Origin of the sequence: Arthrobacter castelli DSM 16402 (assembly GCF_000430705.1) — a bacterium.
GTDB classification, from domain to species: Bacteria; Actinomycetota; Actinomycetes; order Actinomycetales; family Micrococcaceae; genus Arthrobacter_C; species Arthrobacter_C castelli.
This window is the reverse complement of record NZ_AUMN01000011.1, coordinates 1-57,409: the sequence shown is the minus strand read 5'-3', so window position 1 is coordinate 57,409 and position 57,409 is coordinate 1. Positions and strand designations below refer to the sequence as shown.

The following is a 57,409-nucleotide window of genomic DNA, read 5'->3' as shown; positions in this document are numbered from 1 at the left end:
CTGGGTCGTCGGGGTCGTGTACTGATTTCCTGTTCGTCGCGTTGCCGGCGGTGTCGTCCGTCTTGGCTTTAGGTATTTGCCATGGGTCCTTCCGGGCCGGTTTGGCTCCGGTGCCGTGCTTTTCGTTGCCGGTGCCGCGTCGGCTTGATCCGTTGGCCTGCTTTGTCGGCTTGGCCGGCTTTGCCGGTGCGTTGTCCGCCCTGCCGCAGTTGTCTGCCTGCTTTTTGGCTGTCTTGAGCAGGGTGGCGATGTCGGGGGCGGGTCGCATCTCCGGTAGTGGGCCTTCGGGGGTGTTGGAGTATTTCCTGCCTGCCGGTGAGGTCCAGTCCACTCTGCCGTCGCGGTGCTGGGTATCCCGCCAGAGTTTCGCGGTCTTGAGCGCGTGGCCGGGTTTGCAGAGTGGTTTCAGATTCGTCAGTTCGGTCTGCCCTGTCGGGTAGGGGACGGTGTGGTCGAGGTCGCAGTGACGGGCGGCTTTGTTGCACCCGTACCCGCGACAGGTGCGGTCGCGCAGCCGGACCATTCTTTGCAGGTCTTTGGGCACCGCATAACTGTCCCGCCCATAGGATAGCGGCGCACCGGTCTCCGGATGAGTCAGTAACCGCTTGAACGACGGAGCATTCGCGGACAGTTGTCGGGCGGTGTCCTCATCGATGGGACCGTACCCTTCCAGATCGGCCGGCTCATCCGATAACCCCATCAACGTCAACACCGGCACCACCACGGTCACCTCAGCCTTAATCCCGGCATAATTCGGAATCCGACCCGAACCCGGCGGATCACCACAGGCAGGCGGATCGACACCACCGCCACTTCCGGCCGATCCGGTGCTTCCGGCTGCCCCGACTGTCCCACCAGCCGACCCGGGCACTGATCCGGCGGTGCCGGGTGCTGCGGGCCCGGTCGGGACCCCCGGTGGCGGATTTGTGCCGTAGAACCCATCGTTGGGGCTGCCGGTTAGGGCCGCTGGTGGTAGTCCGGTGCCGGTGCCGGTATGGAGCAGGTCCGCAGCCACATCAGCGCGCAACTGGGCGAGATCACGTGGTTCTCCGGGGCCCTGTAGCGACCGGGCCAGGCCGGTCAGCCGGTTAAACGCCGCCACCGCCGCCTCGGCCGGCAAATACATGCTCAACCAGCACATCCCGTCCTCGACCGGCTCCACCACCACCGTCCGGTCGGAGGCTGCCTTTGCCTTACGGCGTGTGATCGTCTCCGGGTGGGAGCGTTCCCGCACCCGGCGTGCCTTCGCCGCGACCAGGTGCCTCGCCCGCCCCGGAGCGAAGCCCACCATCTCGGCCTCAAAGTCGGGGTACGCCTCACGCGGCAGGGACCCGCACTGATCGGCAATCACTTCGGCCTGATCCGGATGCAACACCCCCTGCGCCAGAGCATCCAACGTGGCCGGCAGGCCGGTCGTGAGCAGGCGACTGTGCCCGATGACTTTGTCCGTCGCCCGCTTCGACAAATCCAGCACCGTGCCAATCTCCGACTCCGCGACCATCGACGCCAACTGGTCAGCATCGGGACCGGACGGCGGCAACACATCCTGCTCATCAACCCGGTCCCCGGCCGTGGCACACACCCGGGAAACCGCCCTCACCTTCAACGCCTCAGCCGCGGAGGCCAGCCTGGACGCCTCGTCCAGCAACGCCACCGCCTGCCGATAATCCAACGCTTCAGGATCCAGGCGGGTCAGCCCGTTGATAATGCCCCGGGCCAGCACCGGCTTGTCCTTAAACCCCGCGCCACGGATCACGTCACGTTCCAGAAACAGCGTCACCAACAACGGTTCAAACACCGACTCACCACCAGCGCCAGCACCAGCACCCGCGTCACCAGAGGCACCCGCAGCGGCGTCGTCAAAGGCACTGCGGCCCTTGGCACCGGCGCCGGCACCGGGCCGGCCACCGCCGTCGTCGTCAAAGCTGCTATGGACTCCCATACCCATAGCCAACCACCCGGGTACGACAAAATAGGCACAGGGAAGCCATCGTACATAACGGTAAGATAACGAAAAATCGCGTCCACTTGAGCCGTAGTGGCCGGGGGCGACGTGCACACGTTCCCGGGGCCTATAAGCGGCCTGACCGTGCGCTCGCACCGCTGCCAGAGTGCAGTTTCACAGTCCACCGCGCCTCTGGCTGGTCGACGTGCAGGCTAGCGGGTCTGTTGTTCGGCAGGTGGCGCCGCCCGGCCGGTTGACGATTTTTGCTCAGCCGGTGATTGATGGCCTGCTTCGCCAGCGGTGGCGTGTGAGACGTGATGTGCACCGGCCCGGGCCCCGCCCGCTCCCAGCGCCCTGGCTAGCTGACTAGTCCGCCGATTCCAGGGTTTGCAGCAGGCCGGCGGCCACGGCGACGGCGATGGCGGCCGGTTCCTTGGATGCGATGCCGGAGATCCCGATGGGCGTCTGGATGCGGTCGATCGCGTCGTCGGAATGCCCCACTTCCCGCAGCTGCTTTTGGAATCGCCGCCACTTCGACTGTGAACCGATCAGTCCGATCGTGGCCACCGACGGCGTCCGCAGCGCGGCGTCGCACAGGGCCGCGTCTTCGGCATGGTCGTGGGTCATGATCAGGATGTGCGTCGCGTGCGGGAGATCGCGCAATGCGGTCTCGGGAATCGGCTCATGATGGGCGCGGATGTCGGCGTTGGCGTCGTCCAGCACTGCGAGCCGGTCCGGCTTCAACATATCCGCCCGCGAATCGACCAAGTGAAGCTCGACGTCGTGCCTCGCCAGGATGCGTGCGAGCTCCAACCCCACGTGGCCGACCCCGAAAATGGCGACGGCGGCCGGCAGGCGCACCGGCTCGACGAGCATGGTGACCTCGCCGCCGCAGCATTGGACACCGTGTTCTGCCGGGGCCTTGTCGCTGAGCTGCAGCGTGATCATTTCCGGCTCCGAAATGCGGTCTTCCAGTAGCTCGCGGGCACGCTTGACGGCGGTCGCCTCCAGATTGCCGCCGCCGACGCTGCCCCACGCCGCGTCGGATGAAATCGCCATCTTGGCGCCGGCGCGCCTGGGCGCGTGTCCGCGCGAGGACACAACGGTGACGATCACGCCGGGCTGCCGTGAGCTGCGGAAGTGTTCGACGCCGGTCAGCCAGTCCATCTCAGCCGCCCGTGAGTGTGGGGTTGGGTGTCGTCGTGTCCGTGGCCGGCTGCCGGGCCGCGTCCCGTGCCGCCTCGAGGGCCCAGAACACGGCCTCCGGCGTGGCCGGATGGGCAAGTTCCGCCTTCCGTCCGGCCGGGCCGAACGCCGCAACCGCCTGGCGCAGCGCTTCCCGCACGCTGAAGGCGAGCATCAGCGGCGGTTCGCCGACGGCCTTCGAGCCGTAGATCGCGCCGTCTTCGCGCGCCTCGTCGAACAGGGTGACGTTGAGTTCGGAGGGCATCTCCGAAAAGCTGGGCAGCTTATACGTGCTCGCCGATTGGGTCAGCAGCCGGCCACGGGTTGGTCCGTCGGAGGTATCCCACCGCATGTCTTCGAGGGTCAGCCACCCCGCGCCCTGGACGAATGCGCCCTCGATCTGCCCAACGTCGATCATGGGGGAGAGCGAGTCCCCGGCGTCCTGGACAATATCGACCCGGCGGGTGCGGTAGGCGCCGGTGAACCCGTCGACCTCGACTTCGGCCGCCGCGGCACCGTAGGCGAAGTACTTGAATGGCGTTCCGGTCCAGGTCTCCGGATCCCACTGCAGGCCCTCGGTCCGGTAATACCCGGCGGCGTGGAGCTGGACTCGCTTGGCGTTGGCCTCATGCGCGACGTCGGCAAACGTCAGTTCGCGGTTGGAAGCGCTGGACGCGCTGGACGCGCCGGACCTGGAGGCACCTGACCCGGAGGCACCTGACGCACTGACCATGCCGCCGGAAAAGTCGACGTCCGCCGGCTCCACGCCGAGCATCCCGGCCGCCACGTCCGCCATCCGGTCCCGGATCTGGTCGCAGGCGTTTTTCACGGCGCCGCCGTTCAGGTCCGCTCCGGTGCTTGCCGACGTCGCCGACGTATTCGGGACCTTGTCGGTGCGGGTCGGGGCAAGCCGGACTGCGGTTCGCGGAAGGCCCAGCGCCGTGGCGGCGACCTGCAGCATCTTGGTGTGCAGGCCCTGGCCCATCTCGGTGCCGCCGTGGTTGATCAGCACGGACCCGTCCTTGTACACCAGCACGAGGGCGCCGGCCTGGTTCATGCTCGTCTGGTTGAACGAGATCCCGAATTTCAGCGGCGTGATCGCCAAAGCACGCTTGGTATGCGGATGCGCGGCGTTGAAGGACTCGACTTCCGCGCTCCTGGCGGCGAAGTCGGACTCCTGGCGCAGCTGCGACCAGATCGCCGGCATCCGCTCGCAGTCGCGGACCGGTTGTCCGTACGGGGTCGTGTGTCCGGGCTGGTAGAAGTTGCGGCGGCGCAGTTCGGCCGGGTCGATGCCCAAGGCCGGGGCGCTGCTGCCGAAAACGTCCTCAATCAGGAAGATGCCCTGCGGCCCGCCGAACCCGCGGAACGCGGTGTGCGAGGTCTTGTGCGTCTTCACCGTCCGTCCATCGACCTCAATGTTGGGAATCCAGTAGGCGTTGTCGATGTGGCACAGGGCCCGGGACAGCACCGGTTCCATCAGGTCCAGGCTCCACCCGCCGTCGGGCGTCATGGTCGCCTTGAGACCGACCAGCTTGCCGGCGTCGTCGAACCCGGCCTTCCACGACATCCGGAAGCCGGGCCGCTTGCCCGTGATGGTGATGTCCTGGTTGCGGTTCAGCCGCAGGCGAACCGGACGTCCGGTCAGGGTGGTGCCCAGGGCCGCGACGGCGGCGAGGCCGTGCGGCTGGGTCTCCTTGCCGCCGAATCCGCCGCCCATCCGAAGCGACTGCACCGTGACCTCGTGGCTGCTCAACCCGAGGACCTGGGCGACGATGACCTGGGCTTCGCTGGGATTCTGCGTGCTGGACTGCACGTACAGCTGGTCGCTCTCGTCGACGTAGGCCAAGGCCGCGTGCGTCTCCAGGTAGAAGTGTTCCTGGGCGTGGGTCTCGATCTCGCCGGAGAACACGTGCGCCGCCTCGTCGAGGGCGGACTCCGGGTCGCCGCGTCGCGAGACACGGTGGTTGCCCTGGTAGGAACCCGCGGCCACCGCGTCGGCGACCGTGATCAGCGAGTCCAGCTCCTCGTAGTCGACTTCGACGGCGTTGGACCCGATCCGCGCAGCCTCCGGTGTTTCACCGAGCACCCAGCACACCGGGTGGCCGTAGTACATCACCTCGGCCGGGAACAGCGGCTCGTCGCCGCCCTCTCCGGCGTCGTTGACCCCCGGCACGTCGGCTGCGGTCAGCACGCGCACGACGCCGGGAACCGCAGTGGCAGCCTCGGTGCGGATGGCCGTCACGCGGGCATGCGCGTGCGGTGCCTGAACCGGCCACGCGGTGAGCGCGTCGGTCCTGGCCGTGGAAATATCGTCGGTGTAGAGGGCGTGGCCCGTGACATGACCGGCCGCGCTCTCATGCGGGTCGGGCTTGCCGACGCTTGGGTTCGCGGGCCGTTCGGCTAGGCGGCTCATGCCGAAACCTCCAGAGTCTCGTCGTTCTCGGCGTGGAACTTCTTCAGTGCCTGTGCCAGCATGGACTGTCGATAGGCGGCACTGGCACGGTGATCATCCATGGGCGTGCCTTCGGCGCCGAGGACGGCGGCCGCTTCGTTGATGGTTGCCTCGTTCCACGGGTTGCCCAGCAGCGCCCGTTCGGTGTCGTGGGCGCGCAGCGGGGTGGCGGCGGCTCCTCCGATCCCGATACGGGCGCGGGTGATCACGCCGTCGGCGACTTCACCCGCGATGGCGATCGCCACGCTGGAAATATCGTCGAAACGCCGTTTGGCGATCTTGTGGAACGCCGTCAGCGGCGCCACCGGAAGGGGGATCCTGACGGACTTGATGAGCTCGTCGTCGCGGCGGACGGTTTGCCGATAGCCGGTGAAGTATCCGTCGAGGTCGACCTCGCGCTCGCCCGCGGGGGAGACCAGCACGATCCGGGCGCCGAGCGCCAGCAGGGCGGGCGGCGCGTCGCCGATCGGCGATCCGGTGCCGAGGTTTCCGCCGATCGTGGCCCGGTTGCGGATCAGCCGCGAGGCGAATTGGGGGAACATCCCTTCCAGCAGCGGCAGGCGCCCGTCGAGCTTCCGCTCGACCTCGGACAGCGACAGCGCCGCGCCGATTTCGACGTGGCTGTCGGTGGCCTCGAATGTCCTGAGTTCATCGATCCTGTCGACGGCGATGAGCAGCGGGTCCCGGCGTCCGCGCTGGTTGACTTCGACGCCGAAGTCGGTGGCACCGGCGACCACGGTGGCATCCGGGTTGCCGGCCATCAGGTCGAGGGTTTCGCCGAGGGTTGCGGGGCGGACGAATCGGCCGTCGTCGCCCGTGATGTCGGTGGCGACCGGGCCCGGAGCGGGTTTCCGGCGCCGGGCCGCCAGCGGGTCATCGTCTTGCGGGGCGCCCAGGGCGAAGGCGGCGTCGCGAATCGGGCGGTAGCCGGTGCAGCGGCACAGGTTGCCGCTGAGGGCGTGCAGATCGAAGCCGTTGGGCCCGTGTTCGTCGTCTGGAACTGTGCCATCGGCGGGGACCGCGCCGTCGGCAGGTTTCCCGCCGTCGTCCGTAACCGCGCCATCGGTGGAGCGCTCGCCGTCGACGTCGGCAGCCTCGCCGGCACGGCCGCACCGGTAGAATTCCGCGGCCATGCTGCACGCGAAGCCGGGGGTGCAGTAGCCGCACTGGGAGCTGCCGTTCGCCGCCATCTGCGATTGCACAGGATGCAGGTCGGCCGGGCTCCCCAGTCCTTCAGAGGTGACGACTTCCTGGCCGTTGAGCGCCGCGGCGGGGATCAGGCACGAGTTCACCGACGCCCATTGCGTCTGGTCTGCGCCGTCTGCGCCGTCGGACTGCCCAGACGCGACGGACTGCCCGGACTCGGCGGAGCGACCGGACTCGGCGGGTTGGGCGACAAGCACTGCGCACGCGCCGCACTCGCCTTCGGCACACCCCTCCTTGGCTCCGGTCAGACCGCAGCTGCGCAGCCAGTCGAGCGCCGTCGTGTGTGCGCCGATGCCAGTGAGCGCGCGTTGCTGGCCATTGACGGTTGCTTCATTCATGGTCGTGCTCCCGCTTGGTTTGTTGGGGTGCATGTGGACCCCCTGATACGAAAAAAGGGCCGACGTCGATGACGTCAGCCCATTTTTATCCTGTCTGCTACTCCCAGGTTGCCGTGACCCAAATCACGACGTTAGGTGCCAGTGTAACGCACTTTTCACCGCGGCGCAGGTATAGATTTGGCAAGCATCCTGACGCTGATGATGGAAAGCTTGTCGTGACAGGACCTTCCGGACCGATTCATAATTCAAGTCAACAGGTCTTAGTTTTCAGCACCACGACGAAGGACGGAGCTCATGCTCGATATCCTGAATTCCTGTTCGCCCTGGCTCCGCGACGGCACCCGGTTCGCCGTCGCCACCATCGTCTCGGCGACGGGGTCAGTGCCGCGGGCAGTCGGGACCGGCATGGCCGTGAACGACGACGGCGAGGTCGCCGGGTCACTGTCCGGCGGGTGTGTGGAGGGTGCCGTTTTCGAGGCCTGCCGGGATGCGATGGAGACCGGCACCAGCCGCCGCGAACAGTTTGGCTACAGCGATGCGGACGCCTTCGCCGTCGGCCTGACCTGCGGGGGAGTGCTCGATGTGCTGATCCAGCCGTTCTATCCGGAAGGTCGCGACGGAGAAGCACGCACCGGGAGAGCCAGCGACCAGCTGGTCGACCTGAAACGAATGTCAAAGCTGGCGGAGCGACCATCAGACACCCCCGCTGCCCTCATCCGCAGGCTCGACGACGGCCCGCTGACCGCCGTCGTCGTACTGGAACCGGCTGATTTCCCCACCGACGACGACGTCGGCAGGCTGGAGGTGCTGACCGGAGACCGGAACGCCGCGCACGCCGCGGCGTCGCAGGTCCAGACCATGGTCGCCAACGGCCAGACCGGGACCATCCGCGTCTCGCCCCACCGGGAGGTGTGCGGGGACGACTACATCAGCCTGCTCGTGGAGACCCGGCTGGAACCGCCACGGCTGCTGATTTTCGGCGCCAACGACTTCAGTGCAGCGCTGGCGAAGATGGGCAGGGCGCTTGGCTACCGGGTGACGCTGTGCGATGCCAGGCGTTCCTTCACCTCCGCCGCGCGCTTCCCGGATGCCGATGACGTCGTCGTCGCCCAGCCTCACCAGTACCTGCGCTCCGAGGTGGACGCGCAGCGGGTGGATAGACGCACCGCGATCTGCGTGCTGACCCACGACCCGAAGTTCGATATCCCGCTGCTGCAATTGGCGCTGACCCTGCCGGTGCAATACATCGGGGCCATGGGGTCGCGCCGCAGCCATGCCCAGCGCACGGCCGCCCTGGCGGAAGCGGGGATGCGGCCGGAGCAACTGGAGCTGCTGCACTCACCCATCGGGCTGGATCTGGGTGCGGTGACTCCCGAAGAAGTTGCCGTGTCCATCACCGCCGAAATCGTGGCCGGCCGCAACCGCCATCATCGCTGGCAGCCGGTGGAACCCTTGAGCAGGCTGAGCGGGCCGATCCACGGACATGCAGCGGAGCCGTGGCATCATGTATCCGCCACACGTCACGACTAGAGCTACTCGGGCCTCCAACGGCAGCGATCCCGGGCGACCCATCGTGGTGCCGCCCGGGCCGGCATGTTGGGAGGTAATCGCTACGCCATAGCGGCTTTCTTTCCGGTTTCTGCGTAGACGTCTCGATCGATCTCGTCACTCGCATTGGCCACCAGCATCGCGACCAAGGTGTCGCCGTTGACGTTGAGGAACGTGCGGAAGATGCCGGAGAACCAATCGACGGCGATCAGCAGACCCACTGCCTCGATCGGCAGATTCAGCGCGGAAGCAAGGAACAGCGCAACCACGGGGAAACCTCCCGGGACGGTGATGGTCCCCATGTTGAGGAGGATCGCAAGCCCCATTCCCATGATGATCTGGCCGGCGCTGAGGTCAACGTTTCCGGCCTGGGCGAGGAACATGATGGCGATCGTGTAATTGAGCACGGCTCCATATGAACCCATGGTCAAACCGATCGAGAGGGCGAAGTCCGCGCAGCGCTTGCTCACACCGACCTTCTCCACCGTATTCTTCAGCACCGTGGGGAAGGTGACGGCCGAACTGGTGGTGGTAATGGCCACCGTCGTCTGTTCGGCGAGTTTCCTGGGCAGTTTCCATGGATTGAGGCCCGTCCGTACCGAAACCACTATCACGAACAACAGCGTGAGGATGATGACGCCGATCAACGTGGCTCCGAGGTACTTCAGTGCGGTGGTGACGACGGCGAATCCCACGTCACCTGCCAGCGAGGCGAGCAGGGCAAAGACCCCGATCGGCGCAATGTACATCACGAGGCGAATGGTGATCAGTACTACTTGCTGCGCCTGGTCGAAGAAGTCGACGAGCAGTCGGTTCTCCGTCTTCTGCACGTGCCTGTTCAGCGCCATCCCGAAGAGCAGCGCAAAGACGATGACGGGGACCATCGAGCCCGATGACATGGCCTCGAAGATGTTGGTGGAGACGAAGCCGACGATCGTCTCTTGCCATCCCTTCGATTGCTGCGCCGCCTCCTTCTGCAGAGAACTGTCGATTTCGCCCGTAAAGACCTGGCCGCCGCCGGGATTGATGAGAATACTCAGCGCTACCGCCAGTACGGCCGCGATGATGGCGAAGGAGAGCATCCACTTGAAGGTGCGGAAGGCCATCTTGCCTACACCCGTGCCGGTCATCGACCCCGTGGCGAAAATGACCGATGCCATCACGAGGGGGACGATCGACATTTGGATCAGTCGGATGAACAAGTCTCCGATGAACTGCAGGTTGCTCGCCCATTCACCGACGATCAGACCGAACACGATACCGGCAATCGCGGCGATGCCGATCTGGGTGGCCATATTGCCGCAGGTCTTCTTGAGGGTCTTCATCGTCCATACCGGGTGGACCGGGGGCTCCTGCCGAGGTTCCGCCGTCTGTGGTAGAGCATATGAGATGAACTCCACTCAACTGCTTGCTGAGGCCTATCGGCCGATTCTGGGACGTGCCGAACGTGTCGACGAAGAAGAGGGTTGGTTCGCGACCCAATTGCCGGGATGGACTGTGCGGGACCTGCTGTTTCATCTCGCCTCCGACTGCCAACGGGCGCTCGTCGCTTTTTCAACGCCCTCAGCGGAAGAGCCGGATACCGATGAGATCACTTACTGGTCACGCTGGAAGCCAGGAGGAGAAGCTGCCCAGTCGGGACTTCGGGGCACCCGCATCATCGCGAGCGTCTGGAGCTCGGTGCGAGGTCCCGCCGAGCTGTACATGGAGACAGCACAGGCTGTGCTCCACGCAGCGGCGAACTCAGATCCGGATGCCGTCGTCGTGACACAGAACCGTAGGATGAGAGTCGATTCTTTGCTGCGGACGTTGGCGGTGGAAGCAGCGGTTCATCACCTTGACCTTGAGCAGGTGCTCCCTCATCCTCCCGCGGCGCCGGTGCTTAAGGAAGTTCGCCGGGTGCTTGACGGGCTGTTGGGCGAATCAGCGCCAGAGGCATGGCAAGACATACGCTATATCCGGATCGGCACCGGCCGACTGCCGTTGAACCAGGACGAGCACGAGATACTCGGTCCCTTGGCAGATCGCTTGCCGCTCTTCGGCTGAGCGGAGTTGCGGCTTGTGGCGGATTTATCCTGTGGAGGAGGTATCAGTCCTCCAGCAGGTGCAGATCCGCGGCGGTGTCGACGTCGGCGTCGTCGCCAAATGGCGTGCAGTCGACGAGGTCGATGAGCTGGGGGTTCTGTCGCAGATAATTCCGGGCGCCAGTGTCTTCCGAAGCCAGTTCCATGGCGTTCCGGGCGTGGCCGATATCGAACACCATCGGGTGTGAAGCTCGTTGCCCGTTGCCATAATGCGCGGCGGTGATGCGTCCGCTGCGGTGCTTGCCCAGCAGCAGCTGCACCAGTCGGGGTTGGATCCGAGGTTGGTCCACCAGCGCGATCATCACCGCTTCCACATCCACATCTGCATCTCCGTGCCCGGCGGCCGCCACACCTGCCTGGAAGGAGGAGGCCAGGCCCAAGGACCACTCCGGATTCTCGAGCACAGTAAAGCGTCCCAGGTCCGCAGAGTCACGGACCCGGGACGCTTCGGCTCCCAATACGACAACGACGTCGTCACAGCCGCCGTCGAGCAGGACTCCGGCGACGTGCTCCACCAAGGGCCGGCCGCGGTAAGGAAGCAACGCCTTCGGCCCACGGCCCAGCCGGCGTCCCGCCCCGGCGGCTAAGACAATGCCCGTCACTCGCATGGGCTCAACCTAGCACCCGCCGGATCGGAGCACACTGCAGATTTGCGATCGGTTCCCGCTCATGAGTGCGTGGGATGACTCAATATTTATATGACTGGCCTCCGTCGATCGGCAGCACGGCGGCGTTGATGAAGCCTGCGTCACCGGAGAGCAGGAAGGCCACCAGATGGCCGACTTCCTCAGGCTTGCCGAAGCGCTTCATCGGGTTGGGCTGAACAAATTCCTTGCCGGCCTCTTCCCAGTTTTCGGGATCGATCTGCTTCAAGAAGTCTTCAACCATCGGGGTCAGGATGGCTCCCGGGGCGATGGCATTGACCTGCACGCCATACTGGCCGTATTCAATGCCGGAGTTGCGGGTCAGGCACACGACGCCGTGCTTGGAGGCGGCGTAGCCGGACTGGTTGCCGACGCCTCGAATCCCGCCGACGGATGCGGTGTTCACGATGGAGCCCGAGCCTTGTTCCTTCATCACCTTCAGGACGTGCTTCATTCCGTAGAAGACGCCGTTGAGGTTGATGGAGACGACCTTGGCAAACTCCTCGGAGCCGTCTTCGGTCAGGTTCTGCTTCGCTGGCTTCGCCGAGATAGGCAGGTAGCTGCACCAATGTAGCGGCTGGTCGGTCCCAATGCAGGAAACTGTCTAGCTCGGCGACAGATGCACCGGATGAGCACTACACATCGTCCGCCCCGGAGCAAGGGCGGGGGTCTAGAACGGGTACCGCGCGATGTCTCCCTGCATGGTGACCCATTGCGTCTCGGTGAAGGCTTCGAGGTTCGCTTCGGTGCCGCCGAAGCGTGCTCCGGTTCCGGAGAAGCCGACACCGCCGAAGGGGGCGACGGATTCGTCGTCGACTGTTTGGTCGTTGATGTGGACGATGCCGCTGGGGACTCGGTCGGCCACGGACAGGCCCTTCATCGCGTCCTTGGTGAGGATGCCCAGCGAGAGCCCGTAGTCGCTGGCGGTGGCGATGCTGATGGCTTCTTCGACGGAGCCGAACTTGATCACCGGGGCGACGGGGCCGAAGATCTCCTCGGCGAAGCCGGGGTGGTCGAGGGCGCTGTCGGCCAGCACGGTGGGCCGGTAGAAGAGGTCCTCGTAGGTGCCGCCGGCGGCCAGTCGGGCACCGGCGTCGACGGATCCGGTCACCAGTGAATGGATTTTGTCCCGCTGGGAAGCGTTGATGACCGGGCCGAGCGGTGCGTCGCCGGTGGCGGGGTTGCCGACGGGCAGGTTCTGCGCCTTTGCGGCCAGCCGTTCCACGTATTCGGGGTAGATGGACTCGTGGACGATGTGCCGTCCGGTGGTCATGCAGATCTGGCCCTGGTGCAGGAAGGATCCCCAGGCTCCGGCCGAGACTGCGGCGTCGAGGTCGACGTCGTCGAGCACGATCAGTGCGTTGTTGCCGCCCAGTTCCAGGTGGGCTCGTTTCAGGTGCCGGGCGGCTGCTTCGCCGACGGCGCGTCCGGCGCCGGTGGAGCCGGTGAAGGAGATGATCCGTACCGATGGTTGTTCGATCAGGGCTTCGCCGACGTCGGCCCCGCCGGGCAGCACGTGGAACAGCCCCTGCGGCAGCCCGGCTTCTTCCAGCACTGCGGCGAGGAACAGTCCGCCCGAGACAGCGGTGCGGGGATCGGGCTTGAGGATCACGGCATTGCCGGCGGCCAGTGCCGGGGCGACGGAGCGGCTGGAGAGGATCTGCGGGAAGTTGAACGGGGAGATCACCCCGACCGTGCCGGCCGGCAGCCGGCGGGCGAAGGACAGCCGCGGTTTACCCGAACGCAGCAACTGGCCGTACGGGGCCTCCACCATCGCCGCGGCGGAATAGAACTCGGTGGCCACCAGATGAGCTTCAAACCCGGCCTTGCCCTGACCTGATCCGGCCTCGCGGGCCAGCCAGTCGACGGCCACGCCGGTGTGTTCCTCGATCAGGGCTCCGGCCCTGCGGAAGATGGCGGCCTTGTCCTCGAAGGACGTCGCCTGCCACGCCAGCTGCGCCGCGGCGGCCTGTTCAGCGGCCTTCGCGACGTCGTCGGCCGAGGCCACGCCGAACGAACCAATGGCGTTACCGGTGGCCGGCTCGACCACATCCTGGGTGCCGCCACCACCGCGGACCCAGCCGCCGCTATACATCTGTCCATCCCACTGGGCTGAATCAAAGAACGTCATTGCTCTCTCCTCCTATGTTGCGATAGATGGGCTTGCGGCTGAGGCCGATGGTCAGGGGCGAATCAGGGGGCGAAGCTGGTGTCCGGTGCGACGGCGACTTCCAACAGCAGCGGTTCGGTGCTAGAAGCCGCGTTGCCGATAGCGTCCGCCAACACCTCCGACAGCTCGGCGTGGTTGTCCACCCTGCGGGCAGCGACGCCGAAGCCGCTGGCAATGGTGGAGACGGAGATCTGGGGGAAACCGGGCCACGCAGGCTTGCTGTCGCGCTGTTCGGCCAGCCGGTCCATCACCGCGTAGCCGCCATTGGCCAGCACGATGAACACGACGCCGACGTTCAGCTGGGCGGCACTCCACAACGACTGGATGGAGTACATCGACGAGCCGTCCCCGACCACCGCGACCACGGGCCGCTGCGGTGCCCCCATCTTCAGGCCGATGGCGGCAGGCATGGCGAACCCCAGCCCGCCCATGGCGGCCGAGAGGAAGCCGAGCGGCCGCCGCGCGGGCACCAGCGCCTGCAAGGCGGGACGGGACGACGGCGATTCCTCCACCAGGATTGTCTCTTCCGGGAGCAGCCCGGCGAGCAATTGGAAAACATGGGCCGCGCGCAGCGGCTCGCCGTCGGCCGGTTCCGGCAGCCGGTGCGCCGCTGCTGCGTCCCTGGCCGGCGAAGTTGCCGGGTCCACCGGACCGCGCTTCACAGCTGTTCGCGGCAGCTGCTCCCGCAGTGCGGTGCACAGCGTCGCGGGATCGCCGACGACGGCCAGTTCGGCAGGGGAGCGGTTGGCCTGTACCGGGTCGCCGGTCAACACAAACACCCGGGTGTGCCCGGGGACCAGCGGCCCGGTGGTGTACGGATACTGCCGGATGGCGGCAGTTCCCACCACCAGCAGCAGGTCACACTCGGACAGCGCCTCCCGCAGCCGGGGACGGTCCGCCGGAAGCTGCCCGCGGTACAGCGGATGGGCCTGGTCAAAGCCCGCCCGTGAGCCGAAGGGTTCAATCCAGACCGGGATCTGCAGCTCCTCGGCGAGAGTCGTCAGCGCCGCCCAGCCCGCTTCGGTGTCATTGCCCGAGCCGGCCATGATGGCGGGCGCCTTGGCATTGGCCAGCGCTTCGGCAACCTGGGCAAGTTCGGCCGGCGGCGACGACGGCGAAACGCTGACCCTGGCCGCCGCGGCGTCCGCGTCCGCTTCGGCCGGCTCCGTCCAGTCACTCATCGGCACGATCACCAGCGCCGGACCGGAGTCTTGTTCTGCGGTCAGTGCGGCACGCCCAAGGGCGGAGGGCACGTCGGCGGCGCGGGCCGGCGAGAACACCTGCAGCGGATAATCGCCGGCCAGCGATTCCAGCTTTCCGGCAAGGAACGGCTCCAGGGCCAGATGTCTGCGGTCCTGCTGTCCCACCACGATCACCATCGGGGCACGGTTGACCCGGGCGGTGGCAATGGCGCCGACGGCGTTGCCCAGGCCGGCGGTGGTGTGCACCAGCGCCAGTGCCGGCTTGCCCTGGGCCAGAGCGTACCCGGTGGCCATGCCGATCACCGACCCTTCGTGCAGTGCCAGCACGAAGTGGAAGTCATCGGGCAGCCCGGACAGGAAGGGCACTTCCGTGGATCCGGGATTGGCGAACATCGTGGTCAGGCCCCGGTCGCGCAGGACCTGAAGCGAAGCTTCGCGGACCGTCGTCGTCATTCAGCTTCCTCTCTGGCGACCGTCGATGGCGATCCTCCGGCGGCGTTGGACGGTGCCGACGCGCCCGTATTGTGTTTGGCGATCTGGATCTGCTCGTAGACATGCCCGCGCAGTTCGGTGAAGCGCGCGCTCGAGCGGGTGGTGAGCTGGTCCCTCTCGTCCGGCAGGTCGATCTGGATGTCCTCCTGGATCACCGTCGGTGAACTGGACAAAATGATCACCCGCTCGCCAAGGTACACCGATTCGTCGATGTCGTGGGTGACGAAGAGGATGGTGATGCCCAGCCGCTCCCAGACATCGCGGATCAGGTCCTCCAGGTCGGCGCGGGTCTGGGCGTCGACGGCGGCAAACGGCTCGTCCATCAGCAGCACCTTGGGCTGGTAAGCGACGGCGCGGGCAATCGCCACGCGCTGCTGCATCCCGCCGGACAGCTGCCACGGGTAACTGCGCGGCACATGGTCGAGACCCACCGCCTCGAGCGCTTCATCGACCAGCCGGTTGCGTTCGGCCTTGGCCACCTTGGCGTTCTTCAGCGGCAGTTCCACGTTGTCCCGCACACTCATCCACGGGAAGAGGCTGCGTCCGTATTCCTGGAACACCACCGCCATCTCCTTGGGCGGACCATTGACCGGCTTGCCGGACAGCACCACTTCGCCGGCAGTAGCGCCCATCAGTCCGGCGATACATTTGAGCAAGGTCGTCTTGCCCGATCCGGACGGGCCCACCAGGCAGGCCAATTCACCCGGGCGCAGATCGAAGGTCAGATCCCGGACCGCTTCGATCTCGCCGGCGTCGACCTGGTAAATCTTCTGCACACCTTTAACGGACAGCAACGGTTCCTGCGTGGAGCCCGTATCGACGCCCGACTGCGCTGTTGTCTTAGCCGGCATTTTCAACCTCTCTGAGTCCGTGGTACCACCGGAGCACCCGGCGTTCGGTCCACTGGAAGATAAATGACAAGATAATGCCGATCAGCCCAAGCACCACAATGCCGCTCCACATCTCCGGGATGGCGAAGGAGCGTTGGAACTGCACAATGGTGAATCCCAGGCCCGCCGAGGAAGCGAACATCTCGGAGATCACCATCAGGATCAATGCTATCGACAGGCACTGACGGATACCGGCCGCGATTTGCGGTCCGGCGCTGGGTAGCACCAGATGCCGCACCCGGGCCCACCCGTTGATGCCATAGGTCCGGGCACTGTCGGACAGCACGGAGTCGACCGCCCGCACGCCTTCAATGGTGTTCAGCAGCACCGGCCAGATGGCTCCGGAAATGATCACCGCGATCTTCATGCTGTCGTTAATGCCGATCAGCAGCATCAGCACCGGCACCAGCACCGGAGGCGGCAGGGCGCGGAAGAATTCCAGCGTGGGCTCGGTCAGCGCGCGCAACCACCGCACGGAGCCAATCAGTACGCCGAAGCCGATCCCCAGCACAATAGCCAGTACGATGCCGGCAGCCAGGTTGGTCACGCTGGGCACCACGTCTTCGAAGAACCGGTCGCCAATCCAGACCCGGACGAATGTCTGTGCCAGTTCGCCGGGTTTGGGGACGAAGAAGCTGGTTGAGCCGATAGTTGTCACCCACCAGGTCAACACCAGCAGGACCGGCAGTCCCAGCAGGAAAGCCGCGCGCTTCGCGATGCTCATACCACTGCCTCCCCGCGAATGGAACTGTGCCATGCCAAGGTTCGGCGCTCAATCAAGCGCATCACAAAATTGATTACGACCCCGAGCATGCCCGTGGCCAGGATGAGCGCGTACATCGCCGAAATCGCGGCACCGGATTGGGCCAGCGCGATCTGGTGTCCGAGTCCCGGATTGCCAATGATCAGTTCTGAGGTGATGGCCAGGATCAGGGCGACGGCCGCGGCCAGCCGGAGCCCGGTCATGAAGTACGGCAACGTCGTCGGCCACAGCACGTAGCGGATGCGGGCGACAGCCCCCAGTCCGTAACTCTTCGCAGTGTCATGGGCGACGGTGTCGACGTCGGCCACTCCGTAAAGCACCTGGATCAAGACCTGCCAGAAGGACGCGTAGATCACCAGCATCAGCGCCGATCCACGGTCCACACCAAAGAGCAGTACCGCTAAGGGAATCAACGCCACCGACGGGATCGGCCGGAGGAACTCAATCGTGGAATGTGTCGCCTTGCGCAGGAAGCTGTTGGACCCGATGATCAGCCCAAGGACCAGGGCGGCGATCGTGGCGACCGCCAGCCCGAGCCCCCAGCTGATCAACGTCTGTCCGACCGCCACCCAGAAGGCGGTCAGCCCGAGATTCTGGACGAAGACGACAAGCACTTCGCTGGCCGGCGGCAGATAGTCCGGGTTCACCACCGAGAGCCGGGGCAGCGCCTCCCAGATCAGCAGGAATCCGATGATTCCTGCCAGTCCGAGCAGCGGACGGGGAGGACCCGTCCGGGTGCGACGCTTCTGCCCCTTGCCCGTGACCGGCTGGCCGGAAGCTGAGGGCGCGACGGCAGTCACGGCAGGATCTTGTCCAGGTTCGGCGGTTCGGACAAGGTGCCGTACTTCGCTGCTGCATTGCCGAGCAGTTCAGTGGCCTCACGATTGAACTTGGCACGGTATTCAGGCAGCACCATTTCCTGGCGCAGCTTTTTGCTGATCTCGGTGTACGTGCCCACGATTTTGCGGACTTCCTCCGGGTGCTCCTGGGCATACTGCAGTGAGTGTGTCATGGCCGCACGGAACTTCTCCACCATTTCGGGATTGTTCTTCATTTTCTCCGTGCCGGTGAAGTACCCGGCAATGTCCAGGTTCTCGTGGGTCTCGTAGAAGTTATAGGAAACAACCCGGGCGCCGTCTTCCAGCGCCGAGGAAAGGAACGGTTCCAGAATCCACGCCGCGTCCACCTGGCCATTGGCCAGGGCAGCCGGTGCGTCCGGGAATCCAACCTCGACGAACTCCACCTTGGACGGATCGCCGCCGTCTTCCTCGACCACATGACTGATCGTGGTATCGCCGATGTTCGACAGGTTGTTTACGGATACTTTTTTGCCTTCCAGATCCGCCGGACTCTTAATCGGAGAATCTTCATTGACCACCACGGCGCTGAAGCCATCTCCCTCTAGGCCGGCGCTGGACGCACCGTTGGTGACGAATTCCAGTCCGAGGCCCTTGTCCGCTGCGACCATAATGGAAACCACGTTTCCGAATGCAAAGTCGAAGTCGCCGCTGACGACGCCGGGAACGGCGGCCGCCCCTCCAGAGGTGGTCTGCAGTTCCAGTTTCAGGCCTTCTTCGGCGAAGAAACCCTTCTCCTTGCCCAACCAGATAGGCGCGGTGTCGACGATCGGAATGACGCCGACCGTAATGGGTGTCAGATCGCCGTTCCCGCCGGAACCCCCGGCGGTTTCGCCTCCGCCGGTTTCTCCGCCGCCCCCGCTCGGTGAACCCCCGCCACACGCACTAACAGCCAGCACGGAGGCCGCTGCCAAGAGAGCAGATAGTTTGCGTTTCATCGTTTTCCTTTTGTTGGCTGGCCGACGCCGGTTGCGCCGATCCCCCGCTGCAGTTCGTATAATGAACACGTGTTCTAGATGAAAACATTATGAGGTGACTCACAGCCAGTCAAGCGGAATGTCCCTTCGTTGCAGCTTTGCAATCACAGGCTAGCGTGGGCAGCGAGGGCGGTGTGCGCGGGGCGGAGAAAGGACAGCGGAAATGGCCGGTACGGTGACGGGCGAGCATCGGCGGACGTCCGGTGCTTTGCTGGTGCTCGGGCTGCTGCTGGTCGCGGCGAACCTCCGTGCCACCCTGACCAGCGCGGGCCCGCTGCTTGATGCCATCGCGGCAGATACCGGAGTGTCGACGGCGGCACTCGGCCTGCTGACCACACTGCCCCTGCTGGCGTTCGCCATCGTGTCCCCGCTGGCCCACAACCTCAGCGGCAGGTTTGGGCTCGAGCGGACGATTTTCACCGCACTGCTGGTGCTGATAGGCGGGACGGTGTTTCGTTCCCTTGAAGGCAGCATTTTCAATCTGTGGGCAGGTTCCTTTATTACCGGTGCGGCCATCGCCATCTGCAATGTGCTGGTGCCGGCGGTGATCAAGCGCGACTTTCCGACGAAGATGGCCTCGTTGACCGGGGCATATTCGGCGGTGCTGGGTTCATTTGCAGGTTTGGGGGCCGGACTGGCGGTGCCGCTAGCGACCGTCCCGGGTTCGAGTTGGCGCTGGGCGATGGCGGCGTGGGCCCTGCTCGTGGTGCCGGCGGTACTGGTATGGCTGCCACAATTAAGGCGCAAGCACCCGGGCAGGCCGGATCGGGCTACTGTCCATGATGGCTCGACGGCGGCGAAGGCCACAGCAGGACCGGGTGCACCGGCTGCACCGGCAGCACCGCCCGCACCGACAGCCCCGACCCCACTGGTGTGGAAGTCCGCCACCGCCTGGCAGGTCACGTTGTATATGGGACTTCAGTCGGCCACATTCTACATCCTGATCACCTGGCTGCCCAGCATCGTGCGCACTTTCGGGAGGTCCGACGTCGAATCCGGCTGGGATGTCTTCCTCTTCCAGGCCTTGGGTATCGCAGGCAGCTTGCTGACGCCCTTATTGTTGAATCGCGGGAGGGACCAGCGGTTCACTGCGGCAACTCCGCCGGTGTTGCTGCTGCTGTCCATGCTGGGCATCGTTTTCCTGCCGGACCTGCTGCTGTTGTGGGTGGTCATCTCCGGGTTCTGCTGCGGCAGTTCGCTGGTTTCGGCGCTCTCCTTCTTCGGACTGCGGACGCACACCCATCGCCAGGCCAGCGCGCTGTCCAGTATGGGCCAATCGATCGGTTACCTGCTGGCCGCCTGCGGACCGGTGCTGTTCGGCGCCGTATACGGGGTCACGGACTCCTGGACCCTTCCGCTGCAACTGCTGGCGTTGATCGGGGTTGCCCAGGCAACGGCCGGTCTTGCGGCAGGACGGAACCGGTATGTTGCCCCGGCCTGACCTGGTTTGACCGGCTTGACCCGAATAGGCGCGGAAGAAACAGATCCGGTAAGGAATGGAGCAGCAGATGGCGGGTAATACGTCCCAGCCCGGGTCTTCCGTGCTGGCCCGGGCGCTGAGCATCCTGGACTGCTTCAGCGAGGAGACGCCGTCCCTCGGTTTGCAGCAGATCGCCGCCCGGGCGGCACTGCCGACGTCGACCGCCCACCGGTTGGCCACAGAACTGGTCAGCCACGGCCTGCTTTCGTATGCCGATCAACAGTACTGGATCGGTACCCGGCTGTGGGAGATCGGGGAACTGTCCAGCGTCAGCCTGCACCTGCGCGAATCAGCGCTGCCCTACATGCTGGAACTGTACGAAGCGGCTGCCGAAAATGTGCATCTGGCCGTGCTGTCGGGCAACGAAGCCCTGTACGTGGCGCGGCTGATCGGACACCGGTCGGTGCCCACCGTCAGTCGGATGGGCGGGCGGCTTCCGCTGCACACCACAGGAGTGGGCAAGGTGCTGCTCGCCTTCCAGCAGGATTCCTTTGTCGAGGAGTATCTCGGTGCGGTGCTGGCCCGGCCCACCGCATACTCCGTGGTGTCCGCGCCGAAGCTGCGGGACGAGATTGAGCAGACGCGGGAGCGTGGCTTCGCGCTGACCAGCCAGGAAATGACGCTGGGCAATGTCTCCATTGCAGTTCCTATTTCGGATCCGTCGTCGACGACGTACGCCTCGATCAGCCTGGTGCTGCACACGGCCCGGGGCGACGTGCGCAGGTTCGTGCCGCTGCTGCGCCGCGCCGCGGCGGGAATTTCGGCCGCCATGGAGGAGCATCCCACTCAGTGGGAGTAAGTGATTGCCCGCCTGCGGGGATCCTGACATGGTGAAGCGCAGACCAGCCATCGCGCCGTCGCGCATTACCGCTGTCGGAACGGCGCGCGCCGCACAGACGCCGCACAGACAAAAGGAGATACATGAGCACCGAGACGGTCAACCTGTCCGACCGGGGGGAGGGTTCGCAGGACCAGATTTCGGGCGAGATCCAGGCCAAACACGCCGAGTATCGGCAGAAGCTCGACGCCGGAGCCTCACCGTCCGTGCAACCGGACCTGGATTTCGCCCCGTACCGCAGCAGCATCCTGCGCCATCCCACCAAGAATCTGCGGCACGTTGACCCGGAAGAGATCGAACTGGCTTCTCCGGCCTTCGGCCATACCGATGTTGCCGAGCTGGAGAGCAACCTGACCATCGTGCACAGCGGTGAACCCCTCGGCGAACGGATGGTGGTGCAGGGACGGCTGCTCGACGGCGAAGGACGCCCGGTGCGCAACCAACTCGTCGAAGTGTGGCAGGCCAACGCCGCCGGCCGCTACATCCACAAGCGCGACCAGCATCCGGCACCGATCGACCCGAACTTCACCGGGGCCGGCCGCTGCCTTACCGACGACGACGGGTGGTACCGGTTCCTCACCATCAAGCCCGGCGCCTATCCGTGGAAGAACCACCGCAACGCGTGGCGTCCGGCCCACATCCACTTCTCGGTGTTTGGCACGGCCTTCACGCAGCGGATTGTCACCCAGATGTACTTCCCGGGCGATCCGCTGTTCCCGCTGGACCCGATCTACAACTCGATCGTCGACCAGGACGCCAGGGACCGTCTGGTGGCTAACTTCGACCACAATCTCACCTCGCCGGAATGGGCGCTGGGATATCGCTGGGATATTGTGCTCACCGGGTCCAAATCCACCTGGGTTGAGCCGGAAGGAGACGAAGCATGAGCCCCAATGCATCAAAGCTGTCCCCCACCCCCGGCCAGACCGTCGGACCGTTCTTCGGCTACGCGCTGCCGTACGACGGCGGGGAGAATCTCGTCCCGCCGCACCATCGGGAATCGGTCCGGCTGCATGGATATGTCTACGACGGCGACGGGGACCCGATTCCCGACGCGCTACTGGAGATCTGGCAGGCGGATCAGCACGGGAACATCCCGCGGCAGGAGGGTTCCCTCCATCGCGACGGCTACACCTTCACCGGCTTCGGCCGGGCGGCCACCGACGCGGCCGGGCATTACCAGTTCTCCACCGTGGTCCCGGGATACAAGGACGGATCAGGCAAGGCCCCCTTCATCGCCGCGGCGGTGTTCAGCCGCGGACTGATGAACAAGCTGCACACCAGGATTTACCTGCCGGATCACGCCAGCCGGCACGCGGCCGATCCATTCCTGTCCAGCCTGGAGCCGGAGGAACTGTCCACTGTGGTGGCCGCGCGGGCCGAAGACGGTTCGTTGCAGCATGACATCCACCTGCAGGGTGTGCGGGAGACGGTGTTCCTCGCCTTCGACTGACGAGTGCTCGTCCGCGGGCTACCGCACCTTCTCCCGAAGGAAGCTGACCGCGCGGTTCCAGGCCAGCGCGGCGTCGTCGGGGCGGTAATTCCCTTGCGGGTTCTCGTCATTGTGGAACGCGTGCGGGGCGTCATAGTAGAAAAACTGAACCTCCGCCCCGGACTCGCGGCGGATCTGCTCCTCCTGTGCCCGGGCCGCCTCCACCGGGTACGCGGCATCCTGTTCACCGTAGTGACCCTGCACCGCCGCTCGTACCCCCTCAAAGGAGTCCGGCACGGCGGGCCCGACCCCATAGAACGGCACCGCCGCGCTGATCCGCTCGCCCTGCTGCGCGGCGAGGGCCAGCACGAAACCGCCGCCCATGCAGAAACCGGTAGCGCCCACAGAGGAGCTGGTGACCGCCTCGTGTGCGAGCAGGTAATCGACGGCGCCGGCGAGCAGGCGGGCCCCTTCCGTCTCCGGAAGTTGCGACATCATGTCGGCCGCTTCGGCGCCGTCGTGGGCGATGGAGCCGCCGTACAAGTCAGGGGCCAGGGCCACAAAACCCTCGGCCGCGAGGCGATCGGCGACATTCCGGATGTGGTCGGTCAAGCCCCACCACTCCTGGATAACGATGATGCCCGGGCCGCTGCCCGAGTCGGGAACGGCCAGATAACCGTGGGCCGGCTGCCCGGCGGAATCGAAAGTGACATTCTGATGCGGGGTGTGCTGCGCCAAAGATCCTCCTCGTTCAGCGATACATGCTCAAGACTAGATCAGTTCAATCGTGCATTGAAGGGTCACGCGCGCCCGCGGGTGGGTTTCAGGCTCACCCGCTGCCGGACGGTGCGCCGGTGTCCTTGCCGGACAGTTCCAGGGAGCCCAGTGAAGCGCTGATCATTCCCCGGTACCGCCCGCCGTCGTCCGCGCCTGCATGACCGGCCGGCAGGTGTGTGGCCCGCAGCGCCTTGGAAATGTTGGCTGCGGCGGACTGCAATACCGAGACAATCGGCTGCAGACGCTGTGTGGTGCTGGGCACCACGACACCCAGGGCGGCGATCACCACCTCGTTGGGCCCCCATACGGGCACCGCAATGCCGGTGGCCTCCAGATTCACATACCCAACCCCTGCCGCGTACCCTTCCTGCCGCACGGATGCCAGCACACGGCGCAACTCGGGAGCAGCGGTAATAGTGCGGTCGGTAAAGCGTGGCAGCGAACTGGTAAGCACCTCTTCCTGCAGTGCGGGGGAAGCGTGGGCCAGCAGCACCAATCCGCTGGACGAGGCGTTGAGCGGAACCCGCCCGCCGACCAGCGTCATATTGATCACCGCATCCGGTGCAGATAGCCGCTCCAGGAACAGCACTTCGCGGTCCTGCAGGATACCGAGCTGGGTATGCTGCCGGATTGTCGCATGCACGTCCTGAAGATGCGGCATCGCCAGTTCCCGCAGTCCCAGCGCACCTGGTGCCAGGCAGGCGAGCTCCCAGAGCCGGACGCCAATTCGGTAGGAGCGGTCCGGGAGCCGTTCCAGCAGTCCGTGTTCCTCCAGGTCCGCCGTCAGACGATGCACAGTGGCCATCGGCATGTGCGCTCGTTGGGAAATCTGGGTCAGGGTCAGGCTGGGCGAGTTGAGGTCGAACGCCTCCAGGACCTGCATGAGCCGGTCCAGCACCGGCACGCCGCGCGAGGCTAGAGCCATGAGTTATTCCTTTCAATGGAATCGACCATAGCAGATGTCGTGTGAGCTCGGACATAGTTGAAACTATCGCCCGCAGGGCACGCCCACGCGGTATCAAATGCTCGGAGAATCGGAGAGCCTTGGAGGGTGACGGCGTGTTCGGGCAGGCTGGCTGCTTACGGGAAGGGAGCGAAACCAAATGAGCGGTGAGAGCTTGGAGGAAGCCATACGGCGGTCCGGAAATGTGGTTGAGCTGTTGCGCAACTCGCCGGCCAAGCCAACTATCTTTCCGATCACGCCGGAGTTCACGAACTGGCGGTCCGAGCAGCGCTCGTGGCGCGACACTGTTGCATTGCTCGACCAGTCCCACCACATGACCGACCTGTATATCAACGGCCCCGACGCCCTGCAGCTGCTCAGCGATACGGGCGTGAATAAGTTTGCAAACTTCAAGGTGAACACGGCGAAGCAGTTCGTCGCGGTCAACGCCGACGGGCACTTGATCGGGGACGCGATTCTGGCGTACCTGGCGGAGGGGAGCTTCAACCTCGTCGGGCACCCGACCGTGCTGGACTGGGTGCAGTTCCACCTGGAGGCGGGCAACTATGACGCCACCACCGAACGAGACGACAACTCCCTGGTGCGCACGGGCCCCCCGAAGAACTACCGCTACGAGCTTCAGGGACCGGCCGCGCTCGCCTTGACCGAGAAGCTGATCGGAGGGCCGGCACCGGATGTGAAATTCTTCCACATGACCGGGTTCACCATCGCCGGATGCCAGGTGCGGGCCATCCGGCACGGCATCGCCGGGCAGGCAGGGTTCGAGATCTTCGGGCCATGGGCCGACGGCGAGCGGGTGCGGGATGCGATCCTTGCCGCCGGCGAAGAGTTCGGCCTGCGCCAAGTGGGGGCCAAGGCCTACTCCACCTCGCCGCTTCCCTCCGGATGGGTGCCGACACCGGTGCCGGCCATCTTCACCGGGGAGACGCTCGCGGCATACCGTAAATGGCTTCCGGCCAATGCGGTGGGTTCCCTCGGTGGAAGCTTTGCTTCCCCAAACATCGCCGATTACTATGTCACGCCGTGGGACCTCAACTACGGCCGGGTCGTCTCGTTTGACCATGACTTCATCGGCCGTGATGCGCTGGAACGGATGCGGGACAACCCGCCGCGGGAGAAGGTCACGCTGGTCTGGAACAGCGACGACGTGGCCGACGTTTTCAAATCCCTCGGTTCTGACGGGCTGCCGGCAAAGTACTTCGATCTGCCCAAGGCCCGCTACGCGTTCTATCAGGTTGACCAGGTGCTCGCCGACGGGGCGGGCGTGGGGCTGTCCTTCGACTGCGGCTACGCCACCAACGAGCAGGCCTTCATCTCGCTGGCAACGATTGACAAACGGCATGCCGAACCGGGCACGCAGGTCAGCGTGCTCTGGGGCGAGGATCCCAACTCCGCCAAGCCTCAGGTCGAGGCACACCGCCAAGTCGAGATTCGAGCGACAGTGGCGCCGGTGCCGTACTCCGATTTCGCCCGCCAAACCTACCGCTCCAATTGACCGGGACATCACCGGGAGCCGGTGATATCTTGTCAACAAGAATGTTGACGATTAATTCCTGAGGGAAGGGAAGTTCAAATGGCTGACCAACATGCTGCATCGTCCGGGGGCGACGTTCCTGCACTGCTGAACGACTTCTCTTTGGAAATGACGGGCAAGGATGTCTCCGCGCTGGAGGATGCGGCCCCGCTGATGCCCGCCGGTACCCGGGTTTCGGTGACCTTTCTGGGGAACGAGGACCTGCAGATGCGCGTCGATGCGGCGGCTGCGGTCAGGCGGTTGGGGTTCGTGCCGGTGCCGCATATTTCCGCGCGCCGGCTGGGCTCGCAGGCAGAGTTCGAGCAGTTTCTGGAGGCGTTGGCAACGGCGGCGGCGCCACAGGACGTGTTCGTGGTCGGTGGAGACCCGGCCGAACCACAGGGCCCCTACGAGGACGCGCTGTCGCTGATCCGCACCGGTTTGCTCGGTCAGTATGGATTCAAGCATGTTGCCTTCGGCGGGTATCCGGAGGGGCATCCGGAGATCAGCGACCAGCGGCTGTGGGAGGCGGTCACCGACAAGTATGCGGCAGCCGCCGAACAGGGGCTGGAGCCGTCCATCATCACCCAATTCGGTTTCGACGCCGACCCCGTCTTTGCATGGTTGTCCGAGTTGCGCCGGCGGGGAGTGGATGCACCCGTGCGGATCGGCGTGCCCGGACCGGCCGGAGTGAAACGTCTGCTGACCTATGCCCGCCGGTTTGGGGTGGGCACTTCGGCCGGCATCGTGCAGAAGTATGGGTTCTCGTTGACCAACCTGCTCGGTACCGCTGGCCCGGAGCGGATTATCCGCGAATTCGCCTCCCGCCACAATCACGACGAACACGGGCAGATGTTGCTGCATTTCTATACGTTCGGCGGGATAAAGACGACGGCTGATTGGGTCCGGACTTTTCGCGAGGACCCCGGCGGACACTGATTTTCGCCCCGCCGACGGGAGCGCCCCATAGATTCGGCACCGTCATCGGTGCCCATACAGAGAGGATGAACCATGAGCGCGAAGAATCTGCAGGACGTATTGGATGCTGCCGGGAACACTGTCGAGTTGCTGCGCAATTCCCAAATCGGTGCCTACGTCTACCCGGTCGTGCCGCCGGAGTTTACCAACTGGCGCAGCGAACAGCGGGCCTGGCGGGAGACGGCGGTGCTCTATGACCAGACCCATCATATGGATAACTTGTTCATGAAGGGTCCGGATGCTTTGAAGCTGATTTCCGATACCGCGATTAATAGCGTCGAGAAGTTTCCGGTGAACAAGGCCAAGCAGTACGTGCCGACGACGCCGGCCGGGCATGTGATTGGTGACGGGATCCTGTTCCACGAGGCCGAGGACGAGTTCGTGTATGTGGGCCGGTCCCCGGCGGCGAACTGGCTGCTCTACCACGGCCAGACCGGCGGGTATGACGTGGAGATTGAGGTCGACCGGCGCTCGCCGTCGCGGCCGATGGGTAAGCCGGTCTCGCGCAAGTACTGGCGCCTGCAGATCCAGGGCCCGAATGCGTGGAAGATCATCGAGAAGGTCAATGGCGGGCCGGTGGAGCAGCTGAAGTTCTTCAACATGGACTACATGAATGTGGCCGGTCAGCGGGTGCGCACGCTGCGTCACGGGATGGCCGGGGCTCCGGGGCTGGAGTTGTGGGGCCCGTATGAGTCCTACGACACGGTCCGCGAGACCATCCTGGACGCCGGCGCCGAATTCGGGATGCTCGCCGTCGGCGGCCGCGCCTACCCCTCCAACACGCTCGAATCCGGGTGGATCCCCTCGCCGTTGCCGGCGATCTATACGGGCGAGCAGATGCGCGGCTACCGCGAATGGCTCGGCGCCGACAGCTATGAGGCGGTGAACGCGGTGGCCGGTTCGTTCGTATCGGACAATATCGAGGACTACTACCTGAATCCGTGGGAGCTGGGTTACGGGTCGTTTGTGAAGTTCGACCACGACTTCATCGGCCGGGAGGCGCTCGAGCAGGTGGATCCGGCCGCCCAGCGCAAGAAGGTCACCCTGGCCTGGAACGCCGAGGACATGACGAAGATCTTCGCCTCACAATTCGACACCGAAGGCGACAACTACAAATACTTCGACCTGCCGCTGGCCAACTATGGTTCGTCGAATTACGATGCGGTGGTCGACGCCGACGGCAAGACTGTCGGGGTGTCGATGTTCACCGGTTATAGTGCCAATGAGAAGCGGGCGCTGTCGCTGGCCACTGTCAATCCCGACGTCGAGATCGGCACCGAGGTGACGGTGATCTGGGGCGAGCCCGACGGCGGCACCGACAAGACCACCGTCGAACCGCACCGGCAGATCGAAGTCCGTGCCATCGTCAGCCCGGTGCCCTACTCAGTCACCGCCCGCAACGAATACCGCGGCGGCTGGCGCACCGCACAAGAAGCCTGATGTACTCGTGACGATGTCCCAGCAGATGTACAGACCCGCACCCGGGGAGCCCGATGACCACCAGGCCGATCGTGGCTGCTTAATCGTCCAGGGGGCCGACCGGCCGGGAATTGTCGCAACGGTCACCTCGGTGCTCACCCGCCACGGTGCGAACATCGTCTCCCTCGACCAGCACACCAACGACCCCGAGGGGGGACGGTTTTTCCAGCGTACGGTTTTCCATTTGCCGAACCTGTCGGCGCTGCGCCCGCAGCTGGAAGCCGAGTTGGATAAGGCCATTGCCCAAGGGCTGGATCTGTCCTGGAAACTGACTGAGGCCCGGCACCGCAAGCGCGTGGCCATTTTCGTGTCCAAGTCAGATCATTGCCTGCTGGATTTGCTGTGGCGCCAGCGGCGCGGGGAATTGCCGATGAATATCACCATGGTGGTCTCCAACCATGCCGATCTGGCCGAGGACGTGCGGCCGTTCGGGATTCCCTATTTCCACATCCCGGTGGACAAGGACAACAAGGCCGACGCCGAACGCCAGCATTTGGAGCTGCTCAAGGGCAACGTCGATCTTGTGGTGCTGGCCCGCTACATGCAAATCATTTCGCCGGACTTCCTCGGTGATGTCGGGGTGCCGGTGATCAATATCCACCATTCGTTCCTGCCCGCATTCATTGGCGCCGGCCCCTACCAGAAGGCCAAAGACCGCGGAGTGAAGCTCATCGGAGCGACGGCGCACTACGTTACCGAAGAGCTCGACGAAGGGCCGATTATCGAACAGGACGTCGTGCGCGCCTACCACACCGACACCACCCGGGATCTGGCCCGGCGCGGGGCCGACGTCGAACGTCTTGTGCTGTCGCGGGCTGTTGCCTGGCACTGTGACGACCGGGTGCTGCGGGACGGCAACACCACAGTAGTGTTCTGATCAACGAGCGAGGCCGCTGCGGGAAGGTGCCGGAGCCACTGCTCCCGACACCTTCCCGCAGGCCGGCGACCGTCAGCCGGTCGGCCAGGTACAGCCAGCCGGGGTCAAGCCGGTCGGCCGAGTCGCCCCTGGCGCGTACTTAGCCACCGAAGGAATCGGCCGGCTGATATCCGTTTCCGGTCCAGCCCGTGATGGCCACTTCACCAACCGGTGCCCTGTTGGTCGTGGTATTGACCTGCAGGCCGTCCAGCAGCAACGGTGCCTCGAAGCCTTCGATGCTACGCACCGCCTCCATGAAGGACTTCTGGGTTGGCTCTTCCATCAAAGTAAAGGCCTGCTCAAGGGTGGCAGCAGTGGCGTAACCCCAGGCACAGTGCGGGATGATCGTGTCGATCTTCGGCGAGTACTCTTCCATATCCGACAGGAACTGCTTCACATCCTCATCCCCGGCATACTCCTCGCTGGTGAATGGCTTGGTGAAAGCACTGGTGTACACGGCCGGGAATGCGTCCGCGTTGCCCGGTTCGAGCACCTGGTCCGGCTGCGAAGCGACCGACGCCAGGAAGATGGCGGGCGTCCATCCCAACTGCTGGGCGCGCACCATCGATGAGGCGGTCAGCGCCGGGACCGTGTTCGCCGAGAAGAAGACATCCGCGTTGCTGTTGGCCAGCTCAGCGATCTGGGCATCGACCGTGGAATCGCCCGGCTCGAACGTTGCCCGCGCCACGATCTTCACGTTGGTCCCCTGAACGGCTTCCTCCAGCCCCTGGACGTAGGCCTTGCCGGCGTCGTCATTCTGCGCCAGCACCGCCACTGTCACCGGCTCGCCCGACTCAACGAGGAACTTGCCGAACGAGTTACCTTCGGTGTGATAGGTCGGCATCCAGCCAATGGTCCATGGGTGTTCGTCGGGGTTCTGGCTGAACGTGGGATTGCCGGAGGCGACGAAGACTTGCGGAAACTCTTCCTTGTTGGCCACCGGCATGATCGCCAGATTCGTGCGGGTGCCCAGCCCGTTGACCTCGGCAAATGCGCCTTCGTTCATGATCTGCCGGAAGTTGGACACTGCCTTGGCCGGATCGTAGGCATCGTCGTAGGCGTTGATCTCGACAGTGCGGGTGTTGCCGTCACCGAACTCAATGCCGCCGTCGGCGTTCGCCGCCTCGAAGTAGGCTTCCATGCCCTTGAGGGAACATGTGCCCGGAGCTCCCGCCACCCCACTGAGTGATGTGGTCGTGCCGAGTGTGATGGTGTTCTCGTCGATGCCCTGCGAGCTGCCGGCGGCGGTGTTGGTGGGGCCTTCTCCGCCTCCGCCTCCGCCGCCGTCGTCGTTCCGTCCGCATCCGGTCAACGCCAGCGACGCGACGGCCGCCAGCGCAACGGCACTCTTGGTGCCGCGGCTGAAGTTTTTTGTGGTGCTCATGACTTTCCTCCTACTGTTTCCAAGGGCGAAGCAGATGGTTGCGAAACACTTGCCTCATGATGTGACCTTTCCGGCCGACGATTCAGTTGCCTGGTCGTCCCCGCCGCCCGGCTGCTGCTGCCGTCCGGTGCGTCTGCCCATCAACCGACGCAGCACACGCGGCAGGGTCACGACCCCGCCCGGGGCCAGGAACAGGATCAGCAGCAGCGCCGCACCGTAGACGATCGGGGTATGCGAGGGATCGATCTGGCCGGCCACGACTGGAATGAAGACGTAGAAGACGCCGCCGAACAGGGATCCGATAATGCTCGCGGAGCCGCCAATGATCATCGCGGCCAGCAGGTTGATGCCCACGATGAAGCTCAGCGTCGCCGGGGACATATATTGGACCGCGGCCAGGTAGAGGAAGCCGGCAACTCCGCCATAGGCCGAGGCAATGGTGAAGGCGAGGACCTTGTACTTGTAGCTCGATATGCCCATTGAGGTGGCAACTGCCTCGTTGTCCCGCACAATGGCAAAGGCCCGTCCGATCCGGCCGCGGGTCAGATTCCATGCCAGCACGAAGAACACCAAGGCGATGGCACCGACGATATAATAGCGCCACTGGTCATCGGCCAGCCCGGTCCACTCGGGCGCGGACATCCATTGCACGGTGATCCCCGCCGACCCGCCGGTGATGTCGGTCAGCCGCTTGGCCAGCGGGTCGGCGATGATCGGCAGCGAGATGGTCACCATGGCGATCGAAGCACCCTTCAGCCGTACCGCCGGCAGGGCGATGAGCAGGCCGACAGCCCCGGGAATGACGGCGGCCAGAAGGAAGACCAGCGGGACGGGCCAGCCTTCAGTGACCCCGTAGGCGGTCACGTAGGCGCCGAGGCCGAGGAACGCGCTCTGGCCCAGCGAAATTTGTCCGGTGTACCCGGTGATGATGTTGACGCCGAGGATCGCCACGCCCATCACCGCGATCATTGTCAGCTGGTAATTGGCGTAGGGGACCAGCTCCAGTGGCGCCAGCACCGCGGCCAGTGCCAGCACGGCGATCACCGATATGCGGAACCAGCGGCGCTTGAAGATGGTCCGGTTCATACCCGCACCACCTCTTTTTGGCCGAAGAGACCCTGCGGGCGGACGAGGAGAATAATGAACATCGCGATCAGCGGCACCGCGATTTTCAAATCGTCGCCGATGATGGTGATGTAATGGCCGGCCAGATTCTCGACGACGCCGATCAGCATCGCCGCAACGACGGCACCCAGGGGGCTGTTCAATCCGCCGAGGATGGCCGCCGCCAGCGCGTAGACCAGCACCTGGTCCAGCATGTGCGGATCCAGGAAGACCTTCGGGGCGATCAGGGCACCGGCCAGCGCGCCCAGTGCTGCGGCGAGTCCCCAACCGACCATCAGGAGGTTTCCGACCGGAATGCCCGACAGCGAACTGGATTCGGGGTTGTCCGCAACGGCCCGCAGCGCCAGCCCGAGCTTGGTCTTTTTGAACAGCAGCTGAAGGCCCAGCACGACCAGCAACAGCACGGCAATATTGCCCAGGGACTGGTAGCTGACGAACGCGCCCGCGATGTTTAAGGTCCCCAGCGGGAACAACGACGGGAATTCGACGGCCGTGTATCCCCAGAACAAACCGGCCAGCCCGGTAAACAGCACCAGCAGGCCAACGGTGACGATCACGGCGGTGTGCTCGGACCCCTGCTCGAACCGGCGGATCACCAGCCGCTCGACGGCGGCGCCCATCACCATGGAGATCACGATGGTCACCAGGATGGCCACCGGTGCAGGCAGGCCCACCTGCCACATCGACCAGGCCAGGAACGTGGACATCACGGCCATGGCGCCCTGCGCGAAATTGATCATGCCGGTTGCGCGGTGCACCAGGACAATGGCCAGGGCCAAGGCCGCATAAATCGCTCCGTTGGCCAAGCCATCGACCACCAACTGCAGGAAGATTGAATCCACCGCTCAACCTCCCAGGTAGGCTTCGCGGATGGCATCCATACCCATCAGCTCGTCGCGTGTGCCGGCCAGCGCGACGTGGCCGGTTTCCAGCACGATGGCCTCCTCGACGATGGAGAAAGCCAAAGCCGCATTTTGTTCCACCACCACCATCGACAGGCCACTGTGGCGCCGGAGTTCAGCAATCGCTTCGTAGACGCCTTGCGCCGTGCTCGGGGCCAGCCCCAGCGAGGGCTCGTCAAGCAGCATCAACTCCGGTTTCGACATGAAGGCCCGGCCAATCGCCAGCAGCTGCTGTTCCCCGCCTGACAGCGCCGCCGCAAGGTTGTTCCGTCGTGCGGCCAATTGCGGAAACAGCTCAAAGTAGTGTTCGAGATCAACGGCAACACCCCGCGAATCCTTCCGGCGGTACGCTCCGACCAACAGGTTGTCCCGGACACTGAGGCGTGCCAGCGTGCCGCGTCCCTGGGGAACATGGGAGATTCCCAGCCCTGCCACCTGGTCGGGTCGCAGGCCTGTGATTTTCCGGCCGTTGAAGGTGACCTGACCGCCGGTCTTGACCATGCCGCTGACCGCCCGCAGCGTCGTCGTCTTACCTGCCCCGTTGGCGCCCAGGATGCCGACGGCGCCACCGGGCTCAACCTTGAGGCCGATCCCGTGCAGCACCTCTGCCTTGCCGTACGCTGCCGTCACGTTGTCCAGCTCCAGAACGGGCATTAAGCCGCCTCCCCGCCCAGATAAGCTTCGACCACACGAGGATCCCGCTGTGCCTCCGCGGCTGTTCCCTCCATTAGCTTCCGCCCCTGATTCAGCACGGCGACCCGGTCAGTGATGGCAGAGATCAGCCCCATGTGATGTTCGACGACGATCATGGTCAAGCCGAACTCGGAGCGGAGGTTCCTGAGCCAGGCGATCAAGTCTTCGACTTCGCTATGCGACAAGCCGGCCGCCGGTTCATCGAGCAGCAACAGCTTTGGTCTGCTCAGCAACGCCCGGCACAGCTCAACCCGCTTGTGCAGGGCATGCGGAAGCTCGCCGGCCATCGTCCCGGCCGCCCAATCCAGATCCAGGCGTTCGAGCGTCTCGTGAGCCTGTTGCCGGATCCTCCGCTCCTGCCGCACTATGTGCGGCGGCCGCAGCGCCCAGGATAATGCGCCGCCGGTCAGCCGGCAGTGGCCGCCCAGCAGTACGTTGTCCAGGACAGTCGAGTGCAGCTGAAGGGCAGGGTGCTGAAACGTCCGTGCCAGTCCAATGTGCGCCAGCTTCGACGGCGCCCGCGGGAGTACATCCTCTCCATCGATGGATACCGACCCGGCAGAGGGTTTGTAATGGCCGCTGATGCAGTTGAACAGGGATGTCTTTCCCGCCCCGTTGGGCCCGACCAGGCCAAAAATCGTCGACGGTTCAACATCGAAGGACACCGACTCCAACACGGTGATTCCGCCGAACTGCAGGAAGACGTCAGCGACGCTCAGCCTCGCGCTCACAGCACACACTCGTTGCGGAGCACATCCGTGCCTATGAGGGACGATAGGCGGGCCGTTGTCAGCATGAAGTAGTCGAGCACGATCTGACTTCCTCCCGATGCGTTGCGATGAGCGGTCCTGCGACCTGCGATCCGAGATAGTCGACAAGAATGTTGACATTGACGCTAACGATGTGACACAAATCATGTCAAGGTAATCATCCAAAGAGTTACTGGTTTGATACGTCTCTCAGGCGGGAGGGGAGGGGGCCAATGGCTGCAGCCGGCTATGCGTTCCGGCGCCCGTTTCATCACCCCGAGGCGCGGGGCGGGAGTCTGCCCCGGCCGCGCACGGAGCACCTGCCGGACATGGTGATTGATCGGGATGTTGCCGTGCCGACGTCGTCGTCGGCGACGATTCGGGTGGACGTCTACCGGCCGGAGGGCGGCGAACCCGCGGCACCCCTGATCAGCTGGTCGCCGTATGGCAAGCACATCACCGAACAGTTGGGCGTGGTTCGCCCGGCCAGCGGCGTCGCCAGCTGGTCCGACCAGGGGCTGCACAGCCGGGGAACCCTGGAGGGGTTCCGCCGGATCTCCTCTGAGCGGAAATGGCTGCACGTGCACGGCCGCAAGAAGTGGGCGGAGTACTACCGGCCGGAAAACGTGGAGCGCCAGCGGGCCTTCTTCGACCACTTCCTGCTCGGCCGGGACACGGAGCTGGATAAGTGGCCTCCGGTGCGGGTCGAAGTGCGGGACAGCTATTATGCAGGGCGCAACTACGACGCCGGCAGCTGGCCACTGCCGCAGGTCCATCACCGGCCGCTGTACCTGAACGCGGCAACGGCCACCCTGGATGACGCCGCCCCGGAGGTCGAACAAACCGCCGGCTATGACGGACTGGGAAGCGGCCTGCGCCCGCACCGTCTCGAGTTCCAGCGGATATTCGACCGGGACATCATGCTCGTCGGGCATATGAAGGCCCGGTTGTATATGTCGGCTCCGGAAGCGGCCGACATGGACGTCTTCGTGGCGGTGTTCAAGAGGGACGGCAACGGCGACGTCGTCGGGTTTCCCTACTATGCGATCTTCGACGACGGCCCGGTTGCGGCCGGCTGGCAGCGTGCCTCGCACCGGGAGCTGGACCCGGCCCGCTCGACGCCGTATCACCCTGTGCTGGCACATCGCCGGGAACTGCCCCTGCCGGACGATCAACCAGTGAAGCTGGAGATTGAAATCCTCCCGTCGGGCACCCGCTTCGCCGCCGGCGAGGCTCTGGTGCTGGTGGTGCAGGGGTCGGACGTGATGCGCTACCCGAAACCGGCGCTCTACGCCCGCCACGAAGAATCCGTCAATCGGGGTCCGCATGTTGTGCATGCCGGCGGCCAGTACGATTCCCACCTGCTCATTCCGGTATTCGGGGACGAGAGGTGAGCAGCCACAGCGGATTCAAACCCTGCCCATATTCAAACCATAATTGTTGACAATAATGGTGTGGGTTGGTTGACTGAAATCGAAGCGCTTGCCCCGCGACACCCAAGGAGTATCCATGAGTGATTCCCAGCCGGCCCTGTTGGTAGTCAGCGCCCACGCGGGTGATTTCGTCTGGCGGGCGGGTGGAGCTATTGCCGCCGCCGCCCGCCGGGGCGAGCGCGCCGTCGTCGTCTGCCTCTCCTATGGAGAGCGCGGCGAGTCGGCCCGCGCGTGGCGGGAGGGCAAGGGCCTCGACGAGATCAAGGCGATGCGCCGCGGCGAAGCCGAAGATGCCGCGGCCGCGCTGGGAGCGGAAGTCGAGTTCTTCGACGCCGGGGACTATCCGCTGGTGGAATCCCGGGAGGTGGTGGACCGGCTGGTGCGCCTCTATCGCGACGTCAGCCCCACCGTTGTGCTCACACACCCGCTGGCCGACCCGTACAACGGGGACCATCCGGCGGCGGCCCGGATGGCACTGGATGCCCGGGTGCTGGCCCAGGCGATTGGCTACGATGCACCAGGCGAGCCGCTGGGGGCGCCGCCGGTGTTCTTCTTCGAGCCCCACCAGCCCGAGCAGTGTGACTTCAAGCCGAATGTCCTGCTGGATATCACCGACGCCTTTGCCGCCAAGCGCAAGGCCATGGAGTGCCTGGCTGCGCAGCAGCATATGTGGGATTACTACACCGACCTTGCCGCACGCCGCGGGGTGCAGCTCACGCGCAATGCCGGTCCGAACCTCGGCTTCACCACCGAGACCAAGGGCGAGGCGTATATGCGCTACTACCCCCAGGTAGCCAGGGAGCTGGCATGAGGAACGTCATTGTGACCGATCCGCCGCGCGCGGACCTCGCCGACGTCGATGCGCTGGCGGGCTACGGCGTCGCCACCGCCCACGAGGCGATGGGCCGCACCGGGCTCGCCGGGCCGCACCTGCGGCCCATCCAGTCGGGAGTGCGGGTCGCCGGCACCGCCGTGACCGTCCTGTGCTGGCCTGGCGACAACCTGATGGTCCACGCCGCCATTGAACAATGCCGTCCGGGCGACATGCTGGTGGTGACGACGACGTCGGACTGCGTCGACGGCCTGTTCGGCGAATTATTCGCCACCGCGGCCCAATATCGGGGCGTGCGCGGGGTGGTGACCTCCACCGGTGTGCGCGATGTCGCCGAACTGGAGCAGTTGAACTTTCCCGCCTGGTCTGCGGCAGTGCACGCGCAGGGGACGGTCAAGGCAACGGCGGGTGCGGTGAATGTGCCGATCACCCTGGGCCGCGCAGTGGTGCGTCCGGGAGACGTGATCGTTGCCGACGACGACGGCGTGCTGTGCGTGCCGAGGCTGCAGGCCGGGCGGGCCGTCGAGGCGTCCGCCGCCCGGGTTGCCAAGGAAGCGGCGACGCGGGCCGCCTTCAATGAGGGCCAGCTCGGGCTGGATCGTTATGGGTTGCGGCCGTTGCTCGAGCAGCTGGGCGTCGAATACGTGGCGGCCGAGGACTATGCAGAGTAGCCAGGGCAGCCAGGGCAGTGACGGAATCCGTTGCCTGCTGATGCGCGGGGGTACTTCCAAGGGCGCCTATTTCCTGGCCGATGATTTGCCCGCCGACCCGGCCGAGCGGGACGAGCTGCTGCTGCAGATCATGGGCAGCCCGGATGAGCGGCAGATCGACGGCATCGGCGGGGCGCATCCGTTGACCAGCAAGGCGGCGGTGATCTCGCCGTCGACGGATGGAAACAGCGACGTGGATTATCTGTTCCTGCAGGTCAGCGTGGACAAGGCCGAGGTATCCGATCGCCAGAACTGCGGCAACATCCTGGCCGGGGTCGGCCCCTTCGCCGTCGAACGCGGCTTGGTGGCCGCGCAACGGGGAACGACGCCGGTGCGGATCCGGATGCTCAATTCCGACAGCATCGCCACCGCCAGCTTTCCCACCCCGGACGGAACGGTTGAGTATCGGGGCGGGGCCTCGATCGACGGCGTTCCGGGCACGGCGGCGGGCATTACATTGGCCTTCGAGGATACCGCCGGGTCCTCGACCGGGGCCTTGCTGCCGACCGGACACGAATCCGACGTCGTCGATGGCATCCGGGCCACCTGCGTCGACAACGGCATGCCATCGGTGCTGATGCAAGCCTCCGACCTGGGAGTGGACGGTACCGAAAGTCCCGCCGAGCTTGAGGCAATGCCCGAATTGGCCGACCGACTGGCCCGGATCCGGGTCGAAGCCGCAGCCTTGATGGGCATGGGGGACGTCAGCGAATCCACTGTACCCAAGCTGGTGTTGCTCTCTGCGCCGCACCATGGCGGGGCCATCAACACCCGCAGCTTCCTGCCCGTACGGTGCCACACCTCCATTGGCGTCCTCGGCGGCACCACGGTGGCCGCCGGAGTCCAGCTGCCCGGCGCCGTCGGGCATCAGCTGGCCGACCTGCCGCCGGCTGGTGAGCCGTTGCGGCTGGAGCACCCGACCGGGTACCTGGATGTCGGAGCCGAACTGGCAGACGGCCCGTCGGGAATCACCACCCGGTCCTCGACGGTGCTCCGCACCGCACGCAAGCTGTTCGACGGCGTCGTCTTTCCCCGGTGACTGCCCAAGCGCGAGAAGAAGGAGAAAACAATGAACGAAGCGTTTCACGACATCGCCCACATGGGCCATGTCGAGCTGCTGACCTCCGAGTTCGACAAGAGCCACTGGTTCTTCACGGACCTGCTGGCCTTCCGGGAAGTGGCGTGGGACGGCGATTCGGTGTATCTGCGCTCCTGGGACGACTACGAGCGGTACACGCTCAAACTGGTCCCCAGCAGCAAATCGGGCATCGGGGCCGTGGCCATTCGCACGGTCAGCGAAGAGGCCCTGAACCGGCGCGTGGCAGCCATCGAAGCCTCCGGTCGCGGCGTCGGCTGGCGCGAGGGCAGCCACGGAATTGGCAAGACCTACGCGTTTACCGACCCGGACGGCCACCCGATGGAGATCTACTACGAGAGCGAATGGCATGTGCCCTCGGAAGCGACCCGACCGGCGCTGAAGAACCAGGCCGACCGGTTCCCGGGCCACGGCGTCAACGCCCGCAGGCTGGACCACGTCAACTTCCTGGGCGTGGACGTCGAGGCCAACGGCGAGTTCGTCAACGAGGTCCTCGGCGGGCGGGCCACCGAGCAGATCCGGCTGGATAACGGCCGGCTCGCTGCGCAGTGGTTCTCGTTCACGAACAAGTCCTATGACCTGGTCTATTCCAGCGACCACACCGGAACACACGGACGGCTGCATCACCTGGCATTCGCCGCCGACACCCGCGAGGACATCCTCAAGGCGGCCGATATCTTTTTGGAGAACGGCATCCATATTGAGACCGGACCGCACAAGCACGCCATTCAGCAGACGTTCTTCCTCTACGTGTATGAACCCGGCGGGAACCGGATCGAGTTCTGTAACCCGGGGGCGCGGTTGATCCTGGCGCCGGACTGGAAGACCATCGAGTGGAGCGAAGCCGAACGTGCCAAGGGACAGGCCTGGGGGCTGAAGACGATCGAGTCTTTCCATACCCATGGAACTCCGCCGGTCGACTAACCTAGTGCATTATTGTCAACGTATTGGTTAGCGGTCCCGACGTTACGGAGTTTCCTTCACCATGGCCAGCACTGTGCAGTCCTCGCAGCAGGGCACCCGCAAGAAGTCCACAGACTCGGCCGCCGTCGTCGCCGGGCTGAGGGAATCGATCAGTCGAGGCGAGCTGGTGCCCAACCAGCGGCTGATCGAGACGGATATCAGCCACGAGTTCAACGCGAGCCGGGCAACCGTGCGGGCCGCGCTCGCCGAACTGACCACTGAGGGCCTGGTTGAGCGTATCCAAAACCGGGGGGCGAGGGTCCGTGCCGTGTCCGTGGCCGAAGCCGTTGAGATTATTGAGGTCCGCGGTGCGCTGGAAGGGATATGCGCGGCGAAGGCGGCCGAACTGGTCACCGACGAGGACATTGACGAATTGCGGACCCTGGCGCGGACCATGACCGAGGCAGTCACCTCCGGCGACCTGCTGCAGTACTCGGAGTGGAATAAAACCCTGCACCGCCGGATTGTCGAGCTGAGCGGTCAGCAAACGGCCGCCGGACTCATTTCCCGGCTGCGCGGCCAGAACGTGCGCCATCAGTTCCGGCTGGTGATGCAGCCGGGCCGTCCGTCGGTGTCGCTGTCCGAGCATGTCGACATCATCGATGCGGTATGCGCCCGGGATCCCCAGCGTGCCGCTGCCGTGATGGAGCAGCATTTGCAAAGCGTCGCAGATGCGATCGTGAAGGCTTCCGACAGCCCTCGCCAGTAGCCGGTGCATCTTCCGGAACCTACCGGACCCTACCGGAGCCGGCGGAGTTGTCAGTGTCCCTCGGACCGGTCCGCAGTGGCCTCGGGCGGGCCATCGGCCAGGCTGCGGAGCCAGCTCAGGGTGCCTTCGGTGATCCATGTCGGTGAGTCGAGGGTGTGCAGATGCTCTATCGCCCCTTCCATCTCATGCATGCGGCGTCCGGCATGCAAGCGGGTGCCGGTAATCAGCCGTTCAACCAGTTGTGCGCCGTCCGGGCCCAGCTCGGCGGCGATCTGGTCACGCATCCAGGAACCGGCATCACTCTTCTCCGCGGCGGTGACACTCTCATAGACCAAACCGGCCAGGCCCTTCATGAAGACACTGCGCAGCAGTTTCCGGCCCGCGGCTTCCCCTGCCTCACCGGGGACGACGTCGATCGGCACGCCCAATGGCGCGATCCGCTCGGCCAGCAGATCCGCGCCGTCTCCGCTGGCCAGCAGCGGTGTCAGGCTTCCGTTCCGCGGTACCGGTGCCATCACGGCGACGTCGGCAAAGAGTATCCCGCAACCGGCAACGATCCGGGCGAGTTCCCGCTTCAAATCCGGCCCGCCAGTATTGAAATCAGCGAAAACGGCCGACGGCGCCATGGCGGCAGCGGCTTCGGCGGTGACGTCTTTGGCGGCGGCGGCGCCGGCCAGGCTAATCACGACGTCGGCACCGGAGACAGCGGCAGGCAAACTGGAGGCGAGCCGGACGTCGGGCAGCTCCGGTGACACATAGGGATCGAAACCGGTCACTTCTCCGCCCCGCTGTGCGAGACCTTCAGCGTAGAGGCTTCCAGCCTCCCCCAAGCCCAAAATGGTGATCTGCATGCTCAACCCTAACCCTCTCGCGCCGTGTGGCGCACGGATGGTCTGAAATAACGTCAACAATCCTGTTGACGCTTGTTTCTACAGCTTATAGGTTAGCAACATCACATCAACTGCCCGGCAACGTAGTGATTTCCGGCTGTACGAGCGCCCCGCATGGAAAGTCCGGGCCAAGTCTATGAGGAGAGGACGAGCATTCCATGAGTGCAAAGAATCTGCAGGATGTTTTGGATGCTGCCGGGAACACTGTTGAGTTGCTGCGCAATTCCCAGATGGGTGCTTATGTTTATCCCATTGTGCCGCCGGAGTTTACGAACTGGCGCACGGAAGTGCGGGCCTGGCGGGAGTCTGCGGTGTTGTATGACCAGACCCATCATATGGATAACTTGTTCATGAAGGGTCCGGATGCTTTGAAGTTGATTTCCGATACCGCGATTAATAGCGTCGAGAAGTTTCCGGTGAATAAGGCCAAGCAGTACGTGCCGACGACGCCGGCGGGGCATGTGATTGGTGACGGGATCCTGTTCCATGAGGCCGAGGACGAGTTTGTGTATGTGGGTCGGTCCCCGGCGGCGAACTGGCTGCTCTATCACGGTCAGACCGGTGGCTATGATGTGGAGATTGAGGTCGACCGGCGTTCGCCGTCGCGGCCGATGGGCAAGCCGGTCTCGCGCAAGTACTGGCGCCTGCAGATCCAGGGCCCGAATGCGTGGAAGATCATTGAGAAGGTCAATGGCGGTCCGGTGGAGCAGTTGAAGTTCTTCAACATGGACTATATGAATGTGGCCGGACTGCGGGTGCGGACCCTGCGTCACGGGATGGCCGGCGCTCCCGGGCTGGAGCTGTGGGGCCCGTACGAGTCCTATGATACGGTCCGCGAGACCATCCTGGACGCCGGTGCCGAGTTCGGGATGCTCGCCGTCGGCGCGCGTGCTTATTCGTCCAATACGCTGGAGTCGGGGTGGATCCCGTCGCCGTTGCCGGCGATCTATACGGGCGAGCAGATGCGCGGGTACCGCGAATGGCTCGGCGCCGACAGCTATGAGGCGGTGAACGCGGTGGCCGGTTCGTTCGTGTCGGACAATATTGAGGATTACTACTTGAATCCGTGGGAGCTGGGTTATGGGTCGTTTGTGAAGTTCGATCACGACTTCATTGGACGCCAGGCGCTCGAGCAGGTGGATCCGGCCGCGCAGCGCAAGAAGGTCACCCTGGCCTGGAACGCCGAGGACATGACGACGATCTTCGCCTCACAGTTCGACACGGAGAACGTCAGCTATAAGTATTTCGATCTGCCCAACGCTAATTACGGTTCCTCGAACTACGATTCCGTCGTCGATGCCGATGGAACGAACGTGGGTTTGTCCCTCTTTACTGGTTATAGTGCCAATGAGAAGCGGGCGCTGTCGCTGGCGACCGTGAACCCGGATGTGGAGATCGGAACCGAGGTCACGGTGATCTGGGGCGAGCCCGACGGCGGCACCGACAAGACCACCGTCGAGCCGCACCGGCAGATCGAAGTGCGCGCCATCGTCAGCCCGGTGCCGTACTCGGTCACCGCCCGCAACGAATACCGCGGCGGCTGGCGCACCGCACAAGAAGCCTGACCTGACCCGGGCAGCCAAGATCCGCCGATGTCCCTGTGCCTTACGCCTCCGACTGTTCGCGAGGCACGGGCGGCGTCGTCCTCAGCCCTCAGGCGGAAGGGCGAGGCTATGAGTGTCCATGAATTCACGGATCCCTTCAATGCCCATTTCGCGTCCCATGCCGGATCCCTTGAACCCGCCGAAGGGGACACGTTCATCGAGGGCGTGGGCTCCGTGGTTATTGACGAATACGTAACCCGCCATTAACTGATTGCCAACAGCGGCGGCCCTGGTGCGGTCCTGCGTCCACACCGAGGCACATAGCCCGGCCCAGGTGTCATTGGCCGCTGCTATGGCGTGGTCGTCCTCGTCAAACGGGATAATGGGGATGGTGGGCCCGAACTGCTCTTCAGTCACGACCCCGAGATTCGGATCGGGATCCAGGACCAAGGTTGGACGCAGGAAGTTCCCCTCGGCCAGGGACGTATCGGCGGGCAATTGTCCGAATTCGCGGACTTCGGCACCTGCCGCGCGGGCTTCGTCAACGAGATCTGCGACAAACTTCTTTTGCGCCCCCGAGTGCAGCGGCCCCATGGTTGTTCCCGCATCTGTGCCGCGCCCCAGGACGGTGTGCTCCAAACGCGCACTGAGGCCGTCAATAACCTGCTGGTAGCGGGACCGATGTACATAAAGGCGTTTGGCCGCCATGCAAATCTGCCCGGTACTGTCGAAAACCCCGTGGAAGAGACCGTCCAGAGCCGCGTCGCTGAGATCGGCGTCGTCGAGGATCAGCGCCGGGTCGTTGCCTCCTAGTTCCAGAGTCACCCGCGTCAGCGTGCCGGAGGCCATTGACATAATTCGCTTGCCGCCACCCGGACTTCCCGTGAAGCACACTTTTGCAACATCCGGCGATGACACCAAAGCCTCGCCGATTTCATCATCCTTGCCCGTCACCACGTTGAGCACTCCGGGCGGCAACTGCTCGGCGACCCGCTGGACGACACGAGTGGTGGCCAATGGGGCGGACGGCGGAGGCTTGACCACTACGGTGTTGCCCGTGATCAGCGCGTAGGGCAGGGACGCCGCCAGGATGGCCAAAGGCCAGTTGAACGGAACGATAATTGTCACGACGCCGAGCGGTTTGTAGCTGACGGTGGTGTCGGCGGGAGGACCCGGCAGCACCGTTGTGGTTGCCACTTCGTTCGCAAGCCCCGAGGCCAGACCAAAACGGGCGTTGAACACCATCAGGTCGATAGCGGCTTCCATTAGGATCTTGCCGTTCTCGCGGGACAAGATGGCGGCGTCTTCCTCTTTGAAGCTTTCGAGCACGTTCAGTGCCGCATCCAGTTGTCCGCCACGTTCTTGTGGAGAGCGGGCGGCCCATGCCGGGAAGGCGGCCTTCGCGGCCGCGGCCGCCGACAACGCCTCGTCGCGGGAAGCTGCGGCCGCGACGCCGACGGGTGAGCCGGGATCGGCCGGGTTCTGCACTGTCATCTCGCCGGCACCGGGGGAGGCCTGGCCGTTGATAAACAGCCCGGTGCGCACCTCTTGTTCTACATCGTGCAGTGTCATGGCTAACTCCGTCGTTGTATGTGGCGTAGGCGCACATTCCAGGAGCACTTCAGGAAGGACATCAGCGCCTGCGGCATTGGATGTATTGACCTAATCAAGAAGACGCAATCTTGTCAACGATTTTGTTGATGACCGGTGAGCAAGCGTCCGGGCAGGGAGTCTTCCTGACAGTGGCACCGAGTGGACGCGGGTCGGGATATCGTAGGCAGAGATTTTCCGCAACACATAAGCGCCGCAGGAGGAGACTTCGTATGACATCTGCCAGAGGCTCAGCAGAGGGTCGGAAGTGGTGAGCACGCAGGCCGGTGCGGCCAGTCATTCACATGTCGACTCCAGTGCGGGCGGGCAGGAACACGACTATTCGCTGACTGCACCTATGTGGTCCGGCACCGCTGCGGCAGCGGCCAGTTCAGACGAGTCGTTCCTGGTAGCGCTGCTCGAAGCGGAAGTGGCGCTTGCGGCGGCAATGGCCGAACAGGGTGCCATCCCCGCCGCCCACGTGGACACCATCCGGAGAGCCGCGGACCCGTCCAACTTTGACATCCGCTCCATCGCGCTGCGCGCCCGCGGCGGCGGGAATCCGGTCATCCCGTTGCTGGCCGACCTGCGCGCGGAAGTCCGCCGGCTCGACCCGGACGCGGTGTCCTCGGTACACAAGAGCGCCACCAGCCAGGACATCGTCGACACCGCACTGATGCTGATCGCCGCGCACACGGTCTCCATCATCGGTGCCGATCTGCATGCCACCGCCGATGGGCTGGCCGCGCTCGCGGACGACCACCGGCAAACCGTGATGGCCGCCCGCACCCTGACGCAACAGTCGGTGCCCACCACCTTCGGTTTGAAGGCCGCGGGGTGGCTGCAGGGGTCGACGACGGCGGCACGCCGGCTGGAGGACGCGGCTTCCCGGCTGCCCGCACAGTTGGGCGGCGCCTCCGGAACGCTGGCTGCCACAGTGGAACTGCTGGATCCGCAGGCGGCGGACGCCGTCGTCGAACAGTATGCCGCTGAATTGGGGCTGCAGGCTCCAGCGCTGCCTTGGCACACCCGGCGCGCGCCGGTGACAGAACTCGGCGATGCGCTCGCGGCTGTCACTGATGCGCTCGGGAAGATCGCCGTCGACGTGACCTTGCTGTGCCGAACCGAGATTGCCGAACTGGGTGAACCGTCCGGGGACGGCCGCGGCGGCTCGTCGGCCATGCCGCAGAAGCAAAATCCGGTGCTCAGCGTGCTGATCAGCGCCGCCGCCCGGAAAGCGCCGGCGATGGCCGCCGAACTGCACCGCAGTGCGCTGGCTGTCGACGAGCGTCCCGACGGGGCGTGGCATACCGAATGGGCCACGCTGCAGGAACTGCTGCGACTGGCCGGCGGATGCGCCGCCCTTGCCGCCGAGCTGACCGACGGACTCCAGGTGCATGACACGAAGATGAAGGCCAACCTGCAGCTGACCGGAGGGCTGGTGCTCAGCGAGCGGCTGATGCTCAAGCTCGCGCCGGTGCTGGGCAAGGAAGCGGTCCAGCACCTGGTGACCCGCGCCGGAACGGGGGATGACCTGCGGGCGCTGTTAGCGGATGCCCTCGACGGCGTGGAAGGATACGACGTGGACGAGCTGCTCGATCCGGCCGCGTATCTGGGCTGCGCGGACACCTTTATTGACCGCGCCCTGGCCGCATACCAGGAACAATTCACAGACAGGAGCCATCATGGCCAGTAACAATCTGATCCTTGGCCCCTCGTTGGGCACGTCGTCGTTCGTCTGGTCCAAGACGCAGCCGCTGCTGCCGCAGTCACTGCAGGTAAACAACTTCGAACTTCCCGGTCACGGGCCGCAAACTCCGGCGCCCGGGCCGGTGAGCATTTCCGACATCGCTGACCAGGTCATTGAGCTCGCCGACACCCTGCAGATGGACACCTTCCACTACGTGGGCATCTCGCTGAGCGGCTCCGTTGGCCTCGACCTCGCGCTGCGCTACCCCGGCCGGCTGGACAGCCTCGCCGTGGTGTGCTCGGCAGCGAAGTTCGGCGAACGCCAGGCGTGGCTGGACCGTGCCGAACAGGTCCGCGCCCAGGGGACTGCCGTGCTGGTGGAAGGCTCCGCGCAGCGCTGGTTCGCGCCAGGGTTCATCGAGCGGGACCCGGACTCGGTGTCCCAGCTGCTGCACGACCTCTCCGACGCGGACAATGACTCCTACGCCTATCTCTGTGACGCGCTGGCGGACTTCGACCTGCGCGAGCGGCTGAGCGACGTCAACGTGCCCACGCTGGTGCTCTCCGGCGAGCACGACCCGGTCGCCCCGCCCGAAACCGGCCGGTCCGTGGCCGAGCCCATTTCCGGTGCCGGTTACCAGACCATCACCGACGCCTCCCACCTGGCCCCCATCGAACAGCCCGATCAGGTGGCCCAGGCGATGGCCGGCTTCATCCAGGAGCGCAAGTGAGCGGCGGCAACGACGGCAGGAACCCGGCGGACCACGACGCCGCCACGTCGGGACGTGCGGAACGGTCACCGGCGGCGGACAGTCGTTTCCCGGGAGACAGTGCGCGCTTCGACGCGGGCATGGCCGTGCGCCGCGAGGTGCTCGGCGACGAGCACGTGGACCGGGCCAACGTCGGCATCGATGAGTTCACCGCCGATTTCCAGGACATGATCACCAGGACGGCATGGGGCGAAATCTGGACCCGTTCCGGGCTGGACCGGAGGATGCGCAGCGCCATCACCATGACGGCGCTGATCGCCGGAGGCCATATGGACGAGTTGGGCATGCACGTGCGCGCGGCACTGCGAAACGGCCTGACTCCCGACGAGATCAAGGAAGTTCTGCTGCAGTCGGCCATCTACTGCAGCGTGCCATCGGCCAACTCCGCCTTCAAGATCGCCCAGCCGATTATCGCCGAAGCGCGGGAGCAGTAGGCGGTCCATGTCGATGCCGGGCGCGGGGAATGAGGGCGTGACGCGCCGGGATTCCCTCCAGGACCGGCGCTTGGTGCGCGAAATCCGCGGGACGGATGCCGTCGTCGAACCGGACACCTGGCCGGCAAACATCCCTGCCGTTGCTGAAACCCTGCGTTCCGGCTTGGAGCTGGACGACGGTGTCACCTTCCTGGTGGGCGAGAACGGCACCGGCAAGTCGACCCTGGTGGAAGCCGTTGCCGCCTCCTACGGACTGGGCCCGGAGGGCGGAACGATCCACTCCGCGCATCACACGCACCGGTCGGAGTCGCCACTGGACGACTGGATCACTCTGGTGCGGCGTCCTGGGGCTCCGAAGTGGGGATTCTTCCTGCGGGCGGAAACCATGCACGGGTACTACACGTTCCAACACAATCTCGAGGGCGGTCACGATTTTCACCGGATGAGCCACGGCGAGTCGTTCCTCTCAGTGGCCGGAACGTACCTGACGACCACCGGTTTCTACTGCCTGGATGAGCCCGAAGCCGCGCTGTCGTTCAGTTCGACGCTGGCCCTGATGGGCATCCTCGCAGATCTGGCGGCCAACGGATCGCAGGTGCTGTGTGCCACGCACTCGCCGGTGCTGGCCTCCCTGCCCGGCGCGACGATCCACGAGATGAGCGAGCAGGGCATCAGCCGCCGCGAATGGGATGAATTGGAGCTGGTCTCCAACTGGAGGTCCTACCTGAATGAGCCGCAACGCTACCTGCGGCACATTCTGGACTGAGCGATGATTGGGGCGGGTGCGTTCTGGGACACTGGACCAATGCCTATATTGCTGACAGCCACCTCGGCCACCGGCCGCAGCCACAACCACCAGCCCGCCGACAAGGCGCCCGCAGTACGGGGGTTGCTGTGAGCAAGCGGTTCGAGGAACTCGACTGGCGCGAAACTCCTCTCGGCGAGATCAGCCTTCGCCGCCGCCGGGACCCGGTCTCCACACAGGACGTTTACGAGGTCAAGCTCGGCGACGAGTTCCTGATGTCGAGCCTGTTCACGGTGGCCGAGATTGAACTGGCCCGGCTCGCGCTGGCCCAGCTGCCGGGTGAGGGGCTCGACGTCGTCGTCGGCGGGCTTGGCCTGGGATACACGGCGCAGACAGCGCTGGAGTCTTCCACAGTGGGTTCGATGCTCGTGGTCGAGGCGCTCGGCGAGGTGATCGACTGGCACCGGCAGGGGCTGATCCCGGCCGGGGAGTCGCTGACCGCCGATCCCCGCTGCCGCTACGTCCACGACAATTTTTTCACCATGGCGGGCTCGGAGTCCGGCTTTGATCCCCAAGCGCCCGCGCGCCGGTTTGATGCGATTATGCTCGACATCGACCACTCGCCACGCCATGTGCTGCATCCGGACAACGCCGCGTTCTACGAGCGCGAGGGGCTGGAGCAGCTGGTGGCGCATCTTCACCCCGGCGGCATTTTCGCGCTGTGGTCCAACGATCCGCCCGATGAGGACTTCACGACCACTTTGCGTCAGGTGTTCGATGGCGTCACGGCCAAGGTGGTCAGCTTCCCCAATCCGCTGCAGGACAGGGAAGCGACCAACACGGTCTATCTCGCACAGAAGCCGTCCAGTTGAAAACAACCGAACGGCTTCTGACCTCTTGCCGGATCCCGCGTTGGATCCGGCGGTACCAGCCCTAGAGGAACAGGCTCAACCCGAGGACGCAGAACAGCGAAATCACTGATGCGATCGAGGTGATGATAGTGCAGACCTTCAACGTTCCCTGCGTCGACAGGTTCAGCAGTTTCTGCGTCATCCAGAAAAAGTTGCTGTTCACGTGCAGCGCGAACAACGCGCCGCTTCCCGCGGCCAGCGCGATCAGTAGCGGATCGACGCCGATCTGGCCCATCACCGGGGCCAGGATGCCGGCGGCGGTGATCGCAGCGACCGAGGTGGAGCCGATGGCCGCATGCAGGATGACGGCGATCAGCCACGCCAGCAGCAGCGGGGACAACGCGTTGGCTGAGAAGTAACCGGCCAGGATGTCTTCGAGCCCGCTCTCGCTGATCACGGAACCGAGGGCACCGCCGAGGCCGGTAATGACCAGGATCGGACCGCCGTCGCGCAGCGCCTTATCCAAGGCGCCATTGACGACGTCGTTGCCCAGCGAACGCCAGGCGATGAAGTAGGCGAGCAGCAGGCCGAGCAGCAGCGCGACCATCGGATTGCCCAGGAAGCTGATGACGCCGTCTTCCAGCCCGGCGGCCTTCGCGATGCCGCCGAGGGCAATGAGCGCCACCGAGATCAGCAGCGGGAGCAACAACAGCGGCAACGGCAGCGATGAACGTTTCGGCGCTTCTGTGGCCCCATTGGAGGGAACTGCGGTGATTTCGTCCTTTTCCGCGTTCCACAACCCGCGCTTGAGCAGCCAGCGGTAGGCCAGGATGCTGAAGAACGCCGTCGGCAGCGCCACCACCAGACCCCACAACAGCATCTGGCTCAACGAGACGTTGAGCAGGCCGGCGACGGCCAATGCCCCGGCGCCCGGGACCACCAGGACCAGGCCCAGTTCGGAACCAAGAACCAGGGCAGCGCCCATCGAGGCCGTGCCGTTGTGCTTGATGCGCGGTGCGATGCGGTTGCCCAGCGGGGCGGTCAGCACCAGCAGCACATCGGTGTAGATGGCCGGGAAGATGCTGCTCATCGACATGCCGAAGACGTAAGGCGAGCGTTCCGCGCCGAACACCCGCAACAGGGCCGATGTCAGTCGTTCCAGGGCTCCCACCGCGGACAGCAGGGAACCGAGCAGCACGCCGAAGATAATCAGCAGCCCAATGTCCCCCATGATGCCGCCAAAACCGGAAGCTACAGTTTCGGCCGTGTTGGCGAAGCCAAGGCCGGTGGCGATGCCCAGGTACAGGGCACCAATGGTGATGGCCAGGACCTCATGCAATTTGGTGCCGAGGATCAAGCCCACGATGATGAGGATGGAGATCCCCGTGTGGACAAGTATCAATGTGTCACTCAAAATTTGTCCTTTCTTAATAGGGTGGAAGCACATGAATGCGACGTGCGCCGCTGACCATGGTGCACAGATCAGTGACGCCCATCACGACTTGCGTTCATACTGTTCACCACGTCACAAAATTCCGGACCGGGAAGGAGGCGCAGTTTCTTGAAGTCCTGGACCATCTCCCGCCGGTTCTTCGCCGGGCAGCTCATCTTTGTGCTGTGCCTGACGGCCGGCATCGCCTGGGTGATGTACCAGGACGCGAGCGACCAGCAATATGCCGAAGCGGCCGGCAGAATGCACGCCGTCACCACCACGCTGGCCAACGACCCGTTTGTGGTTCGCGCGGTGCAAAGCGACACCCCCACGCAGCTGCTCCAGCCCTATGCCCGCACGGTGATGAACGAGAGCAACGCGGATTTCATCACCATCATGGCGCCGGATCGCACCCGCTTCACCCACCGGAACGAAAAGGAAATCGGCGGCGAGTACATCGGTTCCGTGCGGCAGGCGCTGGCGGGTGAAACGTACACCGAGACCTACACCGGAACGCTTGGTCCGTCCGTGCGCACCATCGCTCCGGTGTTCGACGACGACGGCGACGTGGTTGCCCTGGTCTCGTCGGGCGTCACCATCGCCAGCGTCAGCGAAGCGCTCGCCTCGCAGCTGCCCCTGCTGTTCGGCACCGCCGCCGGGGCCTTGGTGATTGGCAGCCTGGCGTCCTGGTGGATCAGTCGCCGGCTGCGGCAGCTGACCCTGGGCCTGGGGCCGGAGAACCTCTCGCGGATGTTCGTCTTTTACGACGCCGTGCTGCACTCGGTGCGTGAGGGGATGGTGCTGGTCAGTTCCTCCGGCGAGCTCGTCCTCTACAACGACCAGGCGGCGTCGCTGCTCAACCTGCCCGCTCCCGGCGTCGATGACCGTCCGGTCCACACCCGGGAGCTGGAGCTTCCGGCCGCGCTGAAGGAACTGCTGCGCAGCGGCCGACGGGCAACGGACGAACTGTATCTGACCGCCGACAGGATCCTCGTGGTGAACCAGGAAGCAGCCATGCCGCCGGCCGTTTCGGCCCATCCGCGGGCGAGTATGGGTACGGTGACCACATTCCGGGACCACACGGAAATCGAGGAATTGACCGGCGAGCTGCAGACCATGCAAACGGTGACTGACGCCCTGCGGGCGCAGACCCACGAACATTCCAACCGGCTGCACACGATCGTGTCCCTGATCGAGCTCGGCCGCAGCAATGACGCCGCCGAATTCGCTGCCGTGGACATGCAGCGCTCGCAGCAACTCACCGACAACGTGGTGGCGTCGGTGGACGAGCCGTACCTCTCAGCGCTGCTGGTGGGCAAGGCGGCCCAAGCCAACGAACGTGGAATCGAGCTGGACATCAATGCGGAGCACTCACTGGTGCCGCCGGCGCTGGATCCGCGGGAGCTGGTGACGATCCTGGGGAACCTGCTCGACAACGCGTTCGACGCCGCCACGGCGGGGGAGGAACCAAGGGTCGCCGTTGATCTGGCGGTCGCCGATGACGACTTCTGTATCCGGGTCTGGAACAACGGAACGGGTATCGATGTATTGGAGATCGAGCGAATCTTCGATCTGGGGTTCAGTACCAAATCTGTCCCGGAATCCGGCGGCCTCGGACTGGCCCTGGTGCGGCAGGCCTGCACCCGGCTCGGCGGCGAGGTGACCGTGCAGGCGGTGGACGGGGGAGCGGTTTTCAACGTCCGGCTGCCGATGTACGACTCGGTCGGCGGGGACCGTGAGCTGCAGCCCCGTGACGCCGACGCCGATGGTGTTCCGCATCGTCCAGCGGAGCCATGATGAGCGAGCCGTCCGTGAGTGAATCCATCCGTGTCCTCGTTGTGGAGGACGAGTCAATTGCCGCCGACGCGCACGCCGAATACGTGCGCCGGGCCGACGGGTTTGAGCTGGCAGCCGTGGCGACGACCGGAGCCGAAGCATTGAAAGTGATGGCCGAATCCGCCCGGGACAGCGATACGGGCGCGATCCACCTGATGCTGCTGGACATGAACCTGCCGGACATTCATGGCCTGGATATCATCCACCGGGTGCGCGGGGCGGGGTTTTCCACCGGGATCATCGCCGTCACAGCCGTGCGGGAACTTCCCATTGTCCAGCGGGCGGTTGCGGCCGGAGTCGCCCAATACCTGATCAAGCCATTCACCTTCTCCTCCTTTAGCGAGAAGCTCAGCCAGTTCAAGGAATTCCACGAAAGTATGGCCCGGCAGCCGTCCACCATCAACCAGTCCGAAGTGGATAAGACACTCGCCGCCTTGCGAAGCCCGGGAACCGCGAACCTGCCCAAGGGAATGTCGGAAGCGACTCTCGCCGCCGTCGTCGACCTTTTGCAAACCGCGCATGCGGGAGTCTCCGCCACCGAAGTCATGGACGAGTTGGGAATGTCCCGGGTGACGGCCCGGCGGTACCTCGAGCACCTGGCAACGGACGGGTCGGCGGTCCGCACTCCGCGCTATGGAACACCCGGCCGACCGGAGTACGAGTACCGATGGGGCGCACGAAAGAACCGCACCGGGGGAACCTGAATGCTGCCGCAACCATTGCCCCCGCCCCGGCTTCGTGCTATGTTCACTATTAGAACATTCGTTTGCGAAGCGAACACGCTCTCAGTGCGGAAGGACTTCTATGGTCAACAAACAGATCGGCAGTGCCGCGGAGGCGGTCGCTGACATTCCGGATGGAGCCACCGTCATGATGGGTGGATTCGGGCGGGCAGGCCAGCCCGTCGAACTCATCGATGCGCTGCTGGAGCATGGCGCGAAGGACTTGGTTGTCGTCAATAACAATGCGGGAAACGGCACCACGGGACTGGCGGCCTTGATCGGCGCCGGGCAGGTGCGGAAAATGATCTGTTCCTTCCCGCGTCAGAAGGATTCGCAAATCTTCGACGAGCGTTACCTGGCCGGGGACATCGAACTGGAAGTCGTGCCGCAGGGGAACCTGGCCGAACGCATCCGTGCAGCAGGGGCGGGTGTCGGCGCCTTCTTCACGCCCACCGGATACGGCACCATGCTGGCCGAGGGCAAGGAAACGCGGCATATCGACGGGCGGGACTACGTCCTCGAGTACCCGATCAAGGCCGACTTCGCCCTGATCAAGGCGCTGAAGTCAGACCGCTGGGGCAACCTGGTGTACCGGAAGACGGCACGCAACTTCGGTCCCATAATGGCTGCCGCGGCGACGACGGCGATCGCCCAGGTGGACGACGTCGTGCCGCTGGGCGAACTCGATCCGGAGGCGGTGATTACGCCGGGCATCTACGTTGACCGGGTGCTCGAGCTGCCGCGGAACGCGCCGGCCGCCGACAACATCGCCGCCACAGCTACAGCAGGCTCCGGAAGCACCGCCGCCACAGCAGGCTCCGCCGCCACCGCAGGAAAGGCATTATGAAACTCAGTCGCAATGAAATAGCCGAACGCCTCGCCGCAGACTTTCCGGACGGCGCCATCGTGAACCTGGGGATCGGGTTGCCGACGCTGGCCGCGGACTACCTGCCGGAAGATCGCGAAATCATACTCCACACCGAAAATGGCATGCTCGGCATGGGCAGGGCCGCGGCCGAGGACGAAATCGACGAAGACCTGATCAACGCCGGCAAAATCCCGGTCACTGAACCCGCCGGGGCAAGCTACTTCCACCACGCCGACTCCTTCGCCATGATGCGTGGCGGGCACATCGACTACTGCGTCCTCGGCGGGTACCAGGTGTCGGTCACCGGGGATTTGGCGAACTGGCACACCGGTGCGGCCGACGCAATCCCCGCGGTAGGCGGTGCCATGGACCTGGCCATCGGCGCCAAGCACGTGTACGTGATGATGAATCTGTTCACCAAGAACGGCGACTGCAAGATCGTCGAGCAGTGCACTTATCCGTTGACCGGAATCGGCACCGTGGAACGGGTCTATACGGACATGGCTCTCTTCGAGATCGTCGACGGGCAACTGCGGGTGCTGGAAATCTTCGCCGACATGGACCTGGCGGCGTTGCAGGAGGCCATGGGCGTGCAGCTGCTGGACGGACTGGTGGCGGCATGAGTGCCAGCTTCATTTACGACGCCGTCCGCACCCCGTTCGGCCGCCTCGGCAAGTCGCTGGCCACCACCCGCCCGGACGACCTGGCCGCCGTCGTACTCAAGGAACTGCTGAACAGGAACACCGGGCTTGAGAGCGCCTCCATCGACGAGGTGCTGGTGGGCGACGCGAACCAGGCGGGCGAAGACAACCGCAACGTCGCGCGGATGGCTGCTTTGCTTGCCGGCTATGAGACCTCGGTTCCCGGGGCCACCGTGAACCGCTTGTGCGGGTCCGGTGTCGAGGCCGTAATTCAGGGCAGCCGCGCCATCGAAACCGGCGACGCGGATCTGATGGTCGCCGGCGGCGTTGAATCCATGAGCCGCGCGCCCTGGATTCTGCCCAAACCGGCCAAGCCCTTCCCGGCCGGTCATGAAACGCTGCATTCCTCCACGCTGGGATGGCGGATGGTCAACCCGGCGATGCCGGATCAGTGGACCGTTTCGCTGGGCGAAACTGCGGAAATCCTCGCCGATCGGTACGGGATTACGCGTGAGCAACAGGACGAGTTTGCCGCCCGCAGCCACCGCTTGGCGGCCAAGGCGTGGGATGAGGGGCATTACGACGCCGAAGTGGTCCCGGTTGCCGACCTGGCCCGGGACGAAGGCATCAGGCCCGACTCAACTGTCGAAACGCTCGCAGGTTTGAAGCCGGTGTTCCGGGACAATGGAACGGTCACAGCTGGCAATTCGTCGCCGCTCAACGACGGTGCCGGCGCACTGTTGCTGGCGGGCGAAAACGCCCGACTTGGCACGGAACCGCTGGCGCGACTGGTATCGCGCGGGGTTGCCGGCAACGATCCGGACATTTTCGGCATCGCCCCGGTGGAAGCCGCCAACAAGGCACTGGCCCGGGCTGGCTACAGCTGGGACGATGTCGACGTCGTCGAACTGAACGAAGCCTTCGCCTCACAGAGCCTGGCCTGCCTCAAGCTCTGGCCGGAGCTCGATCCTGAGAAGGTCAATATCCACGGCGGAGCCATCGCCATAGGGCACCCGCTGGGCGCGTCCGGCGCCCGGGTGGTCGGGCACCTGGCCCATGAACTCAAGCGGCGCGGCGGCGGCATCGGAGTGGCAGCGATCTGCATTGGTGTCGGCCAGGGACTTGCCGTGGTGCTGGAAAGCTGACCTGACGAATAGGATATTGGGATGACCGAGACCAGCCAGATACCAATTCCCAGCGGGCAGTATGTGCAATCGCTGGCCCGCGGGCTCTCGGTGATCCGCGCCTTCGACAGCGACCACCCCGAGATGACGCTCAGCGATGTGGCGCGCAAGACCGGACTGACCCGGGCCACGGCCCGGCGTTTCCTGCTGACGCTGGTGGAGCTCGGTTACGTGCGCACCGACGGGCGGCTGTTCGTGCTGACCGCGCGGGTGCTCGAACTGGGCTACAGCTATCTCTCCGGCCTGTCGTTGCCTGAAATTGCCCAGCCCCACCTGGAGCAGTTGTCGATCGATCTGCATGAATCAACGTCGGCGTCCGTGCTGGATGGGAACGAGATCGTCTACGTCGCACGAGTGCCCACGCGCCGGATCATGACAGTCGGGATCAACCTGGGCACCCGTTTTCCCGCGTACGCGACCTCGATGGGCCGCGTCCATCTGGCAGCGCTTACGGAACGGCAGCTGGGCGAATATCTGGCCAAGGCGCAGCTGAAGGCGCTGACGTCCAAAACGGTGCACGAACCAGACCGGTTGCGGAAGGTCCTCCAGCAAGTCAGGAGTCAAGGGTATGCCTTGGTGGATGAGGAGTTGGAACCGGGGCTGAGGTCCATCGCCGCACCGGTTCGGGACCGCAACGGCAACGTGACCGCGGCGATCAATGTGTCGGCGCAATCCTCCGGCGTGACGGTCGACTCGATCACCTCCGAGTATCTGCCGCGGCTGCTCAAGGCGGTTTCGGCCATTGAAGCTGACCTGACGGCAGGCACGCCCGCCCAGCAACTGTGAGGGCGGGGGGCTGGCTCCGGCAACTGTGAGGGCGGGGGGCTGGCTGCGCCCGGCAGCTCGGCCAGCCGGCACCGGCGCAGCAGCTGTCTAACGGTATGGGTGGGTTTATGCGGCCCATTGTGAGGCTGTGGTGCAGGGGACGATGATGGCGCGGGCGGCGTGGTCGGCGCTTTTGAGCTGGTCGAAGTAGTTGTTGCGGATCCAGTCGGTGCGCTCCGGATGAGCGACAGATCCAAGGGGCATCGTGGTGCCGAGGGTTTTTGCGCCCTTGGCGGTGACGCGGACGTAGGGGATGCCGTCGATCATCGTGGCTTCGAGCAGCCCGGCGTGGAGGGCGCTGTGGTGCGATGGGCAGCCGGGTCCGAGGTTCCCGATGTCGGTGGGGCCGTCGTGCGAATACCAGATGATGTGGTGAAGTTCGCACCACGATGCGGGGCGATTGCAGCCCGGAACTATGCACCCGCCGTCCCTGATGGCCACGGCGCGTCTCTGCGCGGGTGAGGCGAGCCGGGTGGGCAGGCCGAGGTCGAGCAGTGCTCCCTTGGCGTCAAGCACGACCCGTTCGAACAGGGCGTCGCAGGACATCCGCGCCAGCGTTCCGCTGGCTACTGGCCCGACCTGTTCGCAGTAGGAGTCGACAGGGTCGACGGGCTTGGCTCGTCCGGTTCTTCCGTCCTGGACGGTTTTGATCTGGTCCATGGTGGTGACGATGCTGACCCGGTTCTGTCTGCGGGAGAGCCGTAGTTTGCCGGCCCTGCTGCCGGACTGCTGCGCGGGTTTATCCCCGGGCTCGTGGGGTTTATGGGGATGTTGCCGGCCGGTGTTCCCGGGCTGCTTCCGGGCATCGTTGCCGTCCGGTTGCCGCGCTGTGCCCGGCGGCGTTTCCGGCTGTTCGTTGGGGGTGAGGCTGAACAAGTCGGGTATCTGCCCTGGTTGCCGGGTGGCGGCTTGGCTCTGCCCAAGCATGGGGACCTCGGTCAAGGGCGCTCCGCTCTTGCCGGAGTCGTCATTGGTTGCCTCTGCGTCCGGGGTGTCGCCGCTGGTCTGTGGCACGCTGGCGTGGTTGACCGGTCCGAGGTAGCGGGATCCTGCGCGGATCAGTTCGCCGAAGGCGTCGGCGCGGCGTTGGGCGGGTTTGCGGTCGTCTCGGGCGATGGTGTTGCCGTGCTCGTCTTTCCGGGCCGGGTAGGGCGCAGCGAGCGGATTGAGAATGGTCATCAGTTCGGCGCCGGCGGCAGGGTCGAGTTGGTAGCTGCCGTGGACCATGCCGGTGATGTCGGTGTTCATGGTGAAGGAACGGCGCAGGTAGGCGTCGGAGTCGTAGTGGTCGTCGGTGTCCGGTTCCAGGTTGCGGATGAGGCGGTTGGAGATGGCCTGGATTTGTTTGGGGGTGGTGGAGGCGGCGTGTCCGGTGATGAAGCTGATGATGGTGTCCAGGTTCGCGCTGGTGGCCAGCCGTGTTGGGATTCTTTCGAGGGTTTTGACGGCGACGTCGATGTGGGCGCCGCTGGTGTCGCCGGTGGCGAGCATCTCTCCCATGGCGGCCAGCGGCCCGTTGCCGGCGGCGGGGGTGCGGACGAGTTCGCCGGTGCTGATGCCGTGGTGAACCGTTTCCAGTTTGTGGGACACCGGTGTATTTAGGCTGCGATTTTCCCATTGTTTTTATATGCTATTTCGTATTCATTCGGTGTCACATAG

52 protein-coding genes (1 of these 52 cut by a window edge) are annotated in these 57,409 nt (G+C 64.9%); 28 read left to right on the top strand and 24 right to left on the bottom strand.

What is annotated here, in order from left to right; translation table 11 throughout:
* The 4 genes from H535_RS27805 to H535_RS0113040 form a co-directional block, all read right to left on the bottom strand.
* Positions 1 to 1,942 carry the 5' portion of an HNH endonuclease signature motif containing protein gene (locus tag H535_RS27805; protein ID WP_051299225.1) on the bottom strand. Its footprint begins 11 nt before the window's first position, so the window shows 1,942 of its 1,953 coding nt (coding positions 1–1,942); the start codon lies at positions 1,940 to 1,942; its stop codon lies off the left edge, out of view.
* Between the two features lie 369 nt (positions 1,943 to 2,311).
* A complete protein-coding gene (xdhC, locus tag H535_RS0113050; RefSeq protein ID WP_026819899.1) occupies positions 2,312 to 3,112 on the bottom strand; it encodes a xanthine dehydrogenase accessory protein XdhC in 801 nt (266 codons plus the stop codon).
* A 1-nt stretch (position 3,113) separates the two neighbouring features.
* Positions 3,114 to 5,546 (bottom strand): xanthine dehydrogenase molybdopterin binding subunit, encoded by a 2,433-nt coding sequence (gene xdhB, locus H535_RS25335; protein ID WP_051299223.1) that lies wholly within the window; start codon positions 5,544 to 5,546, stop codon positions 3,114 to 3,116.
* Entirely contained in the window at positions 5,543 to 7,129 is a 1,587-nt protein-coding gene (locus H535_RS0113040) for a xanthine dehydrogenase small subunit (RefSeq protein ID WP_026819898.1), read from the bottom strand. The genes xdhB and H535_RS0113040 overlap by 4 nt, the downstream gene beginning before the upstream one ends.
* A 294-nt stretch (positions 7,130 to 7,423) precedes the next feature.
* Between H535_RS0113040 and H535_RS0113035 the strand changes: the two genes are divergently transcribed.
* Positions 7,424 to 8,659, top strand: coding sequence for an XdhC family protein (locus H535_RS0113035; protein ID WP_026819897.1), 1,236 nt, complete (start codon positions 7,424 to 7,426; stop codon positions 8,657 to 8,659).
* 80 nt (positions 8,660 to 8,739) lie between these two features.
* Here the strand turns inward: H535_RS0113035 and H535_RS25330 are convergent, their stop codons facing one another.
* The gene (locus H535_RS25330; RefSeq protein ID WP_035769551.1) at positions 8,740 to 10,002 is read right to left on the bottom strand and encodes a dicarboxylate/amino acid:cation symporter; all 1,263 of its coding nucleotides are present in this window, start codon (positions 10,000 to 10,002) and stop codon (positions 8,740 to 8,742) included.
* 64 nt (positions 10,003 to 10,066) lie between these two features.
* Here H535_RS25330 and H535_RS0113025 point away from each other — a divergent pair, with 64 nt between their 5' ends.
* Positions 10,067 to 10,723 (top strand): maleylpyruvate isomerase N-terminal domain-containing protein, encoded by a 657-nt coding sequence (locus H535_RS0113025; protein ID WP_026819896.1) that lies wholly within the window; start codon positions 10,067 to 10,069, stop codon positions 10,721 to 10,723.
* 43 nt (positions 10,724 to 10,766) lie between these two features.
* On the opposite strand, the gene H535_RS0113020 is transcribed toward H535_RS0113025, so the two are convergent.
* The 8 genes from H535_RS0113020 to H535_RS0112985 form a co-directional block, all read right to left on the bottom strand.
* Complete coding sequence (locus H535_RS0113020) at positions 10,767 to 11,369, bottom strand: nucleotidyltransferase family protein (protein WP_035769550.1); 603 nt, start codon at positions 11,367 to 11,369, stop codon at positions 10,767 to 10,769.
* Between the two features lie 79 nt (positions 11,370 to 11,448).
* A complete protein-coding gene (locus H535_RS25325) occupies positions 11,449 to 11,928 on the bottom strand; it encodes an SDR family oxidoreductase (protein ID WP_281171253.1) in 480 nt (159 codons plus the stop codon).
* 147 nt (positions 11,929 to 12,075) lie between these two features.
* Positions 12,076 to 13,536: a benzaldehyde dehydrogenase gene (locus tag H535_RS0113010; RefSeq protein ID WP_026819894.1), complete on the bottom strand. Its 1,461-nt coding sequence runs from the start codon at positions 13,534 to 13,536 to the stop codon at positions 12,076 to 12,078.
* Positions 13,537 to 13,598: 62 nt separating this feature from the next.
* A complete protein-coding gene (locus tag H535_RS0113005) occupies positions 13,599 to 15,230 on the bottom strand; it encodes a thiamine pyrophosphate-dependent enzyme (RefSeq protein ID WP_026819893.1) in 1,632 nt (543 codons plus the stop codon).
* Positions 15,227 to 16,120, bottom strand: a complete 894-nt coding sequence (locus tag H535_RS25320) for an ABC transporter ATP-binding protein (RefSeq protein ID WP_051299221.1) — start codon at positions 16,118 to 16,120, stop codon at positions 15,227 to 15,229. Before H535_RS25320 ends, H535_RS0113005 begins: the two co-directional genes overlap by 4 nt.
* The gene (locus H535_RS0112995) at positions 16,110 to 16,883 is read right to left on the bottom strand and encodes an ABC transporter permease (RefSeq protein WP_026819892.1); all 774 of its coding nucleotides are present in this window, start codon (positions 16,881 to 16,883) and stop codon (positions 16,110 to 16,112) included. The genes H535_RS25320 and H535_RS0112995 overlap by 11 nt, the downstream gene beginning before the upstream one ends.
* Positions 16,880 to 17,722, bottom strand: coding sequence for an ABC transporter permease (locus tag H535_RS0112990; RefSeq protein ID WP_026819891.1), 843 nt, complete (start codon positions 17,720 to 17,722; stop codon positions 16,880 to 16,882). The genes H535_RS0112995 and H535_RS0112990 overlap by 4 nt, the downstream gene beginning before the upstream one ends.
* Positions 17,719 to 18,717, bottom strand: a complete 999-nt coding sequence (locus tag H535_RS0112985) for an ABC transporter substrate-binding protein (protein ID WP_026819890.1) — start codon at positions 18,715 to 18,717, stop codon at positions 17,719 to 17,721. The genes H535_RS0112990 and H535_RS0112985 overlap by 4 nt, the downstream gene beginning before the upstream one ends.
* Before the next feature lie 202 nt (positions 18,718 to 18,919).
* Here H535_RS0112985 and H535_RS0112980 point away from each other — a divergent pair, with 202 nt between their 5' ends.
* From H535_RS0112980 to pcaG, 4 genes are all read left to right on the top strand, one after another.
* Positions 18,920 to 20,197 carry a CynX/NimT family MFS transporter gene (locus H535_RS0112980; protein WP_051299219.1) on the top strand — a complete coding sequence of 426 codons (1,278 nt, stop codon included), beginning with the start codon at positions 18,920 to 18,922 and terminating at the stop codon, positions 20,195 to 20,197.
* Between the two features lie 67 nt (positions 20,198 to 20,264).
* Positions 20,265 to 21,035 (top strand): IclR family transcriptional regulator, encoded by a 771-nt coding sequence (locus H535_RS0112975; protein WP_026819888.1) that lies wholly within the window; start codon positions 20,265 to 20,267, stop codon positions 21,033 to 21,035.
* A 122-nt stretch (positions 21,036 to 21,157) separates the two neighbouring features.
* Positions 21,158 to 21,961: a protocatechuate 3,4-dioxygenase subunit beta gene (gene pcaH / locus H535_RS25315; protein WP_035769548.1), complete on the top strand. Its 804-nt coding sequence runs from the start codon at positions 21,158 to 21,160 to the stop codon at positions 21,959 to 21,961.
* Complete coding sequence (gene pcaG, locus H535_RS0112965; protein WP_026819887.1) at positions 21,958 to 22,527, top strand: protocatechuate 3,4-dioxygenase subunit alpha; 570 nt, start codon at positions 21,958 to 21,960, stop codon at positions 22,525 to 22,527. Before pcaH ends, pcaG begins: the two co-directional genes overlap by 4 nt.
* 18 nt (positions 22,528 to 22,545) lie before the next feature.
* On the opposite strand, the gene H535_RS0112960 is transcribed toward pcaG, so the two are convergent.
* Both H535_RS0112960 and H535_RS25310 read right to left on the bottom strand, forming a co-directional pair.
* Positions 22,546 to 23,244: a dienelactone hydrolase family protein gene (locus H535_RS0112960; protein WP_026819886.1), complete on the bottom strand. Its 699-nt coding sequence runs from the start codon at positions 23,242 to 23,244 to the stop codon at positions 22,546 to 22,548.
* A 91-nt stretch (positions 23,245 to 23,335) separates the two neighbouring features.
* Positions 23,336 to 24,208, bottom strand: coding sequence for an IclR family transcriptional regulator (locus tag H535_RS25310; protein WP_081416672.1), 873 nt, complete (start codon positions 24,206 to 24,208; stop codon positions 23,336 to 23,338).
* A gap of 178 nt (positions 24,209 to 24,386) precedes the next feature.
* On the opposite strand from H535_RS25310, the gene H535_RS0112950 reads away from it, so the two are divergent.
* From H535_RS0112950 to purU, 4 genes are all read left to right on the top strand, one after another.
* Positions 24,387 to 25,742, top strand: coding sequence for an aminomethyltransferase family protein (locus tag H535_RS0112950; RefSeq protein WP_026819885.1), 1,356 nt, complete (start codon positions 24,387 to 24,389; stop codon positions 25,740 to 25,742).
* A 78-nt stretch (positions 25,743 to 25,820) separates the two neighbouring features.
* Entirely contained in the window at positions 25,821 to 26,699 is an 879-nt protein-coding gene (locus H535_RS0112945) for a methylenetetrahydrofolate reductase (protein WP_051299217.1), read from the top strand.
* 72 nt (positions 26,700 to 26,771) lie between these two features.
* Positions 26,772 to 28,178, top strand: a complete 1,407-nt coding sequence (gene ligM, locus H535_RS0112940; RefSeq protein WP_026819883.1) for a vanillate/3-O-methylgallate O-demethylase — start codon at positions 26,772 to 26,774, stop codon at positions 28,176 to 28,178.
* Positions 28,179 to 28,191: 13 nt separating this feature from the next.
* Positions 28,192 to 29,094 carry a formyltetrahydrofolate deformylase gene (gene purU / locus H535_RS0112935; protein WP_026819882.1) on the top strand — a complete coding sequence of 301 codons (903 nt, stop codon included), beginning with the start codon at positions 28,192 to 28,194 and terminating at the stop codon, positions 29,092 to 29,094.
* A 139-nt stretch (positions 29,095 to 29,233) separates the two neighbouring features.
* On the opposite strand, the gene H535_RS0112930 is transcribed toward purU, so the two are convergent.
* From H535_RS0112930 to H535_RS0112910, 5 genes are read right to left on the bottom strand one after another with little or no spacing between them, the layout of a single operon-like run.
* Positions 29,234 to 30,517: an ABC transporter substrate-binding protein gene (locus tag H535_RS0112930; RefSeq protein WP_026819881.1), complete on the bottom strand. Its 1,284-nt coding sequence runs from the start codon at positions 30,515 to 30,517 to the stop codon at positions 29,234 to 29,236.
* Positions 30,518 to 30,571: 54 nt separating this feature from the next.
* Complete coding sequence (locus H535_RS25305) at positions 30,572 to 31,603, bottom strand: branched-chain amino acid ABC transporter permease (RefSeq protein ID WP_051299215.1); 1,032 nt, start codon at positions 31,601 to 31,603, stop codon at positions 30,572 to 30,574.
* Positions 31,600 to 32,484: a branched-chain amino acid ABC transporter permease gene (locus H535_RS0112920; RefSeq protein ID WP_026819880.1), complete on the bottom strand. Its 885-nt coding sequence runs from the start codon at positions 32,482 to 32,484 to the stop codon at positions 31,600 to 31,602. Before H535_RS0112920 ends, H535_RS25305 begins: the two co-directional genes overlap by 4 nt.
* Positions 32,485 to 32,487: 3 nt before the next feature.
* Entirely contained in the window at positions 32,488 to 33,198 is a 711-nt protein-coding gene (locus tag H535_RS0112915; RefSeq protein WP_026819879.1) for an ABC transporter ATP-binding protein, read from the bottom strand.
* Positions 33,198 to 33,968 carry an ABC transporter ATP-binding protein gene (locus H535_RS0112910; RefSeq protein ID WP_026819878.1) on the bottom strand — a complete coding sequence of 257 codons (771 nt, stop codon included), beginning with the start codon at positions 33,966 to 33,968 and terminating at the stop codon, positions 33,198 to 33,200. Before H535_RS0112910 ends, H535_RS0112915 begins: the two co-directional genes overlap by 1 nt.
* A gap of 251 nt (positions 33,969 to 34,219) precedes the next feature.
* On the opposite strand from H535_RS0112910, the gene H535_RS25300 reads away from it, so the two are divergent.
* From H535_RS25300 to H535_RS25295, 6 genes are all read left to right on the top strand, one after another.
* On the top strand, positions 34,220 to 35,380 hold the full coding sequence (locus H535_RS25300) for a CocE/NonD family hydrolase (protein ID WP_081416670.1): 1,161 nt from the start codon (positions 34,220 to 34,222) through the stop codon (positions 35,378 to 35,380).
* Between the two features lie 115 nt (positions 35,381 to 35,495).
* Entirely contained in the window at positions 35,496 to 36,230 is a 735-nt protein-coding gene (locus H535_RS0112895; RefSeq protein ID WP_026819877.1) for a PIG-L deacetylase family protein, read from the top strand.
* Positions 36,227 to 36,922, top strand: a complete 696-nt coding sequence (locus H535_RS0112890) for a 4-carboxy-4-hydroxy-2-oxoadipate aldolase/oxaloacetate decarboxylase (protein ID WP_026819876.1) — start codon at positions 36,227 to 36,229, stop codon at positions 36,920 to 36,922. The genes H535_RS0112895 and H535_RS0112890 overlap by 4 nt, the downstream gene beginning before the upstream one ends.
* Positions 36,912 to 38,000 carry a 4-oxalomesaconate tautomerase gene (locus H535_RS0112885; RefSeq protein ID WP_035769544.1) on the top strand — a complete coding sequence of 363 codons (1,089 nt, stop codon included), beginning with the start codon at positions 36,912 to 36,914 and terminating at the stop codon, positions 37,998 to 38,000. Before H535_RS0112890 ends, H535_RS0112885 begins: the two co-directional genes overlap by 11 nt.
* Positions 38,001 to 38,030: 30 nt before the next feature.
* A complete protein-coding gene (locus H535_RS0112880) occupies positions 38,031 to 38,981 on the top strand; it encodes a VOC family protein (protein WP_026819874.1) in 951 nt (316 codons plus the stop codon).
* Positions 38,982 to 39,042: 61 nt separating this feature from the next.
* On the top strand, positions 39,043 to 39,729 hold the full coding sequence (locus H535_RS25295; protein ID WP_081416669.1) for a GntR family transcriptional regulator: 687 nt from the start codon (positions 39,043 to 39,045) through the stop codon (positions 39,727 to 39,729).
* A 50-nt stretch (positions 39,730 to 39,779) separates the two neighbouring features.
* Here H535_RS25295 and H535_RS25290 read toward each other — a convergent pair whose 3' ends face one another.
* Entirely contained in the window at positions 39,780 to 40,580 is an 801-nt protein-coding gene (locus H535_RS25290; protein ID WP_035769542.1) for an NAD(P)-dependent oxidoreductase, read from the bottom strand.
* 197 nt (positions 40,581 to 40,777) lie between these two features.
* Here H535_RS25290 and ligM (H535_RS0112865) point away from each other — a divergent pair, with 197 nt between their 5' ends.
* Entirely contained in the window at positions 40,778 to 42,184 is a 1,407-nt protein-coding gene (ligM, locus tag H535_RS0112865; RefSeq protein WP_026819873.1) for a vanillate/3-O-methylgallate O-demethylase, read from the top strand.
* 81 nt (positions 42,185 to 42,265) lie between these two features.
* Here the strand turns inward: ligM (H535_RS0112865) and H535_RS0112860 are convergent, their stop codons facing one another.
* The gene (locus H535_RS0112860) at positions 42,266 to 43,735 is read right to left on the bottom strand and encodes an aldehyde dehydrogenase family protein (RefSeq protein ID WP_026819872.1); all 1,470 of its coding nucleotides are present in this window, start codon (positions 43,733 to 43,735) and stop codon (positions 42,266 to 42,268) included.
* Between the two features lie 289 nt (positions 43,736 to 44,024).
* Here H535_RS0112860 and H535_RS25285 point away from each other — a divergent pair, with 289 nt between their 5' ends.
* The 5 genes from H535_RS25285 to H535_RS0112835 all read left to right on the top strand — a co-directional run bounded on the left by H535_RS25285 (position 44,025) and on the right by H535_RS0112835 (position 48,263).
* Positions 44,025 to 45,449 carry a lyase family protein gene (locus H535_RS25285; protein WP_245580303.1) on the top strand — a complete coding sequence of 475 codons (1,425 nt, stop codon included), beginning with the start codon at positions 44,025 to 44,027 and terminating at the stop codon, positions 45,447 to 45,449.
* Positions 45,439 to 46,173: an alpha/beta fold hydrolase gene (locus H535_RS25280; protein WP_035769540.1), complete on the top strand. Its 735-nt coding sequence runs from the start codon at positions 45,439 to 45,441 to the stop codon at positions 46,171 to 46,173. Before H535_RS25285 ends, H535_RS25280 begins: the two co-directional genes overlap by 11 nt.
* Entirely contained in the window at positions 46,170 to 46,646 is a 477-nt protein-coding gene (pcaC, locus tag H535_RS25275; protein ID WP_051299211.1) for a 4-carboxymuconolactone decarboxylase, read from the top strand. Before H535_RS25280 ends, pcaC begins: the two co-directional genes overlap by 4 nt.
* A gap of 37 nt (positions 46,647 to 46,683) precedes the next feature.
* A complete protein-coding gene (locus H535_RS0112840) occupies positions 46,684 to 47,412 on the top strand; it encodes an AAA family ATPase (RefSeq protein WP_245580302.1) in 729 nt (242 codons plus the stop codon).
* Between the two features lie 128 nt (positions 47,413 to 47,540).
* Complete coding sequence (locus tag H535_RS0112835; RefSeq protein ID WP_026819870.1) at positions 47,541 to 48,263, top strand: polyamine aminopropyltransferase; 723 nt, start codon at positions 47,541 to 47,543, stop codon at positions 48,261 to 48,263.
* Positions 48,264 to 48,324: 61 nt separating this feature from the next.
* Here the strand turns inward: H535_RS0112835 and H535_RS0112830 are convergent, their stop codons facing one another.
* Positions 48,325 to 49,656 (bottom strand): GntP family permease, encoded by a 1,332-nt coding sequence (locus H535_RS0112830; RefSeq protein WP_026819869.1) that lies wholly within the window; start codon positions 49,654 to 49,656, stop codon positions 48,325 to 48,327.
* 147 nt (positions 49,657 to 49,803) lie between these two features.
* Here H535_RS0112830 and H535_RS25270 point away from each other — a divergent pair, with 147 nt between their 5' ends.
* The 6 genes from H535_RS25270 (at position 49,804) to H535_RS0112800 (ending at position 55,711) form a co-directional block, all read left to right on the top strand.
* The gene (locus H535_RS25270) at positions 49,804 to 51,471 is read left to right on the top strand and encodes a sensor histidine kinase (RefSeq protein ID WP_051299207.1); all 1,668 of its coding nucleotides are present in this window, start codon (positions 49,804 to 49,806) and stop codon (positions 51,469 to 51,471) included.
* On the top strand, positions 51,471 to 52,214 hold the full coding sequence (locus tag H535_RS0112820; RefSeq protein WP_035769537.1) for a response regulator: 744 nt from the start codon (positions 51,471 to 51,473) through the stop codon (positions 52,212 to 52,214). The genes H535_RS25270 and H535_RS0112820 overlap by 1 nt, the downstream gene beginning before the upstream one ends.
* 100 nt (positions 52,215 to 52,314) lie before the next feature.
* The gene (locus H535_RS25265) at positions 52,315 to 53,079 is read left to right on the top strand and encodes a 3-oxoacid CoA-transferase subunit A (RefSeq protein ID WP_051299205.1); all 765 of its coding nucleotides are present in this window, start codon (positions 52,315 to 52,317) and stop codon (positions 53,077 to 53,079) included.
* Positions 53,076 to 53,723: a 3-oxoacid CoA-transferase subunit B gene (locus H535_RS0112810; protein WP_035769535.1), complete on the top strand. Its 648-nt coding sequence runs from the start codon at positions 53,076 to 53,078 to the stop codon at positions 53,721 to 53,723. The genes H535_RS25265 and H535_RS0112810 overlap by 4 nt, the downstream gene beginning before the upstream one ends.
* Positions 53,720 to 54,886 (top strand): thiolase family protein, encoded by a 1,167-nt coding sequence (locus tag H535_RS0112805; RefSeq protein WP_026819866.1) that lies wholly within the window; start codon positions 53,720 to 53,722, stop codon positions 54,884 to 54,886. Before H535_RS0112810 ends, H535_RS0112805 begins: the two co-directional genes overlap by 4 nt.
* A 21-nt stretch (positions 54,887 to 54,907) precedes the next feature.
* Positions 54,908 to 55,711, top strand: a complete 804-nt coding sequence (locus H535_RS0112800; RefSeq protein WP_026819865.1) for an IclR family transcriptional regulator — start codon at positions 54,908 to 54,910, stop codon at positions 55,709 to 55,711.
* Between the two features lie 105 nt (positions 55,712 to 55,816).
* Here the strand turns inward: H535_RS0112800 and H535_RS27800 are convergent, their stop codons facing one another.
* The gene (locus H535_RS27800; RefSeq protein ID WP_026819864.1) at positions 55,817 to 57,340 is read right to left on the bottom strand and encodes an HNH endonuclease signature motif containing protein; all 1,524 of its coding nucleotides are present in this window, start codon (positions 57,338 to 57,340) and stop codon (positions 55,817 to 55,819) included.
* Positions 57,341 to 57,409: the final 69 nt, after the last annotated feature.

Bases quoted from the DNA above. Each gene is read 5' to 3' on its own strand.
- H535_RS0113040 (WP_026819898.1), bottom strand. From the start codon at position 7,129: ATGAATGAAGCAACCGTCAATGGCCAGCAACGCGCGCTCACTGGCATC.
- H535_RS0113020 (WP_035769550.1), bottom strand. From the start codon at position 11,369: ATGCGAGTGACGGGCATTGTCTTAGCCGCCGGGGCGGGACGCCGGCTG.
- H535_RS25300 (WP_081416670.1), top strand. From the start codon at position 34,220: ATGGCTGCAGCCGGCTATGCGTTCCGGCGCCCGTTTCATCACCCCGAG.
- H535_RS0113010 (WP_026819894.1), bottom strand. From the start codon at position 13,536: ATGACGTTCTTTGATTCAGCCCAGTGGGATGGACAGATGTATAGCGGC.
- pcaG (WP_026819887.1), top strand. From the start codon at position 21,958: ATGAGCCCCAATGCATCAAAGCTGTCCCCCACCCCCGGCCAGACCGTC.
- H535_RS0113025 (WP_026819896.1), top strand. From the start codon at position 10,067: ATGAACTCCACTCAACTGCTTGCTGAGGCCTATCGGCCGATTCTGGGA.
- H535_RS0112915 (WP_026819879.1), bottom strand. From the start codon at position 33,198: ATGCCCGTTCTGGAGCTGGACAACGTGACGGCAGCGTACGGCAAGGCA.
- H535_RS0112895 (WP_026819877.1), top strand. From the start codon at position 35,496: ATGAGTGATTCCCAGCCGGCCCTGTTGGTAGTCAGCGCCCACGCGGGT.
- xdhB (WP_051299223.1), bottom strand. From the start codon at position 5,546: ATGAGCCGCCTAGCCGAACGGCCCGCGAACCCAAGCGTCGGCAAGCCC.
- ligM (WP_026819873.1), top strand. From the start codon at position 40,778: ATGAGTGCAAAGAATCTGCAGGATGTTTTGGATGCTGCCGGGAACACT.
- xdhC (WP_026819899.1), bottom strand. From the start codon at position 3,112: ATGGACTGGCTGACCGGCGTCGAACACTTCCGCAGCTCACGGCAGCCC.
- H535_RS25330 (WP_035769551.1), bottom strand. From the start codon at position 10,002: ATGAAGACCCTCAAGAAGACCTGCGGCAATATGGCCACCCAGATCGGC.
- H535_RS0112950 (WP_026819885.1), top strand. From the start codon at position 24,387: ATGAGCGGTGAGAGCTTGGAGGAAGCCATACGGCGGTCCGGAAATGTG.
- H535_RS0112975 (WP_026819888.1), top strand. From the start codon at position 20,265: ATGGCGGGTAATACGTCCCAGCCCGGGTCTTCCGTGCTGGCCCGGGCG.
- H535_RS25290 (WP_035769542.1), bottom strand. From the start codon at position 40,580: ATGCAGATCACCATTTTGGGCTTGGGGGAGGCTGGAAGCCTCTACGCT.
- ligM (WP_026819883.1), top strand. From the start codon at position 26,772: ATGAGCGCGAAGAATCTGCAGGACGTATTGGATGCTGCCGGGAACACT.
- H535_RS0112885 (WP_035769544.1), top strand. From the start codon at position 36,912: ATGCAGAGTAGCCAGGGCAGCCAGGGCAGTGACGGAATCCGTTGCCTG.
- H535_RS0112880 (WP_026819874.1), top strand. From the start codon at position 38,031: ATGAACGAAGCGTTTCACGACATCGCCCACATGGGCCATGTCGAGCTG.
- H535_RS0112945 (WP_051299217.1), top strand. From the start codon at position 25,821: ATGGCTGACCAACATGCTGCATCGTCCGGGGGCGACGTTCCTGCACTG.
- H535_RS0113005 (WP_026819893.1), bottom strand. From the start codon at position 15,230: ATGACGACGACGGTCCGCGAAGCTTCGCTTCAGGTCCTGCGCGACCGG.
- H535_RS25280 (WP_035769540.1), top strand. From the start codon at position 45,439: ATGGCCAGTAACAATCTGATCCTTGGCCCCTCGTTGGGCACGTCGTCG.
- H535_RS0112800 (WP_026819865.1), top strand. From the start codon at position 54,908: ATGACCGAGACCAGCCAGATACCAATTCCCAGCGGGCAGTATGTGCAA.
- H535_RS25265 (WP_051299205.1), top strand. From the start codon at position 52,315: ATGGTCAACAAACAGATCGGCAGTGCCGCGGAGGCGGTCGCTGACATT.
- H535_RS0112820 (WP_035769537.1), top strand. From the start codon at position 51,471: ATGAGCGAGCCGTCCGTGAGTGAATCCATCCGTGTCCTCGTTGTGGAG.
- pcaH (WP_035769548.1), top strand. From the start codon at position 21,158: ATGAGCACCGAGACGGTCAACCTGTCCGACCGGGGGGAGGGTTCGCAG.
- purU (WP_026819882.1), top strand. From the start codon at position 28,192: ATGTCCCAGCAGATGTACAGACCCGCACCCGGGGAGCCCGATGACCAC.
- H535_RS25320 (WP_051299221.1), bottom strand. From the start codon at position 16,120: ATGCCGGCTAAGACAACAGCGCAGTCGGGCGTCGATACGGGCTCCACG.
- H535_RS0112980 (WP_051299219.1), top strand. From the start codon at position 18,920: ATGGCCGGTACGGTGACGGGCGAGCATCGGCGGACGTCCGGTGCTTTG.
- H535_RS0112930 (WP_026819881.1), bottom strand. From the start codon at position 30,517: ATGAGCACCACAAAAAACTTCAGCCGCGGCACCAAGAGTGCCGTTGCG.
- H535_RS0112810 (WP_035769535.1), top strand. From the start codon at position 53,076: ATGAAACTCAGTCGCAATGAAATAGCCGAACGCCTCGCCGCAGACTTT.
- H535_RS25305 (WP_051299215.1), bottom strand. From the start codon at position 31,603: ATGAACCGGACCATCTTCAAGCGCCGCTGGTTCCGCATATCGGTGATC.
- H535_RS0112860 (WP_026819872.1), bottom strand. From the start codon at position 43,735: ATGACACTGCACGATGTAGAACAAGAGGTGCGCACCGGGCTGTTTATC.
- H535_RS0112890 (WP_026819876.1), top strand. From the start codon at position 36,227: ATGAGGAACGTCATTGTGACCGATCCGCCGCGCGCGGACCTCGCCGAC.
- H535_RS0112805 (WP_026819866.1), top strand. From the start codon at position 53,720: ATGAGTGCCAGCTTCATTTACGACGCCGTCCGCACCCCGTTCGGCCGC.
- H535_RS25310 (WP_081416672.1), bottom strand. From the start codon at position 24,208: ATGGCTCTAGCCTCGCGCGGCGTGCCGGTGCTGGACCGGCTCATGCAG.
- H535_RS0113035 (WP_026819897.1), top strand. From the start codon at position 7,424: ATGCTCGATATCCTGAATTCCTGTTCGCCCTGGCTCCGCGACGGCACC.
- H535_RS25295 (WP_081416669.1), top strand. From the start codon at position 39,043: ATGGCCAGCACTGTGCAGTCCTCGCAGCAGGGCACCCGCAAGAAGTCC.
- H535_RS0112995 (WP_026819892.1), bottom strand. From the start codon at position 16,883: ATGAGCATCGCGAAGCGCGCGGCTTTCCTGCTGGGACTGCCGGTCCTG.
- H535_RS0112985 (WP_026819890.1), bottom strand. From the start codon at position 18,717: ATGAAACGCAAACTATCTGCTCTCTTGGCAGCGGCCTCCGTGCTGGCT.